Origin of the sequence: Streptomyces sp. NPDC001544 (assembly GCF_042894285.1) — a bacterium.
Lineage (GTDB): Bacteria > Actinomycetota > Actinomycetes > Streptomycetales > Streptomycetaceae > Streptomyces.
The window spans coordinates 229634-285447 of record NZ_JBIAVN010000004.1; the positions used below are offsets into that span (position 1 = coordinate 229634).

The 55814-nt window shown below is 69.7% G+C and carries 52 protein-coding genes, 1 tRNA gene and 1 pseudogene; 24 read left to right on the forward strand and 30 right to left on the reverse strand.

What is annotated here, in order from left to right:
* Position 1 precedes the first annotated feature (1 nt).
* The gene (locus tag ACFY0F_RS13865) at positions 2 to 775 is read right to left on the reverse strand and encodes a polysaccharide deacetylase family protein (protein ID WP_388792795.1); all 774 of its coding nucleotides are present in this window, start codon (positions 773 to 775) and stop codon (positions 2 to 4) included.
* 203 nt (positions 776 to 978) lie between these two features.
* Here ACFY0F_RS13865 and ACFY0F_RS13870 point away from each other — a divergent pair, with 203 nt between their 5' ends.
* The 3 genes from ACFY0F_RS13870 to ACFY0F_RS13880 all read left to right on the forward strand — a co-directional run bounded on the left by ACFY0F_RS13870 (position 979) and on the right by ACFY0F_RS13880 (position 2314).
* Positions 979 to 1200 (forward strand): type II toxin-antitoxin system VapB family antitoxin, encoded by a 222-nt coding sequence (locus ACFY0F_RS13870; RefSeq protein ID WP_174855695.1) that lies wholly within the window; start codon positions 979 to 981, stop codon positions 1198 to 1200.
* Positions 1197 to 1607: a PIN domain-containing protein gene (locus ACFY0F_RS13875; protein WP_388792797.1), complete on the forward strand. Its 411-nt coding sequence runs from the start codon at positions 1197 to 1199 to the stop codon at positions 1605 to 1607. The genes ACFY0F_RS13870 and ACFY0F_RS13875 overlap by 4 nt, the downstream gene beginning before the upstream one ends.
* A gap of 167 nt (positions 1608 to 1774) precedes the next feature.
* Entirely contained in the window at positions 1775 to 2314 is a 540-nt protein-coding gene (locus ACFY0F_RS13880; protein WP_388792799.1) for a hypothetical protein, read from the forward strand.
* Here the strand turns inward: ACFY0F_RS13880 and ACFY0F_RS13885 are convergent.
* The 10 genes from ACFY0F_RS13885 to ACFY0F_RS13930 all read right to left on the reverse strand — a co-directional run bounded on the left by ACFY0F_RS13885 (position 2302) and on the right by ACFY0F_RS13930 (position 17145).
* Positions 2302 to 3234, reverse strand: coding sequence for a TolB family protein (locus tag ACFY0F_RS13885; protein ID WP_388792801.1), 933 nt, complete (start codon positions 3232 to 3234; stop codon positions 2302 to 2304). The two genes, ACFY0F_RS13880 and ACFY0F_RS13885, sit on opposite strands and share 13 nt — an antisense overlap.
* A 139-nt stretch (positions 3235 to 3373) precedes the next feature.
* On the reverse strand, positions 3374 to 5494 hold the full coding sequence (locus ACFY0F_RS13890; RefSeq protein ID WP_388792803.1) for a glycosyltransferase family 39 protein: 2121 nt from the start codon (positions 5492 to 5494) through the stop codon (positions 3374 to 3376).
* 86 nt (positions 5495 to 5580) lie between these two features.
* Positions 5581 to 6666 carry an NlpC/P60 family protein gene (locus ACFY0F_RS13895; protein WP_388792805.1) on the reverse strand — a complete coding sequence of 362 codons (1086 nt, stop codon included), beginning with the start codon at positions 6664 to 6666 and terminating at the stop codon, positions 5581 to 5583.
* A 43-nt stretch (positions 6667 to 6709) separates the two neighbouring features.
* The gene (locus ACFY0F_RS13900; RefSeq protein ID WP_388792807.1) at positions 6710 to 7192 is read right to left on the reverse strand and encodes a poly-gamma-glutamate biosynthesis protein PgsC/CapC; all 483 of its coding nucleotides are present in this window, start codon (positions 7190 to 7192) and stop codon (positions 6710 to 6712) included.
* The gene (gene pgsB, locus ACFY0F_RS13905) at positions 7189 to 8706 is read right to left on the reverse strand and encodes a poly-gamma-glutamate synthase PgsB (RefSeq protein ID WP_388792809.1); all 1518 of its coding nucleotides are present in this window, start codon (positions 8704 to 8706) and stop codon (positions 7189 to 7191) included. Before pgsB ends, ACFY0F_RS13900 begins: the two co-directional genes overlap by 4 nt.
* Before the next feature lie 15 nt (positions 8707 to 8721).
* Positions 8722 to 10983 (reverse strand): HAMP domain-containing protein, encoded by a 2262-nt coding sequence (locus tag ACFY0F_RS13910; protein ID WP_388792811.1) that lies wholly within the window; start codon positions 10981 to 10983, stop codon positions 8722 to 8724.
* Between the two features lie 285 nt (positions 10984 to 11268).
* Positions 11269 to 12579, reverse strand: a complete 1311-nt coding sequence (locus ACFY0F_RS13915; protein ID WP_388792813.1) for an alpha/beta hydrolase family protein — start codon at positions 12577 to 12579, stop codon at positions 11269 to 11271.
* Positions 12580 to 12874: 295 nt separating this feature from the next.
* On the reverse strand, positions 12875 to 16084 hold the full coding sequence (locus ACFY0F_RS13920; protein ID WP_388792814.1) for an alpha-L-rhamnosidase: 3210 nt from the start codon (positions 16082 to 16084) through the stop codon (positions 12875 to 12877).
* A gap of 271 nt (positions 16085 to 16355) precedes the next feature.
* Positions 16356 to 16724, reverse strand: coding sequence for a beta/gamma crystallin domain-containing protein (locus tag ACFY0F_RS13925; protein WP_388792816.1), 369 nt, complete (start codon positions 16722 to 16724; stop codon positions 16356 to 16358).
* A 55-nt stretch (positions 16725 to 16779) separates the two neighbouring features.
* Positions 16780 to 17145 carry a beta/gamma crystallin domain-containing protein gene (locus ACFY0F_RS13930; RefSeq protein WP_388792818.1) on the reverse strand — a complete coding sequence of 122 codons (366 nt, stop codon included), beginning with the start codon at positions 17143 to 17145 and terminating at the stop codon, positions 16780 to 16782.
* 278 nt (positions 17146 to 17423) lie between these two features.
* Between ACFY0F_RS13930 and ACFY0F_RS13935 the strand changes: the two genes are divergently transcribed.
* The 5 genes from ACFY0F_RS13935 to ACFY0F_RS13955 all read left to right on the forward strand — a co-directional run bounded on the left by ACFY0F_RS13935 (position 17424) and on the right by ACFY0F_RS13955 (position 21233).
* Positions 17424 to 17966 (forward strand): DUF4232 domain-containing protein, encoded by a 543-nt coding sequence (locus ACFY0F_RS13935; protein ID WP_388792820.1) that lies wholly within the window; start codon positions 17424 to 17426, stop codon positions 17964 to 17966.
* Between the two features lie 224 nt (positions 17967 to 18190).
* The gene (locus ACFY0F_RS13940) at positions 18191 to 18457 is read left to right on the forward strand and encodes a CopG family transcriptional regulator (RefSeq protein ID WP_388792822.1); all 267 of its coding nucleotides are present in this window, start codon (positions 18191 to 18193) and stop codon (positions 18455 to 18457) included.
* Positions 18454 to 18897: a PIN domain-containing protein gene (locus tag ACFY0F_RS13945; RefSeq protein ID WP_388792824.1), complete on the forward strand. Its 444-nt coding sequence runs from the start codon at positions 18454 to 18456 to the stop codon at positions 18895 to 18897. The genes ACFY0F_RS13940 and ACFY0F_RS13945 overlap by 4 nt, the downstream gene beginning before the upstream one ends.
* 279 nt (positions 18898 to 19176) lie before the next feature.
* Positions 19177 to 20505, forward strand: coding sequence for a D-alanyl-D-alanine carboxypeptidase/D-alanyl-D-alanine-endopeptidase (gene dacB, locus ACFY0F_RS13950; protein WP_388792826.1), 1329 nt, complete (start codon positions 19177 to 19179; stop codon positions 20503 to 20505).
* A 77-nt stretch (positions 20506 to 20582) separates the two neighbouring features.
* Complete coding sequence (locus tag ACFY0F_RS13955) at positions 20583 to 21233, forward strand: GPP34 family phosphoprotein (RefSeq protein ID WP_388792828.1); 651 nt, start codon at positions 20583 to 20585, stop codon at positions 21231 to 21233.
* Positions 21234 to 21366: 133 nt separating this feature from the next.
* Here the strand turns inward: ACFY0F_RS13955 and ACFY0F_RS13960 are convergent, their stop codons facing one another.
* The gene (locus ACFY0F_RS13960) at positions 21367 to 22974 is read right to left on the reverse strand and encodes an RICIN domain-containing protein (protein ID WP_388792830.1); all 1608 of its coding nucleotides are present in this window, start codon (positions 22972 to 22974) and stop codon (positions 21367 to 21369) included.
* Positions 22975 to 23366: 392 nt separating this feature from the next.
* On the opposite strand from ACFY0F_RS13960, the gene ACFY0F_RS13965 reads away from it, so the two are divergent.
* The 3 genes from ACFY0F_RS13965 to ACFY0F_RS13975 all read left to right on the forward strand — a co-directional run bounded on the left by ACFY0F_RS13965 (position 23367) and on the right by ACFY0F_RS13975 (position 25543).
* Entirely contained in the window at positions 23367 to 23936 is a 570-nt protein-coding gene (locus ACFY0F_RS13965; protein ID WP_388792832.1) for a SigE family RNA polymerase sigma factor, read from the forward strand.
* Positions 23933 to 24790: a hypothetical protein gene (locus tag ACFY0F_RS13970; protein ID WP_388792834.1), complete on the forward strand. Its 858-nt coding sequence runs from the start codon at positions 23933 to 23935 to the stop codon at positions 24788 to 24790. The genes ACFY0F_RS13965 and ACFY0F_RS13970 overlap by 4 nt, the downstream gene beginning before the upstream one ends.
* A gap of 627 nt (positions 24791 to 25417) precedes the next feature.
* A complete protein-coding gene (locus ACFY0F_RS13975; protein WP_388792836.1) occupies positions 25418 to 25543 on the forward strand; it encodes a hypothetical protein in 126 nt (41 codons plus the stop codon).
* A gap of 73 nt (positions 25544 to 25616) precedes the next feature.
* Here the strand turns inward: ACFY0F_RS13975 and ACFY0F_RS13980 are convergent, their stop codons facing one another.
* The gene (locus ACFY0F_RS13980) at positions 25617 to 25985 is read right to left on the reverse strand and encodes a VOC family protein (RefSeq protein ID WP_388792837.1); all 369 of its coding nucleotides are present in this window, start codon (positions 25983 to 25985) and stop codon (positions 25617 to 25619) included.
* 63 nt (positions 25986 to 26048) lie between these two features.
* Here ACFY0F_RS13980 and ACFY0F_RS13985 point away from each other — a divergent pair, with 63 nt between their 5' ends.
* Positions 26049 to 26507 carry a MarR family winged helix-turn-helix transcriptional regulator gene (locus ACFY0F_RS13985; RefSeq protein WP_388792839.1) on the forward strand — a complete coding sequence of 153 codons (459 nt, stop codon included), beginning with the start codon at positions 26049 to 26051 and terminating at the stop codon, positions 26505 to 26507.
* A gap of 187 nt (positions 26508 to 26694) precedes the next feature.
* On the opposite strand, the gene ACFY0F_RS13990 is transcribed toward ACFY0F_RS13985, so the two are convergent.
* Positions 26695 to 27690, reverse strand: a complete 996-nt coding sequence (locus ACFY0F_RS13990; protein WP_388792841.1) for a winged helix-turn-helix domain-containing protein — start codon at positions 27688 to 27690, stop codon at positions 26695 to 26697.
* A gap of 91 nt (positions 27691 to 27781) precedes the next feature.
* On the opposite strand from ACFY0F_RS13990, the gene ACFY0F_RS13995 reads away from it, so the two are divergent.
* A complete protein-coding gene (locus ACFY0F_RS13995) occupies positions 27782 to 29122 on the forward strand; it encodes an MFS transporter (RefSeq protein ID WP_388792843.1) in 1341 nt (446 codons plus the stop codon).
* 164 nt (positions 29123 to 29286) lie between these two features.
* Here ACFY0F_RS13995 and ACFY0F_RS14000 read toward each other — a convergent pair whose 3' ends face one another.
* A complete protein-coding gene (locus ACFY0F_RS14000) occupies positions 29287 to 29832 on the reverse strand; it encodes a hypothetical protein (protein ID WP_388792845.1) in 546 nt (181 codons plus the stop codon).
* 358 nt (positions 29833 to 30190) lie between these two features.
* Here ACFY0F_RS14000 and ACFY0F_RS14005 point away from each other — a divergent pair, with 358 nt between their 5' ends.
* Entirely contained in the window at positions 30191 to 30889 is a 699-nt protein-coding gene (locus tag ACFY0F_RS14005; protein ID WP_388792847.1) for a hypothetical protein, read from the forward strand.
* Between the two features lie 304 nt (positions 30890 to 31193).
* Here the strand turns inward: ACFY0F_RS14005 and ACFY0F_RS14010 are convergent, their stop codons facing one another.
* On the reverse strand, positions 31194 to 31826 hold the full coding sequence (locus ACFY0F_RS14010) for a hypothetical protein (protein ID WP_388792849.1): 633 nt from the start codon (positions 31824 to 31826) through the stop codon (positions 31194 to 31196).
* A 673-nt stretch (positions 31827 to 32499) separates the two neighbouring features.
* Between ACFY0F_RS14010 and ACFY0F_RS14015 the strand changes: the two genes are divergently transcribed.
* Complete coding sequence (locus tag ACFY0F_RS14015; protein ID WP_388792851.1) at positions 32500 to 33102, forward strand: hypothetical protein; 603 nt, start codon at positions 32500 to 32502, stop codon at positions 33100 to 33102.
* Between the two features lie 821 nt (positions 33103 to 33923).
* On the opposite strand, the gene ACFY0F_RS14020 is transcribed toward ACFY0F_RS14015, so the two are convergent.
* Positions 33924 to 35006: a pentapeptide repeat-containing protein gene (locus tag ACFY0F_RS14020; RefSeq protein WP_388792853.1), complete on the reverse strand. Its 1083-nt coding sequence runs from the start codon at positions 35004 to 35006 to the stop codon at positions 33924 to 33926.
* 270 nt (positions 35007 to 35276) lie between these two features.
* On the reverse strand, positions 35277 to 35489 hold the full coding sequence (locus ACFY0F_RS14025; RefSeq protein ID WP_388792855.1) for a hypothetical protein: 213 nt from the start codon (positions 35487 to 35489) through the stop codon (positions 35277 to 35279).
* 947 nt (positions 35490 to 36436) lie between these two features.
* Here ACFY0F_RS14025 and ACFY0F_RS14030 point away from each other — a divergent pair.
* Together ACFY0F_RS14030 and ACFY0F_RS14035 are read left to right on the forward strand one after the other, a co-directional pair.
* Positions 36437 to 38248, forward strand: a complete 1812-nt coding sequence (locus ACFY0F_RS14030) for a tetratricopeptide repeat protein (RefSeq protein ID WP_388792857.1) — start codon at positions 36437 to 36439, stop codon at positions 38246 to 38248.
* A 550-nt stretch (positions 38249 to 38798) separates the two neighbouring features.
* Positions 38799 to 39733 (forward strand): annotated as a pseudogene (locus ACFY0F_RS14035) (tyrosine-type recombinase/integrase); the annotation flags it as partial.
* A 49-nt stretch (positions 39734 to 39782) separates the two neighbouring features.
* Here the strand turns inward: ACFY0F_RS14035 and ACFY0F_RS14040 are convergent.
* Positions 39783 to 39856, reverse strand: a tRNA-Gly gene (locus ACFY0F_RS14040).
* Positions 39857 to 40391: 535 nt separating this feature from the next.
* Between ACFY0F_RS14040 and dcd the strand changes: the two genes are divergently transcribed.
* The 3 genes from dcd to ACFY0F_RS14055 are packed head-to-tail and all read left to right on the forward strand — an operon-like array spanning position 40392 to position 41928.
* On the forward strand, positions 40392 to 40967 hold the full coding sequence (gene dcd, locus ACFY0F_RS14045; RefSeq protein WP_388792859.1) for a dCTP deaminase: 576 nt from the start codon (positions 40392 to 40394) through the stop codon (positions 40965 to 40967).
* 10 nt (positions 40968 to 40977) lie between these two features.
* The gene (locus ACFY0F_RS14050) at positions 40978 to 41487 is read left to right on the forward strand and encodes a phosphoribosyltransferase (protein ID WP_388792861.1); all 510 of its coding nucleotides are present in this window, start codon (positions 40978 to 40980) and stop codon (positions 41485 to 41487) included.
* A 33-nt stretch (positions 41488 to 41520) separates the two neighbouring features.
* Entirely contained in the window at positions 41521 to 41928 is a 408-nt protein-coding gene (locus ACFY0F_RS14055) for a squamosa promoter-binding protein 15 (protein ID WP_388792863.1), read from the forward strand.
* Positions 41929 to 41999: 71 nt separating this feature from the next.
* On the opposite strand, the gene ACFY0F_RS14060 is transcribed toward ACFY0F_RS14055, so the two are convergent.
* The 4 genes from ACFY0F_RS14060 to ACFY0F_RS14075 form a co-directional block, all read right to left on the reverse strand.
* Positions 42000 to 42974: a Yip1 family protein gene (locus ACFY0F_RS14060; RefSeq protein ID WP_388792864.1), complete on the reverse strand. Its 975-nt coding sequence runs from the start codon at positions 42972 to 42974 to the stop codon at positions 42000 to 42002.
* A 138-nt stretch (positions 42975 to 43112) separates the two neighbouring features.
* Complete coding sequence (locus ACFY0F_RS14065) at positions 43113 to 44534, reverse strand: FG-GAP-like repeat-containing protein (protein WP_388792866.1); 1422 nt, start codon at positions 44532 to 44534, stop codon at positions 43113 to 43115.
* 35 nt (positions 44535 to 44569) lie between these two features.
* On the reverse strand, positions 44570 to 45982 hold the full coding sequence (locus ACFY0F_RS14070; protein ID WP_388792868.1) for an FG-GAP-like repeat-containing protein: 1413 nt from the start codon (positions 45980 to 45982) through the stop codon (positions 44570 to 44572).
* Positions 45983 to 46073: 91 nt separating this feature from the next.
* Complete coding sequence (locus tag ACFY0F_RS14075) at positions 46074 to 47555, reverse strand: FG-GAP and VCBS repeat-containing protein (RefSeq protein ID WP_388792870.1); 1482 nt, start codon at positions 47553 to 47555, stop codon at positions 46074 to 46076.
* A gap of 299 nt (positions 47556 to 47854) precedes the next feature.
* Here ACFY0F_RS14075 and ACFY0F_RS14080 point away from each other — a divergent pair, with 299 nt between their 5' ends.
* Positions 47855 to 48181 (forward strand): antibiotic biosynthesis monooxygenase family protein, encoded by a 327-nt coding sequence (locus ACFY0F_RS14080; protein ID WP_388792871.1) that lies wholly within the window; start codon positions 47855 to 47857, stop codon positions 48179 to 48181.
* 65 nt (positions 48182 to 48246) lie between these two features.
* On the opposite strand, the gene ACFY0F_RS14085 is transcribed toward ACFY0F_RS14080, so the two are convergent.
* The 3 genes from ACFY0F_RS14085 to ACFY0F_RS14095 form a co-directional block, all read right to left on the reverse strand.
* Positions 48247 to 49737 (reverse strand): alpha/beta hydrolase, encoded by a 1491-nt coding sequence (locus tag ACFY0F_RS14085; RefSeq protein WP_388792873.1) that lies wholly within the window; start codon positions 49735 to 49737, stop codon positions 48247 to 48249.
* 171 nt (positions 49738 to 49908) lie between these two features.
* Positions 49909 to 50190 carry a type II toxin-antitoxin system RelE/ParE family toxin gene (locus tag ACFY0F_RS14090; protein WP_388792874.1) on the reverse strand — a complete coding sequence of 94 codons (282 nt, stop codon included), beginning with the start codon at positions 50188 to 50190 and terminating at the stop codon, positions 49909 to 49911.
* Positions 50191 to 50194: 4 nt separating this feature from the next.
* Entirely contained in the window at positions 50195 to 50476 is a 282-nt protein-coding gene (locus ACFY0F_RS14095) for a type II toxin-antitoxin system Phd/YefM family antitoxin (RefSeq protein ID WP_388792876.1), read from the reverse strand.
* A 116-nt stretch (positions 50477 to 50592) separates the two neighbouring features.
* Between ACFY0F_RS14095 and ACFY0F_RS14100 the strand changes: the two genes are divergently transcribed.
* Positions 50593 to 51261, forward strand: coding sequence for an alpha/beta fold hydrolase (locus tag ACFY0F_RS14100; RefSeq protein ID WP_388792878.1), 669 nt, complete (start codon positions 50593 to 50595; stop codon positions 51259 to 51261).
* Positions 51262 to 51266: 5 nt separating this feature from the next.
* Here the strand turns inward: ACFY0F_RS14100 and ACFY0F_RS14105 are convergent, their stop codons facing one another.
* Positions 51267 to 51680, reverse strand: coding sequence for an ATP-binding protein (locus ACFY0F_RS14105; RefSeq protein WP_388792880.1), 414 nt, complete (start codon positions 51678 to 51680; stop codon positions 51267 to 51269).
* Between the two features lie 182 nt (positions 51681 to 51862).
* On the opposite strand from ACFY0F_RS14105, the gene ACFY0F_RS14110 reads away from it, so the two are divergent.
* The gene (locus ACFY0F_RS14110; RefSeq protein WP_388792882.1) at positions 51863 to 52705 is read left to right on the forward strand and encodes a helix-turn-helix domain-containing protein; all 843 of its coding nucleotides are present in this window, start codon (positions 51863 to 51865) and stop codon (positions 52703 to 52705) included.
* Positions 52706 to 52716: 11 nt separating this feature from the next.
* Positions 52717 to 52905, forward strand: coding sequence for a DUF397 domain-containing protein (locus ACFY0F_RS14115; RefSeq protein WP_388792884.1), 189 nt, complete (start codon positions 52717 to 52719; stop codon positions 52903 to 52905).
* Positions 52906 to 52909: 4 nt separating this feature from the next.
* On the opposite strand, the gene ACFY0F_RS14120 is transcribed toward ACFY0F_RS14115, so the two are convergent.
* Genes ACFY0F_RS14120 through ACFY0F_RS14130 form a run of 3 tightly spaced genes read right to left on the reverse strand, consistent with a single transcriptional unit; the run spans position 52910 to position 55748 of the window.
* On the reverse strand, positions 52910 to 54631 hold the full coding sequence (locus ACFY0F_RS14120; protein ID WP_388792886.1) for a transglycosylase domain-containing protein: 1722 nt from the start codon (positions 54629 to 54631) through the stop codon (positions 52910 to 52912).
* Complete coding sequence (locus ACFY0F_RS14125) at positions 54619 to 55302, reverse strand: hypothetical protein (RefSeq protein ID WP_388792888.1); 684 nt, start codon at positions 55300 to 55302, stop codon at positions 54619 to 54621. The genes ACFY0F_RS14120 and ACFY0F_RS14125 overlap by 13 nt, the downstream gene beginning before the upstream one ends.
* A complete protein-coding gene (locus ACFY0F_RS14130) occupies positions 55299 to 55748 on the reverse strand; it encodes a sigma factor-like helix-turn-helix DNA-binding protein (protein ID WP_388792890.1) in 450 nt (149 codons plus the stop codon). The genes ACFY0F_RS14125 and ACFY0F_RS14130 overlap by 4 nt, the downstream gene beginning before the upstream one ends.
* Positions 55749 to 55814: the final 66 nt, after the last annotated feature.

The following is a 55814-nucleotide window of genomic DNA, read 5'->3' on the forward strand; positions in this document are numbered from 1 at the left end:
CTCACCGCACCGGGAAGCCGAAGGAGTAGCCCTGTTCCTTGAGCCAGGGCAGGACCCGGCGCAGGGCCTCGACGGTCTGGGAGCGGTCGCCTCCCGCGTCGTGGAAGAGGACCGTGGGCCCGTTGGACAGCTCCTGCTCGACGGTGGCGACGATGGCGTCCGTGCCCGGCCGCTCGAAGTCCTTGCTGTCCACGTTCCAGCCCAGCGGGCGCATGCCCCGGGAGGCGGCGAGCTTGCGGCTGTACGGGGTGAAAGCCCCGCCGGGCGCCCGGTAGTACATCGGCCGTACACCCCCGGACGCCTTCGTGATCATGCGTTCGGCGTCGAGGATCTCCTTTGACTGGTAGGCCTCGGACTTCTTGTCCATGGTGGTGTCGTGCGACACCGAGTGGTCGCACAGCCGGTGCCCGGCCGCGACCACCTGCTTCACGAGGTCCGGGTGGGCCTGCGCCTGCGTCCCCACCATGCAGAACGTGGCCTTCACCCCGTACTCCCTCAGCACGTCGAGCACTTGGGGCGTCCACGCGGGGTCGGGCCCGTCGTCGATGGTGATGTTGACCCCGTGCGCGCCCTTGTCCGAGGCGTGCGCGATGGTCGCGTCGACCGGCTTGACGTCACCGGCCCGCTTGGCCGACGCGCCCGCCTTCGACGACGAGCCGCCCACGGAGCCGGCCTGCGCGGTCCACACCGAGGCCCCGGCGGCCAGCAGCGTCACCCCGAGCGCCGCACCGACCACCTTGCCGTACCAGCCCCGCCTACCGCCGTGCCGCGCCATGTCCGCCCCGCTCCCCGCTGTTCCCCGGTGTCCTCTGATCAGGATGACGAGGAAGAACGGCCCCTGGATACGTCCGTTACCGACCGCGGACAATTCCGGGGAGGTTCGCGGACAACGCGACGATCCCCGGCGGGATCGGGCTGCGCTGTGAATGTTGGTGACGTATTCTTCTATGTACATCACCAACATTGGGGAGGTGTCGCGTGTCCGTGACCCAGATCGATATCGACGACGACGCCCTGGAACGTGCCATGGCTCTGGCCAAGGTGAGGACCAAGAAGGAAGCGGTCAATCTCGCTCTGCACTTCTACGCCGAGCAGCAGGAGCGGGCGGCTCGCATCAGCCGTCACTTCGAGCGTGCGCGTGACTGGGGCGCCGTCGAGGATGCCGAGCGCCTGCACCGGGCGGAGAAGCACAGCCGGTGATCTATCTACTCGACACGTCCGCCCTGGTTCGGCTGCTGCGTGATCCGAAACTGCAAGCGGCCTGGTACGACGCGATCGATGCCGGGGTCATCGCATCCTGCTATGTGCAGCGCGCCGAATTTCTCCACAGTGCCCGTAACGGACGCGAGTACGAGGAGATCGCCGAGATGTTCAGCGAGCTCTATCCCGATGTGTCGGTACCGAAGAACGCGGGACGATGGATCAGCGCGGTGCAACACCGGATGGCGCGGGCCGGGGAGCATCGCAGTGCCTCGGCGGTGGATCTCGTCATCGCCGCCACTGCGGCTCACCACGGCCTGGCCGTCCTCCACGACGATGCCGACTATCGCGCTGTGGCCCGGCACGCGTCCGACTTGGCCGAGCACAACGTGCACGACGTCGCCTGAGGAGTCTCAGCCGTTCGCCGGAGAGGCGCGACGCAGAAACCGGCCGGTACTTGCCTGATCGACCGCCGCGGTGCCCGCCATGTGGTTGAACATGAGGTGTGCGATTCGATTCCGTTCCCATGCCGGCGACCGTCGAGGCCCGGCCTCGTGACAGCCGGGGTTATCCCGTGCCCGCCATCACCCCGTGGGAGGGCGACGAGCCGCAGTTCGCGCTCACCGACTACGGGCGCAGCGCCGAGTGTGCGCGGCGGCGTCTGTGTTCGGTGTGCAACACGCTGATCCCCAGAGGGCCGGTGTGGCGGGTGGTCGGTGCCGCGGAGAGTTCCGCGATCCGCGAGGCGCTCGCTGCCGGGCGGCCGTACCGCAACATGGCGGCGACGCTGGAGGGTCCGGGGCACCGTGCGTGCATGCTGTACGCCTCGATGGTCTGCCCGTATCTGGCTCGGCCCAACGCGCGCCGGGGGCTGACGGCGGAGAATCCGGACGACATGACCGCGCATGTCGTCCGGGGCGCTGTCCGGGGGGAGATGGGTGCCGTGGTGGGGTTCGGCGACTACGAGTTCGCCGTCACCAGGAGCCAGGTCCTGTTCCGCTTTCTGGACGTGGTCGAGTACCTGCCGCATGACACGGCCGACCAGCACCTGCCGGAGCTGCGGGCCGAACTCGCCTGCTCCGGCGGCCGGTTGGGCGGCGGTCAGCCGCGGTAGGCGGGCAGGCCGGTGTGGGGGGTGACCTTGACGGGCTTGCCGAAGCCGTGGGCGGTCTTCGTGATGGTGTACGTACCGGTCGGGGCGCGGAAGGCGATGGTCTTGCCGTTCGGCGACCAGGTGGGCTCGGTGCAGTCGGTGGTGGCGTCGGGGGTGACGTCCTTGGTCACCTTGTGGGAGCCGCCGAAGTCCTCGACGAAGAGGTGGTCGTGCCCGTGGACGGAGCGGACGAAGACGACCTCCTCCTCGTCGGGGGCGAGAGCGGGCTCGGAGCCCTTGGTCAGCGCGCCGCCCTGCTGCCGCAGGTAGTCGTCGCGGATGTAGACCTCGCCGGTGTGGGTGTTCTCGTAGACGGCCGTGCCGTAGCTGCCGCCGACGTTCGGCCAGGTGTTGTCGGTCTGGGGGACGTTGCCCTCGCCCGGCTCGCCGTTCAGGCTGATCTGGGCAGGCTTGCCGTGGTCGCTGGTGGCCTTGACGCCCTCCAGGACGGTGTGGCCGTGGACCTTGGCCGAGAAGATGAGGTTGTTCTTCGCGGGGATCCGGTTCGCCCGGTCGGCGGCGGTCACCTGCCAGGTGGGGTGGGACCAGGTCTGCCCGCCCGGGTTGGCGGCGACGGTGACACGGTGACTGCCGTCGGGGTCGGAGACGACGAGGTCGCCGTGCCCGTCGATGAAGGCGGCCTTGCTGCCGCTGGGGTTCCAGGCCAGGTCACGGACGACGGTGCCGAAGTCGATCGACCTGCCGTCGACCACGACGTGGCGGGTGCCGTCGCTGATGGTGAGTCCCCTGGGCACGGTGAGTGTGCCCGAGGACGGAGCGGCCGTCGCGGTGGCGGCCGTGCCGGCCAGGGCGAGCAGTGCGGCGGCACCCGCGGTGACGGCGGCTGCGGTGCCCCGGCGGTGACGGTCAGGAGCGGACATCAGGTCCCCCAGTGATGTGAATGACTGAGGGAAGTCTTCCAGCGGAGAGTGACGGTGCTGTGCGCTCACCGTCACGACTGTGCAATAGGGAGCCGGCTGGGATGAAGGACGTCCGGCCCCCAGGTGCGCGGGCGGCGCCTCACTTGTGCCGGGCGCAGTCGTAGAGGGTGAAGCTGCCGTCGGTGCGCAGGCCGTACGCGGTGGGCCGGATGCGGGCGCAGTGGGACTTCACCCAGGTGGTGGCGGGAGTGGTGGGGCGCTGGGTGGTGAGCAGCGCGTAGCGCAGCTGATGGGAGGTGACGAGGCTGCCGAGCTGCTGGGCGGACGGGAAGGGGGTGCTGCCGGTGAAGCCGCCCATGACGAGGACGGGTTCGGACTTCGCGCGCAGCAGGGGCTCGGCGGTGTAGGCGGCCTGGGTGGCGAGCAGGTACTTCTCGCCGTGGCGGTGCTTGGTGAGGTAGTCGAGCAGGGCGGTGTCGCGGGCGCTGGGCTGGTCGAGCCCCTTGCGCCGCGGAGCGCGATGGGGGTGCTCGTTGTACGACTTGCCGACCGGGCCGGTCATCGGCGAGGTGGTGGCGCCCGCGTAGAGCGGGTCGAGGCTGGAGAAGGCCCAGCCGGCCGGTACGACCAGGGTGGCCGCGATCCCGGCGGCGAGGGCGGCGTGGATCATCCGCGGGGAGGTGCGCGGCCCGCGGCTCCACAGGCCCACCACCCCGCACAGCGCGAGCATCACGGCGACCGGCAGCAGCCAGGAGACGAATCGGGTCGGCCAGTCGAGCATCAGCGCCCACGCCGCCGTCAGCGCGATCGCCGCCGGCAGCACCAGGTGCTGCCGGTCGGTCACCTCGTGCTCCGGCTCCGGTTCCGGCTCGTTCCTCGGCCCCGGTTCCGGCTCGTACCCCTGCTCGTACCGCGGCCCCGGCTCGTACCACGCCTCCAGGGCCGGCTCGTACCCCGGCACGCCATGCGGCTCGTACCCCGGCGCCGGCTCCGGCGCCTGCTCCGGCTCGTACCCCGGCTCCTGCTCCGGCTTCCGCTCAGGCTCGGATCCCGCCGCGTACTTCGCCTCGTACTCCGAGCGGAAGAGCGCGAGGCCGCCGCCGGCCAGGGCGGCGAGCGCCGGGGCGATGACGGCCGTGTAGTAGGCGTGGTTGCCGTTGGAGACGCTGAACACCAGGGCGTGCATGGCCAGCCAGCCGCCCCACAGCAGGAATCCCGCACGCGTCAGGTCGGTTCGCGGCCGGCCCGCGCGCCGCGTGACGCCGAGGACCGCGGCCAGTACGGCGAGCGGCAGGAACCAGGCGATCTGCGGGCCGACCGTGTCGTTGATCAGCATGTCCCAGCCGGTGTTGCCGGTGGTGCGGCTGGCCGCGGTGCCCGCGACGGCGCCGAACGCGGTGGGGTCGCTGGTGAAGCGGCTGAGGCCGTTGTAGCCGAAGACCAGGGCGAACGGATTGTTGTCGGACGTGCCGTCGAGGTACGGGCGGTGGGCGGCCGGTGTCGCCGAGGCGATCAGCATCCACGAGCAGGACACCGCCAGCGCGACCGCCCCGCCCACCAAGAGGCGTATGGCCCGGTGCAACGGCTTGCCGGGCGCGACGAGTTGGTACACGACGGCGAAGACCGGCAGCACCAGCCACGCCTGCAGCATCTTCGCCTGGAAGGCGAGCCCGACCCAGACCCCGCAGGTGATCATCGGCAGCAGCCGCTCGGTACGAACCGCCTTCTGCAGCGCCCCGGCGGCCGCCACCAGGAGCAGGGTGAGCGCGGTGTCCGGGATGGTGGCACGGTTGAGCGCCACGGTGACCGGGGTGAGGGTCAGCACCAGCGCGGCGATCAGTGCGGCGAACGGACCGGCCCAGGCCCGTACGATCCGGTGCAGCAGCCATACGGTGAGCACGCCCTCGACGACCTGCGGGAGCGCGGCCGCCCAGGTGTGCGGGCCGAAGAGCCAGACGGAGATGGCGTCGGGCCAGAAGGCGCCGGGCAGCTTGTCGATGCTGATCGAGCCGGCGGCGTCGAGCCCGCCGAAGAAGAACGCACGCCAACTGTTGGCCATCGAGCGGATCGCCGCACCGTAGAAGGGGTGGAGCGCGGCGTGCCCGATGCCCCAGGAGTACAGCACCGTGGCCAGGACCAGCACCGCGGCGAGCGCCGGGCGCTCCCAGCGCGGGGCGTCCTCCGGCCGGCCGGGGCGGCGGTTCGCCGCCGGGCGGCTCTCCTGCGCTCCGGTGGGCTGGGCGGCGGGGATGGCGGTCATGGCAGTGGTCCTCGGATCAGCAGGTCAGGTGAGGCGGCGGTGCACACGCGGCTTCGGTCTCAGGCACTTCGGTCACACGCGGCGAGTCACAGCCGGCGGGCCGCCCGGAAGCCGCGGGCGTAGAAGTCGGTGCCGTCCAGCAGCGCGTGGCCCGACAGGTCACCCAGGGTCGGGCCGTTGGCGGCGGAGCGGCTGGAGTAGAAGCGGTGCCGGCCCTGGTCATCCAGGCCCATGTACATGCCGACGTGGTCGATGAAGTCCGGCTTGTCCTTGATGATGGCGAAGAAGACCAGGTCACCGGGTTGCAGGGCGTCCAGGTCGGTGGCCTGCTTCGTGCCGGTGTGGGGGATCACCACGCGGCCGGGACCGTAGGCGGCGATGGCGTAGGCGCGGCGCGGCAGGCCGACGCCCTTGGTGTTCGTCTCGTGCATGGGGATGCCCATGCGGTAGCCCCACACCAGACGCTGGAAGCCGGAGCAGTCGACACAGCCGTAGCGGGCCTGCTCCGGCTGCACGCGCGTGCCGCTCGGGAAGGTCCAGTCGATGCCCAGATAGTCGTAGAAGTCGGACTGCTCGTCGTAGTAGGCGAAGTCCAGCGGGTTCTTGACCGCGGAGTTGCGCGGCCCGAAGTGCGCGGTGCCCGCGTAGCGCACGCCGTCCTTGTTGCGCTTGGCGGGCGCTCCGGCGCTGCTGTACTGGAACGCCACGGCGAAGACGTCCGGGCTGCTGTCGACGAGCGTCTTGCGGAACCAGCCCTTGAACCAGGCGGACTTCTCCATGCCCCGCTGCCACGCGTGCGGCAGCACCCGCACCCAGGCGTCCGTGGTCACCTTGGCCTCGGTGGTCCGCGGCTCGCTGAAGGTGCGGCTGGGTCCGGTGAGTACGGCCGTACGGGCGCCGTCGGTGAACGTGGCGAGCGTGCCGCCGTCGCCGGCCCGGACCACGGTGCGGTCGGGGGAGGACAGCCGCTCGAAGGTGTGCGGTCCGGCGGCCCGGACGCTCGGGTCGGAGTCCGGGCCGGCGGCGGACGTGCCGTCAGGGTCGTCGCCGCCGTGCCCGAAGCGGTCCCAGGCGTACCCGCCCGCCACCCCGGCGACCGCCACGCCCGCGATCGTCCGGAACACGGCGCGGCGAGTCGGCTGGCTTCGCCTGCCGGCATGTTCGGAGTGCATGACCGATCCTCCTGGGACTGTGAGGTGAGAGGGGATGGGTGGGTCAGCCGGTGGGCAGGACGCCGATCAGCAGACCGGAGACCAGCACCACGTACGTGGCCAGGGTCACCGCCGTGGTCGAGATGACCGTGGCCGCCATCGGCTGGCGGGCCATCTGGTAGGAGACCAGGCCGGGGACGATGAAGCCAAGGGTCTGTGACGTGTACAGCAACGGGAACTCGTGGCTGAGGGCGAGCATCACGGTGGTCTGCATCAGCACCGCGCACAGCACGACGGCGGCGAACAGCCGCTTTCCGTAGAGAATCACCGTGCGCTGCACCAGCTTCATTAGGAAGTACGTGCCCGCCGCCACGGCGACCATCAGCCCGGCCATCCGCACGTCGGTGACGAGCGTGAGGGCGATCCAGCCGGGGGTGATCATGCCCCCGGGGGAGAGGTTGGTGGTCAGGTAGCAGACGAGCGAGAAGACCAGCCCGAGGGCGATCCCGAGCGCGGCGGTCTGTGCGTTGAGATTGGCGGGGATCACGGGTTCCTCGTGAACTGGGACGGGTCGTAGGAGTGGCGCGGGTCGTCCGCGTGGCGCTGGTCGTCCGCGTGGCGCGGGTCGTCCGCGTGGCGCTGGTTGTCCGCCGGGCGATGGTCGACGGACCAGCCCTGGCGTTCGGCGGCCCGGCGGGCGAGATCGCGCTGCTCCGGGATGCGGATGGCTTGCGTCGGTGAATCCAGCGGTGCCACCCAGCTGTAGGGCTCCGGCTCGGGCGGACGGGCCACCGAGACCCGCTGGCGGGGCAGGGCGATCTGCATGGTCTCCTGGTCCAGTCCGTCGCCGTCGGGAACGAGGTCGAACGGGTCCTCGGAGTCGTCCACCGGCAGCTCGGCCAGGCATTCCAGGAACAGCTCGCCCTGGCCGTGGATGTTGCCGATGGCCACCAGCGAGGAGTCCGGCCCGAGTTCCGACAGGATCGCCGCGGTCAGCTCCTCGGGGTCCCGGCGGTCGCCGCCGAGATCCACCACCCGCCCGGTGAAGCCGTCCGGGATCGCGTCGCGGGCGCTCTTGGTCGGGTGGCCGATCAGGAACACCGTCTCGGCGGCGAGGTCGGGGACGATCGTGCCCATCTGGCCGTTGCGTTCCACCCGGTCCGGACGGCAGTTGATGACGACGCCGATCGGCCGTCGGATCGCGCCGAGGTCCTCGAGCTGCTTGACGTTCATCAGCGTCGACTCGGGGTCGTTGGCCGCGAAGACGTTGGCGAACCGCAGGCGCTTGCCCTCGGGGGTGACATAGCGCTCCACGGACAGCACGCCCGGGTCGGGCGGCGCGTCCCACATGCCCTGCATCGCGGTCTGCCGGTCGATGCCGAGCAGTTCGGCGACGGCGAGCGCGATCGCCACGTTCTCCTTGAAGGTGAACCAGCTGAAGCCGCGCAGTTCGGCGTCGGTCACCGTCTCCGGGTCGACCGCGATCAGCCGGCAGTTCCGCTTGTCGGCCTCCTCCTGGAGGATGTGCAGCCGGTCCTTCTCCGCCGTCACGCAGATCCCGCCCACGGGCATCGAGCGGGAGAGCGAGCGGGCGACGTCGTCCAGCGTCGGGCCCATCTCCTCCAGATGGTCCTCGCGGACGTTGCACAGCACGCCGATCGTGGAACGGATCAGCTTCTCCTGGTTGATCTCCTGCAGCGCGGGCATCACCGCCATGCACTCGATCACCAGCGCGTCCGGCCGGTAGGTCGCCGCCCGCCGCACGATGCCGATCTGCTCGACGATGTTGGAGATGCCGAACTTGCGGTACACCGGCTCCTCGGTGGCGTCCGGATGGATGAACCGGGCCGCGGTGCCGGTGGTCTTGGACACCGTGACCAGGCCGCCACCGCGCAGCGCGCCCGCGCACAACCGGGTGATCGAACTCTTGCCGCGGATGCCGTTGACCAGCACCCGCGTGGGTATCTGCTCCAGCGAGGCGAAGTGCCGCCGCTGCTCCAGGATTCCGGCGATCCACAGCCCGGAGCAGCACAACAGGACGATGACATAAAGGAAAAGCACGCCGATTCCGTCCTTCTACCGCTGGAGGGTGTTCTCGCGGGACCGGGCGGACCCGGCGACCTGGCCGGCCCTGGCCGCCCGGTCGCGTTCCGCCAGGGCCTGGCGCACCAGCTCCAGGCTGCGGGTGACCGAGCCGATCTCGTCGTGGTTGACCGGATGCAGCACGGTGCGGCGGTCCCCGCCGGCGAGCCGCTCGACGAGCACGGCGACCGCGCGCAGCGGCCGGATCACCACGACATGCAGCCAGCCCAGGCCGGCCGCGCCCACGGCGAGGCCCAGGATGCCGGCGAGCATGGTGCGCTGCTCGGCCTGCACCGCGGGGATCTGGAGGGCCGCCGCGGGCTCCGCGGTCACCACGTGCCAGCCGAGACGGGCGGTAGGACCGCTCTGCGCCAGCGGCGCGGCAGCGTCGACCGATGGCCCGGAGGACGTGTCGTGCACCGCCGAGGTCGCGGTGCCCGCGGTCCCCGGGGCGCCCTTGGTGGCGCGGGCGAGACGGGTCAGACCGGATTCGGGCAGCGACTGGAAGGCGCGGTAGCCCACGCTCGACGCCAGCACCTTGTCGTGGTCGTCCGTCACCCAGACGCTGCCCAGCTTCGGCCTGGGCAGAATGGAGTTGAGCGCCTTCACGTCGATCTCGCCGAACAGGACCACGCCGGCCGCCGGAGCCTTGCCCTTGACGGCCCCGACCTGGGCGTAGGCGGCGATCGCCGGGATCCGGCCCGAGGCGTTGACGGTGGTGATGCCGCCGCCGTGGGGCACGTGGACGAGGGTGCGCAGCGGGGTGCCGCCCACCCGCAGCGTGATGCCGCCCTTGCGGTCCAGGAGATACAGCGAGCGGTACTGCTTGTGGTCGGCGAGGGACTGCCGCAGGACCTCGGTCTGGGCGGCCCGGCTCCTGCCCGGCAGGCTCGCGGCCGCGTCGCTCAGATCGGTGTACGACTGGTCGAGGGACTGCCGGATCCGGTGCGTCGCGATCTCGGTGCGGGCCTGCTGGTCGGCGAGGACGGAGGCCGGAACCGCGGTCGCGGTGTCCGCCCGGTTCAGCATGAAGATCATCGGAACGGCCCAGCAGGCCACGACCACCACGCAGGCCACGGCCAGGGCCCGGTAGCCCGGCCCGCGCCGGGCCGGGAACTCCTGGGGGCCGCTCTCGCCGAGCAGTTGCCCGCGCAGTGCGTCCAGTGCCCGCCCGATCCGGGCCAGCTCCCCGAAGCCGTACACCGGGACCGGCCGGGAGAGCTCCTCCGCCGCGGTCGGCCCGTCCCCGCTCGCGCCCCGGGCCAGGCGGCCGGCGGACAGATACAGCCGCAGCAGCGGCTGCTGCACGCAGAAGTGCAGCACCAGCCACAGCAGCAGCACGACCACGGCCAGCGCTCCGGCGGCCTCGAGCGCGAAGCCCGAGTAGTCGGCGGCGGTGGTCGTGGCGGGCACCGCGCGGGAGGTGAGCACCACCAGACCGAGGTCGTCGGTTTCTCCGGCGCCGGTCGCCGAGGCGACCTGGGCCCAGCCGGCCACGGTGCGCCGGCTGCCACCGGCGGCGCCCAGCAGGCTTCCCGAGGCGTCGGTCTCGGCCCCCGCCCCCTTCGCCGCGCGGACGGCCGCCGCGGACAGACCGCTGTGGGCGGCCGCTCGGGCGCCGGCCGTGGACGCCGTGCCGTGGGCCGCGGTGGCGAGCACCGTGCCGCTCGCGTCCAGCACCTGTGCGGTGCGTCCGTCGCCGTACGCCGCGAGGGCGGGGAGCGCCTCGGAGACCACCAGCAGCCACTGCCGCTCGCCCCCGTTCTGGGCCTGGTACTGGTCCTGGTCGGGGTCGTCCGCTTGCGCGGGCAGTGTGACCCTGGCGAAGTACAGCAGTTCCCGTGTGCCGCCCGACGTCACCAGTCGGGGCGGGATCTGGCCGTGCCCGGCTGCCGTCCTGGCGACGTTCACGCCGGCCAGCGGCACGGTCTTGCCGCCGGTCGCGAGCAGTTTGCCGGTGCGGGCGTCGAGCAGCACGCGGCCGAGGAACGCCTTCCGGTCGGAGGTCAGCGCTTTGAGCACGGTCGTGGGGGTCGACGCGCTCGTCGCCGGGTAGGCGTGGGCCTTGCGGCGCACCGCGCCCGCCTCGGCTTCGACCGCGGTGCGCATGGACGCCGCGGTGTCTGCGGCGATCTGCTGCTCGCCGTTCAGTACGGCCTGCGGGATGCCCGAGGTGTGGACGCCGTCGAGGCCGATCACGGTGAGGGCGGCGACCACCAGCAGGAGTACGACGAGCGAGGCTATCGGCGGGCGCACACCGCCAAGCATCGGCATGTCGGCGCGGCGGCGGGTGCGGTGTCGGCGCGGCGACCGGGGTGCGGAGGACAGGGGAGCGGATCCTTCCTCAACTGGCGCCGAGCGCCCAAATGTTCGACAATGCGAACATTCTAGCTCCCGGCGGCCATATAACCATCACACTTTCGCCTCATGTGTTGTACGTGACAACGAGACTTTGCGCGGCGGCCACCCACACAGGCTCCCACGCGCCGAAGGGCGGGCCCGTGACCAGGCCCGCCCTTCGGGTGTCCGGTCGGCTTTCCGTCACGGGACGAAAGAGATCTCCGGGTACTTGCTGCTGGGCCCGTCGAGCAGGGTGCTGTGCTTCTTGCGCAGCGTCTGGTCGAAGAACGCGGCGAGGTAGTCGCGCTGGACCTTCACCGCGCGGTTCGGGTCGATCGTGCCGTACTGCTGCTGCACCTGGGACTGGGACATCCCGACCAGGCGCGCCCACTGCGGCACCAGGTACTCGTTGTCGCTGAACGACAGGTGCGCCGCGCCCTTGAGCTTGATGTCGACCTTGTAACCCTTCAGGTGCGGCCACAGCGTCCGCCACGACGAGTCGTTGTTGCGGTTGTGGTTGCCCGAGCTGAAGAGCATGAAGGGGCGGTCCAGGTCCTTGGTCGGCGCCGTCCCGAAGAACTGGCCGTCCAGGTTGGCGCCGGACTTGATCCGCGTGTCGAGCTGCATGGCGGTGTCGACCGCCGCGCCGCCCAGCGACCAGCCGAACATCCCGATACGGGAGGTGTCCACCGACTTCGTCAGCCCGGAGGGGAGCGTCGCCTTGCCCGCGTCCGGGTTGCCGCCACCGGCGATCTTGACGAGACCGTTGATGACGAACTTGATGTCGGCCGCGCGCACCTTGAGCGTGTCGGATGAGTGGGCGCCCGCCGGCATCTTGTTGAGCTCGAGCCGGTTGGCGGGGAACTGCACCTCGTTGGCGTCGTGGGTGTGGTCCACGATGACGACGAGGTAGCCGCGGCTGGCGAGGTCCTGGGCGAGCGCGGTGCCCATCGCACGGTCCGAGTGCAGCCCGGTCGAGTACAGCAGGACGGGCAGCTTGCCGAGCGAGGTCTTCACCGGCGCGAGGACGTGGCCCGACGTCTTCGGCAGGGTCACCTGCTGGGGCGACAGCCCGCGCGTGGAGAGGAAGTGGTTGCCGGAGATCGACGGCATCCACGGCGCCTGGTAGTGCCCGGACGTGGCGGTGGCCGGGTAGAACAGCGACACCATCAGCTCGCGCTTGCCGCCCACGTACGGATCCGTCCGGGACGAGTCGACGAGGTGCAGGCCGACCATGCCCACCTCGTTCGGCCCGGTCGGCGCGGGCATGGTGAGCTGCTGGGCGCCCCCGGCCGTGCGGGGGGACGCGATGCCCTCCCGCTGTACGGCCTTGCGGTGCAGCGGCAGCTCGTCGTTCTCGGGCGCCCAGGGCGTCTTCGGGTCGGCCTGGCCGACCGTGGCCCCGGTGGCCGCGGGCTTGTCGGGCGACTTCCCGGTGGCCATCGCCGGTGTCATCCCCACGCCCAGCGCGAGGGCCAGCACACCCGCCGATCCGACCGCTCTGGCGACCACTTTGCGACGGTGGCGCGGGCGGCGTTGTCTCATGAAACCCCCTTGTTGGCTGGCGATCGTAGAACTCGCGATCGACTGCCGCATACCGTACCGTCGCCGCGGCGACCGGACTCGCGCACCCCGGATTCCGCCAACACGACTTGACATACCGGAAGTCGGGCGTCTGTCACGGCCCGACGACCCGCCGACGCTTCCGCAGGCGCTCGACGGCAGGTCGATCCGGTTCCCGGCGTCGGCGACCGCCCGCGAACGGCAGGCGGGGGCCCACCCCCCCCGAGCGGCCCCGCCGCCCCGATCAGGTGGTGAAGCGATGTGTGCCGGAGCCGACCCGGAAGACCGCGCAGCCGTCCTCCTGCCGCAGGAACGTCCCCCGCGGGCCGGTCACCGCGTCCGGAGCGGGCGCGGGGACCCACACCTCGGCGGTCGTGTTGGGCGGCACCGCGCAGGTCAGCGTGAACCGGCCCGACCGCAGCCGCCACCGGGTGGAGACGGGACCGTAGAGCGAAGTGAACGTGGCCCGGGCGGTGGTGACGCCACCGCCCGGACGGGGGCGGACGACGATCTCCCGGTAGCCGGGCCGGCCCGCCGAGATGCCGGCGATGTTCGCGTACATCCATTCCCCCACCGAGCCGTAGGCGTAGTGGTTGAAGGAGTTCATGGCCGGGTCCTGGAAGCTGCCGTCGGGCCGGATGGAGTCCCAGCGTTCCCACATCGTGGTGGAGCCCCGGTCGATCTGGTAGCCCCAGCTCGGGAACGAGCGCTGCCGCAGCAGACGGTGGGCGACGTCGGTGTGGCCCGTGTCGGTCAGGACGGGCAGCAGCCGGGGAGTACCGAGGAAGCCCGTCGACAGGTGCCAGTCCCTGCCCTTGATGAGGGCGACGAGCCGGTCGGCCGCGGTCTTCCGCGACGCGTCCGGCAGCAGGTCCATCGACAGCGCCAGCACATAGGCCGTCTGCGTATCGCCCTTGACCCTGCCGTCGGAGGTGACGTAGGCCTGCTGGAAGGCCGCCCGTATCCGTTCGAAGAGACCGCGGTAGGGGGCGGCGTCCTCGCCGAGCTCCCCGGCCATCCGGGCCGCGAGGTCGGCGCTGTGCGCGAAGTACGCGGTGGCGATGACGTCCTTGGGGGTGTCGTCGTCGACGTTCAGCCAGTCGCCGTAGCCCTCCGCCGGGCGCAGCAGCAGGTCGCTGTGCCGCTCCAGGTACGTCAGCCAGGCCTGGACGGACGGCCAGGCGTCCCGCAGTACCTGGCGGTCCCCGTACGCCTGGTAGAGGGCCCAGGGCACGGTGACACCCGCGTCGCCCCAGCCGGCGGTGCCGTTGCCGAGGGTGCCGACCACCGGCGCCACGTCCGTGAACGCGCCCTCGGCGGTACGGGAGTCCCGCAGGTCGACCAGCCACTTGGACAGGAACCGGGCCGACTCCATCGTGTACGCGGCCGTGGGCGCGAAGACGTTGATGTCCCCTGTCCATCCCAGGCGCTCGTCACGCGCGGGCGTGTCCGTCGGGACGGAGAGGAAGTTGCCGCGCTGCCCCCAGGTGATGTTGTGGTGCAGCTGGTTGAGCATCGGCACGTCGGTCTCGAAGTCGAGGGTGAACGGCGCGGAGGTGTGCATCACGCGGCCGGTGACGGCCCCCGCCGAGGGAGTGCCGGGGAACCCGGTCACCTCGACGTAGCGGAAACCGTGGAAGGTGAAGCGCGGCTCGTAGGTCTCCTCCCCGTGGCCCCCCAGCGTGTACGTGTCGGTCGCCGCCGCGCTGCGCAGGTTCCCGGTGTACACGGTGCCGTCGGGGTTGAGCACCTCGGCGTGCCGGAGCCGGACGGTGTCCCCGGCGGCGCCGGACACGCGCAGGCGTACCGAGCCGACCATGTTCTGCCCCAGGTCGAACACGAAGACGCCGGGCTTGGGCTGCGTCACCTTCTTCGGCGTCAGCTCCCGCTCCACCCGTACGGGACCGTCCACCTGGGCGACGATCAGGCGGGGGCCGACGTCGCCGGCCTCGCGTACGGGGAGCCAGCCGGTGTCGTCGAAGCCGGGTGAGGTCCAGCCGGGGGTCTCCTTGCGCGCGTCGTACGTCTCGCCGTTCAGCAGGTCGGCGGCGACGAGCGGCCCGGCGGCGGCCCGCCAGTCGGCGCCCGACGTGATGCGCTCGCTCGACCCGTCCGCGTACTCCACCTCCAACTGCGCCAGCAGGGCCGGGTGCCGGCCGTACTGGCCCGGCCCGAACATGCCGACGTTGCCCGCGTACCAGCCGGGTGCCAGGTACGCCCCGATGGCGTTGGCGCCGGGCCGCAGCGACGTGGTGACGTCGTACGTCTGGTACTGGACACGGGTGCGGTAGTCCGTCCAGCCGGGAGCGAGCTGGTCGGTGCCCACGCGGCGGCCGTTGAGGTGGGCCTCGTACAGGCCGAGCGCCGTGGCGTACAGGCGCGCGCGTGCCACCTTCCGGTGCGGGAGCCGGAACTCGTGCCGGACCTGGGTGACGGCGTACGACACGGGGACGACGCTTCCCCAGGGGCCGCCGCCCCACGCGGCGGCCACCCGGGCCGCCGGCCAGCCGCCGTCGTCGAAGCCGGACTCGCGCCAGTGCGCGGGAGGTTCCTGGTCCGTGCTCTTCCAGGAGCCGTCGGTGACCACCCTCTTCTCACCGGAGGCGGTACGGACCACCAGGACGGCGACGAGCCCCGCCGGGCCCTCGGTCGCGTTGGTGGCGGACACGGCGATGACGTTGTCACCGGCGCGCACCCGGTCCAGTACGTCGATCACGGCCGGGCGGCGCCAGTCCTCGTTGTCCGTGTCGAGGTCGGTGTGAGCCACCTCGACCCCGTTCACGGAGACCGTGTACACGTTGTCCGCGGTGATGGCGAGCGCCGCCGCCGTGATGTGGTCGGGCAGTTCGGCGGTGCCGCGGAACCAACGGGTGGCCGCCGGAACGCTGCTCGTCGGATCGCCCTCGGGGAACCAGATCCAGGAGGCGCCTTCGAAGGACGGCGCGTCCGCGAGGCCCGCCGGTGCGGAGATCCAGTCGGCGGTCCACTGCCCGGCGTCCATGAGGCCGGTCTCCCACCACGACGGCGCACTCCAGTCGGAGACCCGCCCATGGGTGTCCCACACGCGTACGGACCAGTGGTAGCGCGTCCGTGGCTTGAGCCCGGGGCCGCGGTAGGGCACGAGGACGGACTCGCCGGACGTGACCTTCCCGCTGTCCCAGACGTCCGGATGCGGCAGGCGGGACGGGGTGGTGGCGACGCGGACCTGATAGGCGCTCTGGCGCATGCCCGCCCTGTCGGAGGCCAACGGCCAGCTCAGCCGGGGGCGTTGCGCGTCGATCCCGAGGGGGCGCTGGACGTACTCCACTGTCGGCGCTGTGACGCGTACCCCGCCTTGCCGCGTCCCGGCCGGGACCGGTCCGGATGCCGGGGCGGCCGTCGCCGGTACGCCGTCGACGGTAACGGCCGCGACCGTGGCACCTGTGCCCGCGAGAAAGTTCCTCCTGCTGATCACTACGACTCCTCACCCGCACGGAAATGGTTGAATCGATTCAATCGTGAGAGGCGTTAGTAACGTAGAGCCGAGTGGGAGCGGGGTCAATCGTCGTGCCATGACTTCGTGGCGGGCGTGACAGGTGATCGCTTCGGGCGGGCGGGGTCGGCGCGCATGGGCGGGTGCGAGACTATTGAACGTTTCAATAGGGGGCGGGTCATCGGGGGAGTGAAAGGGGCGGCGGTCAGGGGGCCGCCGCCCCGATGTCACCGGTGGGAATGGCACCAGTGGTTCAGAGGATCCTGATCTGGTCGATACGGACCCCACCCGGGTTGTTGGGGAAGGTGTAGACGGTGTTCCTGTCGATCGGCGTGGCGGGCTGCCACCTTCCGTCCCCGTACCACTGGACGCGGTTGTTGCCGGTCGAGATCCGGTGCAGCCACGTATGGGAACCCGTCAGGTCCCACGTTCCGGCGTTGGCGAGACACCAGTCGTAGGGACCGGTGTCAGTCGTGTGCACCGTGATCTGCAGGAAGTCGCTACTGCCGCACGGCACCGTGTTGATCGCGAATGCCTGCGTCGTCGAGACGGCGGTCAGTGAGGCCGTCAGCGCCAAGGTCGTCGTCGCGGCCAGAGCCGCCCGCTTGGCGATTTGTTTCATGGAGTTTCTCCGCCTTCCGGAAAGTCCTTCTTCCCTTTGGGGCAACCGTCGAGGTTCAGAGAATCTTGATCCAGGACGCGCTCACCCCGCCGGAGTGGTTCGGCCAGGTCATGACGGTCCACTTGTTGAGCCCTTCGGCGGGCTGCCACCTTCCGTCCCCGAACCACTGGACGCGATTGTTGCCGGTCGAGATCCGGGTGATCCACGAGTTGCCGGGGAGGGGGACGCCTCCGGCGTTGGCCAAGCACACGTCGGTGTCGCCGCGCCCGCCGTAGTGGAACGTGACCTGCACGTAGTCGGCCGGGCCGCAGTCGACCTGATCGGTCGCGGACGCGCTCGTCGCGGTGAGGGCGGTCAGTGACGCCGTCAGCGCCAGAGTCGTGGTCGCGGCCAGAGCCGCCCGCTTGACGGTTTGTTTCATGGAAACCTCCACCTTTCGGGAGTCGACAAAAAGTGAATCGGTCGACTGTTGATACGAGCGGGCGGTGGACCAGGTTGCTTCGCCGCGGCAGAGTTTTTCGAGCCTGCCCTTTCGGGCAATTCAGAAGGCGGAAGGGGCAATGACCCGATCGTCCTGGCCGTCGGGAGAAAATTCCTCCGGCAGGCTGAAACCGCTTCCCGGGATTTCACATCTTCAGGTGCGTAAGCGCGTCGTGACCTCGCGCGCCGATGCGCAAGAACGAGGGGACCCGAAACTCCATGAAGAGCAAGCTGACCGCCGTGGCCCTTGCGGCCGTCGTCGTCGCCGGAACCGCCGCTGCCGCCGTCCCGGCCTCCGCCGCCACCGTCAAGGCCGCGCCGGCCCGTTGCCACACCGCCGACCTGAAGGCCGGCTTCGCCACGGGCGACGACGCGAAGCCGGAGATGGGGCAGACCACGAAGCAGACGCAGGCGTTCGTCTGGTTCACCAACAAGAGCACCCACACCTGCACCCTGAACGGCTTCGCCGGCGTCGACATGGTCGGCGCTCAGCCCACCGACGGCACCTGGTCGCTGGCGCGCTCCGCCGCGAAGCCCGAGACGCTGACCCTGGAGCCGGGTGCCACGACGGACTTCAGCATCACCCTGCTCCCGGTGGCCGCGTCCACGCCGCAGAGGGAGAAGTTCGTTCCGTCGAAGTTCCTGGTCACCCCGCCGAACGAGACGGACCACTTCACCCTGAAGTGGCCCTTCGGCGGCCAGATCCTCAAGCAGGACGGCGCCACCCACCCGGCCACCTACCTCAACCCGGTCGGGCAGTAACCCCCTGGGCAGCCTCCGAGCAGCGCTGCCGACCTGGGGAAGGTCCTCCGGCCGGCAGCGTGGTGTCCGGGCCGACGACCAGGGGCCGACAGCCGGTCCGGCGGCGTCGAGGGCTCCGGTTGTCGGCCTCGGCGGGATGCACCCCGGTGTGGACTGGCCGACGAGGAGCAGGTGCCGTTCCGCACACCCATACATCAATCAGGTACATGGACTACCCTTGGTACATGTCCATGAAGCGCACCAACGTCTACGCCGACCCCGCAGACCTGGTCATCATCAAGGAAGCCGCCAAGCGTCGGGGAATAAGCGAGGCCGAGATCATCCGCCAGGGCATCCACCTCGCGGCCATGGCGAACCGGGTCTGGGACGAGCCGCTGTTCTCACGCACCTTCGAGGGGCCGGGGCGCACGCTGTCCGAGTCGGAGGTCCGGGACACGGTCGCGGAGGCCGTTCGTCGTGAGACCGCTCCGGGTTCCGGATCCGCCGCGTGATCATTGTCATCGCCGACACGTCCGGCCTTCTGGCGGCCCTGGACTCGGCGCATCCCGAACACCGGGCGGCGAACGAGGCGATCATGGCGGCAGGCCTGCTGGTCATGTCCCCGCTCCTGCTGGCCGAACTGGACCACGTGGCGACGCGTGAGCTCGGCAGGGACGCTGCCCTCAGCGCGGTCGACGACCTGCGGCGCTGGATGAGCCGGGGGCGTGTCGTCATGCCGGAGATCACAGAGGACCATCTGGGCGCTGCCCAGTCCGTCCGCGTCCGCTATGGCGCACCAGACCTCGACCTCGCCGACGCGGTGAACGTGGCGCTCGCCGCCGACTACGACACGGACGCGATCCTCACCCTCGACCGGCGCGACTTCCGGGCGGTACGCCCGTTGAGCCGTCACAAGGCGTTCCGGGTACTTCCCGACGACCTCCCCCTCTGACGCGGGACCTCGGCGGTCGAGTTCCGCCTCCCCACGCCGCCTACGTCGGCTGCGCCGCCCATCCGGAGCCGCTGGACGCCGTGCGCACACCCTCCTGGACGCGGTCACCCCGGGCTTCCCGGCCGCGCGTCCCCTGGTGCTGGAAGTCGTCGACGCCGAGGCCACCCGGTGATTTCTTTACCGAACGGCCATCACAACCTGAAACCTCGTCGTTAGCTTCTTCGCTCCCAAGATCCACGGCAGACATCCCGTCCCCGTACAGCGCAGCGAGGTTCTCGTATGGTCAGACCCCTCTCCGCCTCCTCCGCGCGTGGACGGCACCGCAAGTCCAGAACTCCCAGCCCGGCGCTCCGCCGAGCGACCCTGGTCGCACTGACCGCTCCCGTCGCCGGGTCGATCCTGGCCGGTCCGTCGGCGTTCGCCGCGGAGAAGCCCGTCGCCAAGAACGCCGCACTCGACTCCGCCGAGCAGAAGATCGCGAAGAACCTCGACGGACGCGCTCAGGACACTTCGCTGGGCAGCACGCTCGGCGGTGTCGTCATCGACGCCACCTCCCGCACCACCGTTTGGGGTCACAAGGCGACCACCGCTCTGATGCCCGCCTCCAACACCAAACTCGCCACAGCCACGGCTGCGTTGACGGTACTCGGACCCGACCACCGGTTCACCACGAAGGTCGTCTACGGTGGCGGCACCCTGACCCTGATCGGCGGTGGGGACCGCACGCTGACCACCGGCGACCTCGAGGCGCTCGCCAGGACGGCGGCCGCGGGGCTGCGCAACGCGGGTCTCACCTCGGTGAAGGTCCGGGTCGACGACAGCCTCTTCCCCAAGCCCACGCTCGCCACCGGCTGGAACACCGGCTACTACCCGGACACCGTCGCCCCGGTACGGGCGTTGGTGGTGGACGGCCGCATGGTCACGGACACCGCCCTGGACGCCGGACGATCCTTCGCGCAACTCCTCACCCAGCAGGGCGTCACCGTCACCGGGCAGGTCACCCGGGGCGCCGCCGGCACCCGCGACGTTCCCGTGGCCCGGCATCAGTCCGACCGGCTGTCCGGCATCGTGAAGCACATGCTCAAGGTGAGTGACAACGACGCGGCCGAGACGCTGCTGAGGATGACCGCGCTCGCCTCCGGCCGCCCGGCCACCTTCGAGGGCGGCACGGCGGCCGTACGTACGGTGCTCACCCACTACGGCGTGTCCCTGGACCACTTCGTCGTCCACGACGGCAGCGGCCTCTCACGCGCCAACCGCATCCCGGCACGGACCCTCGCCGACATCCTCGCCGTCGCGGCCGACCCGCGCCACAGCAGCACCCTGAAGTACGTCGTCGACGGCCTGCCGGTGGCGGGTGAGGCGGGCAGCACCCTCGGGCCCGAATGGGGCCGCTTCGACACCGCGCACTCCCGGTGTGCCGTCGGCAAGGTCAAGGCCAAGACGGGCACCCTGACCGGCGCCCTCGCGCTCAGCGGACTGACGAAGGCCAAGGACGGCCGCTGGAAGGTCTTCTCCTTCATCGAGAACGGCTCCACAGCCGCCCCGGACGCCATCAAGGACTCCCTGGACGGCCTGGCCGCCACGGTCAACGGCTGCTGGGCCTGAGCGAAGCCCTGGGGCACCACCGCCCACCGGGAACCAAGAGCTCACCGGGCCGGTCTTCCTGTCGGGAAGGTGAGCAAGTGACTGAGGATCTGACGGTCGGGCAGCAGATCGTGCTGCTGGCCCTGGACGAGCGTGGCACCCTGAGGGAGGCGCCCCTGCGGGTGTCTCTCGCCGTTTCGGTGGCTGCTCTGCTGGAGCTGACCTTCGCCGGGCACGTGGTGGTACGTGACGGCGCGTTCGTCCTCGCAAGGACACCGGCGCCGGCGCCGATGGATCCGGCGGCGGCGGCCATGGCCGAGCGCATGCGAAGCCATCCCGAGGAGACGCCCCGACAGTGGCTGTCGGCCGTACGTGAGCAGGCACTCGCCGCCGCCTACGACGGGCTGTCGGCGAAGCGGCTGGTACGCGAGGAAGGCCGACGCGTCCTCGGCGCGTTCGGGACGATCAGGCACCCGGTCGCGGAGATCACCGTGCTCGCGGCGCTCCGCGAGCGGTTGGCCGCCGTACTCACTCAAGGCCAGGACCCCGACGAGCGGACGGCCGCCCTGATCACGGTGCTGCACCATGCGGGGCTGAAGTCCGTCCTGCCCGTAGGCGCCGATGAGGCAGCGGTCGAACGCCGGTTCGCGGCGATCGCCGAGGGACAGGAGCCGGCCGCAGCACTCGGAGAGACGGCCCGCACCGCAGTGGCCGCCCTCGCCGCGGTCATCGCCGCGTCCGCCCTGTAGGGGAATGCGGCCGCAAGTCGACTGCCGGGCGGGAACAGACTGCCACGGCCGGGACGCCACCGTCCGCAAGGCACGGGCGGCGGCAGCCAAGAAGGCCCCCGAGGGGCCTTCCGGCACGAACCTGGCACGCGGCCTACTTGAGCGGCGTACCACCCGAGTTGTGGTAGGTGATGGTCTTGCTGATCAGGTTTCCGCCGTCGGTCTCGACCGATGTCTGTTCCTGCTGCCCCGCACCGAACAGCAGACCGGCGACATGCGCGTTCGCCACCTGGCCCATGTGTCCGAAGAGCCAGTCCACCTTGTCGTCCTTGTAATGGTTGAGGGTGTTGTTCTGCGCCATGTTGCCCACGGGGATCTGCCACAGGACCACCGGCTTGCCCACGGACTCCGCCATCGTCTTGTAGAACTTCAGCGAGTCAGCAGCCTTCTGGTCGGTCCAGAAGGTGTCACGGCCGCCGTGGGCCGGCTGTGCGTACCAGCCCGCGTCGCGGTCCGACACGTCGCTGACCAGGAAGTCGGCGTTCTTCGCCCCGAGGCTCGCGTAGTCCTTGACGCACCCCTGTGTGTTGTTCTGCCAGTCCCAGCACGTCAGGTGGAAGCCCACGGTGGTGTTCGGCGCGTACTTGTGCGCCATCGAGATGAGGCAGCGGGAGAGTCCGGCGGCGCTGTTCTCCTGCGATCCGCAGTCCTTCGGATTCGCGGCCGTGACCTGCGCGGCAACCTTGTGTGGATCGCCGAGCGACCGGACGTAGCCCCAGAAGTCGGGTTCGATGTCGATCGCGTCGTGCGAGTTGCCGATCTTCTGGAGGAAGAACCGGTAGTCGTTCATGTACCGGGTGAGCAGGTCGGCCCGGTTGATGGCCTTGACCTCGCCCGGACCGTCGCCCTCGCCTGCCAGGTCCCCCAGGTCACGCAGTGAGTACCAGGTCCAGAAGAACTTCTGCGGACGCGGGCTGCCCTTGTACGTCGCCTTGGCCGCCTGGGTGTCCGACCAGGTCACGTAACTGCCGGGCGCCGTGGTGCTGCCGCCCCAGCAGCCCCACCAGTTCGACCACCCGTCCTGGCAACGCGATGCCGAGTAGTAGGCCGACGAGGGTGCGGGCTGGCTGTGCACGTAGGCGTACCGCATGTCGAACGGCGCGGCCTTCGCCGAGGCGTCGGACATCGAGCCGCCGATGAGCACCGTGCTGCTGCCCATGAAGCGCTTCGCCGAGCTGCCGTCCGTCGCGGGGGGCGTGCCGGCGCTTGACGTGCTCCCGGCCGGGACGAGTTTCCACTGCTGCTCGGCACCGCCCCGGTCCCGGTCCTGGACGACGTGTTCACCGGCGGCCTTCGAGGCGTTGTGGACCTCGACGGCCTTGCCGCTGAAGCGGTTGATCAGACGTACGTAGCCGTCCGGCGACTTCGCCAGCTTGAACTCCTGGTTGGAGCCTTTCCGGTCGCTCCACTGGACGAGGTCGGAGCCGTTGCTCTTCGACCAGTGGTAGTCGTCCAGCACCTTGCCGGAGTTCCGGTTCTGCAGCCGGTAGTAGCCGTCACCGGCGTCGATGAACCGCCACTGCTGGTTGGCTCCGCCGTGACGGTTCCACTGCACGACTGCCGCACCGTCGTTCGTGGCGGAGGCACGGCCGTCCAGCACCTTGCCACTGTTGTGGTTGACCAGCACGTACCACGCCTTCGGATCCACGGGTTGGGCCGATGCGCTGTTGACCACGACGACGGCGCCGCCCACGACAGCCATGACGACGGCCGCCCAGACACTGCGCCGCGCGATCAGCCGTCGGCCACGATGTGCCGCTTTTCGTCTCACCGGGACGGTTGAGTCGGTCGACTTGGGAGGGCGAGGGGACATGTCTGTGCTCACTTTCAGGCGTTGCATCTGACCGGACCACCTGGCCGGGCAACACTGAGTGGTCCGGGCGGCCGAAAAGGTTGCCGCGCACGCGAAGATCCGCAGAAACCTTTTTCCGTGTACCGGCACCGGGCCCGACTGGTCACTCACCGTCCGAACCCACGTACGCCTTCACCGAACGATCACTGCTACTCTTCCGGATCTCCGTCCGGGCGCATCCTCCGGATGTCCGCATGTCATTCGCATGGCACTCGCAGAGTTGCACCGAGGAGAGGTCACCCGTGGGCACTGTCGTCGGCGACGCAGCCTCCGAGGAGTTCCACGCCTTCTTCGAACGGCACTACGCGGAACTCTCCCGGCTGGCCCATCTTCTGACGGGTGAGCCGGACGCCGCGGACGACCTGGCCGCGGACGCGCTGCTGGCACTGTGGCACCGCTGGGACCGGGTGCGCGCGGCCGACCACCCGGTGGCCTACGCCCGGGGTGTCGTCGCCAACCTGGCCCGTACCCGCATCCGCAACGCGGTGCGTGAGCGCCGCCGGATCGCGCTCTTCTGGTCGCACCGCGAGGAGAAGGTCGAGACCCCGGACGTCGCGGGCGTGGTGGACGTCCAGGAGGCGCTGCGCAGGCTGCCGTTCCGCAAACGGGCATGTGTGGTGCTCCGACACGCGTTCGACCTCTCGGAGAAGGACACCGCGCTCACCCTCGGGGTGTCGGTGGGCACGGTCAAAAGCCAGACGTCCCGGGGCATGGCCGAGCTGCAACGGCTGCTCGGCACCCAGGGCGGTGAGCGGAAGATCCACGCGGCGATGGCGCGGGGCGGCGCCGTGAGCGGAGGAAGGAACCGATGAGGCAGCAGGACGTGCACGACGAGCTGCGCGCCCGGCTGCACGAGGCGGCCGGGGCCCACGAACCCGACCGCGCGCGCATCCTGGCCCGCGTGGAGCGCGGCATGGCCGCGCCGCCCCGCCCCGCGGGGCACCGGGCCACGCGGCCCCCGGTGTTGGGCTGGGTACGGGTGGTCAGCGCGACCGCGGCGGTCGCCGGGGTGCTCGCCGTCGGCGGGTACGCGGTGGCGTCCGCGGTGAAGGACGGCCCCCCGGCGCAGGAGCGTACGGTCGCCGTCTCCCCCACGCCCCGCACGCCGGACGCGACCGCGAGCCGTCCGCCCGTCCGCACCGCTGCCCCGACGTCCGGCGTGGGCACCACGCGGCCGTCCGGTGCGCCGAGTGCCCGTACCGGTCGGTCGCCGAGCGCCGGAGCCTCCGCCCGGCCGCCCGTGACCCACACGGAACGGAGCGGCCCGCTGTGGCTGGACGGCTCCCTGGGCCCGCACAGCAACGACTTCTGGGCCGAGAGCGATGTCTCCCTGAAGACGACCAGGAAACTCACCGCACTCACCGTCCAGTTGAAGATCGCCCAGACCGGCGGTGTGGCCACCACCGGCACCTGGCGCTCCCTGCCCGAGGCCGACTTCACCCAGACCGTCCAGGAGCAGAACGGCTTCCTCGTCTACACCTGGACGCTCAAGGACGGCCGTACGGTCCCGGCGGGCCAGTGGGTCTTCGCCGGGCAGTACAACCACCAGCAGGGCGGCCGGGACGCCAAGCACGACAACTACACCGTCACGGGAACGGCCGACGGCCACGCGTACACCGTGGGCGGGGGATTCGCCGCGCATGCGAGCGCGGGCGGAACCTCCTGAGGGGCTGGCCCGAGGCCTTCGGCCGCCTCGTCGGTCGCGTTGGCGTCGGTCGCCGGCCCGCCGTCGCGGTCCCGACCGCACTGGTCGACCATGTCCGTCGCCCAGCTCTGAACCCGGGCCCTGTCGGGAGGCTTTACCGCTTCCGCAACACCCGCCGCGTTCCGGCAACGGCCGCAACGATCAGTACCTCGAGGCAGCACATGGTGGCCACGGTGGCCCAGGAATCGCCCAACCACCACCTTCCCCCCACACACGCGAGCCCGAATACCGACGCGGCCGAACCGAAGGCGGCCGGCCGCCGCACCCCCTGTGACATCCGCTCATCTACGCACGTCCGCGCGCCCCGGGCAAGCGAACGAAGGAAAGGAGTCCGGGTGCCGGCTCAATGACGTCAGCCGAGACACGTTCCCCCCATGGATTGCCCTCCACACCGAGGCGTGCCGCGACGACATCATCGAGGAAGTGGGCTCGAGCGACGATGACCGTCTCGTGGGGCCACCACAGTGAGTCGCACTCGGTGCAGAGCAGGAAGCACGCCCCATCGGCCTTGAAGCGGTACGGCTGGACGCAGTCCTGCTCACAGCGTGGACAGACTCGTTCGGCTGACATGATCGGCACCGTACCCTCGTGGTCTTCCACGGCCGCAGCGAGATCGCCCGCCACCCCCGCCTGACGACCAAGGGCGCCGGCGCAGAGTCCTACCGGCTCGCCCGCACGAAGGCCAAGCAGCAGGAACCGCGCAGGCAGTCATAGCGAGCGAGCACCGGTCGAGCCCGGGGCGCAACCGCTGGTGATCGTCTGGTGGCGCCTGGTGGCGTTCGGCCGATCAGACGCGGTCGTGGAGTGTGACCTGGTAGCCGTCGGGGTCGGCGAAGGTGAAGGTCCGGCCGAAGGGGCCGTCGATCGGTGCGGAGACGATGGTGTGACCGTCGTCGACGAGCGCGTCGTGGATGGCCTGGACGTCGGTGGCGTGGAGCCAGATCGCGGCGCCGATGCCGGGCTGAGCGACGGATGCGAGGTCCGTGCCGGGAATGACGTCGCGGAGCGCGAACGCGATCGGCTTCGTCTCGAAGACGACGGCATGCGCAGGCCCGGCCGGCGAGCGGACGAGGCCCAGGTACCGCTCGTAGAACGCCTGCGAAGCGTCGAGGTCGCGCACTTGGAGCGAGATGAAGTCGGGGCCGGTGGCGGGCATGATGACGCTCCTTCTTTTCATGTCAGTTTTCTGACACGCGGCAAGCTATGTCAGAATGCTGACATGGGTCAAGAAGGTGTCGGCGTCGACCTGGAGACGTCACTGGGCTACCTGCTCAAGGAAGCGTCGAGCGCCCTCCGCGTGGCCATGGAGGAAGTGCTGCGGCCGCTCGGGATGAGCGTGACGCACTACTCCTGCCTCGAGCTGCTGGCGCAACGACCGGGCTTGTCGAACTCCGAGCTCGCGCGGGGCGCGTTCGTGACACGACAGACGATGAACGTGCTGCTCCAGGCCCTGGAGCGAGACGGCTACGTGACCAGGCCCGCGCAGCCACCCGTCGGGAAGGCGCTTCCCACGCGACTCACGCCTCGCGGCCGACGCAGCCTGGAGAAGGCCAGCGCAGCCGTCCGGTCCGTCGAGGCCAGAATGCTGACCGGCCTGACCGAGACCGAGCAGTCAGAAGCGTTCCGGATCCTGCAGAGCATGATCCATTCCCTGCGGGATGCCAACGAGGGCGCATAGCTCGTTCCGCGGCCCGGCTGTCGCTTCACGTCTCGTCGCGCTCGGACAGGAGCGCGGCCGAGCCTGAATCCCGTGCCGGCGATCTCGAAAACCGCCAGACCCCGACTACACCCTCACGACCGATGCCGGCCGACGTGGGCGGCACGCCAGTGGCCCACTGAGTGGGCCGCCGTTGCGGGCGTGGTCGCTACTGGTCGTGCCGCAGTGCTCCCGCCGCCAGCGTGTCGCCGAGCGGGGTGCGTCGGTAGAGGACCGAGCGTCCGGTGCGGGCACGGTCCAGCAGCCCGGCTCGGCGCAGCACGGTGAGGTGGTCGCCAACCGCGCCCGGGGCGAGGCCGAGGCTGCGGGCGAGCTGGGTGGTGCTCGATGGGGCGGCGAGTTCCAGCAGGAGCAGGGCGCGGGTTCGTCCCAGCAGCGCCGCCAGTGCCTCCGGCGGGGCCTCGCTGCCGGTGTCGAGGAGGGCGGCGGTGCCGCGGGCCGGGTAGATGAGGGTCTTGGGCCAGGGCTCCTCGTGGTGGCAGGCGCCCCGTGGTCCGATGAAGACGGAGGGGATCAGCAGCAGGCCCTCGCCGTGCAGCCGTACAGGCTCGTGTTCCCCTGCGATGTCCATGAGTTCGAGGCCGCTGCGGCGCCAGGCGCTGCCTGGTTGCAGGCCGCTGACGGTGGCTGCCCAGCCGTGGGCGCCTATGACAGCGAGCCGGTGCTGCACGTCGCGTTCGCAGACTGCGCGTACTCGCGGCCAGTCGGGGGCGAGCAGGTCGTGCCAGGCGCGGTCGAGTGCGTCCGCGAGCCGGGCCACCGCGTCCTCGGCGTCCAGCGTGGCGCGCACGCGCGGGTCGCGCACCGGGTGGGCGGCGGTCAGCGCGGTGATCTCGCGGCGGGCGACGGCGGCGGGGGTGTCACGGACGGCCGCGAGGTCCTCGGCCCAGGTCTGCGCCGGGCTGGAAGGCGGTGGTGCGGTGAAGTCCGCACCCCCGCGGGGGACGTTCAGGGCGAGTACGGCGTCGAGCGCGGTGGTGCGGCGCAACTGCTCGAAGGCGGGCCGCAGCCGTGCCGACCAGGGAGGCGGCAGCGGGCGCTCACCGTAGGCGAGGGCGCGCAGCAGGCAGCACAGTTCGAATGCCGGGGAGAGGGCGAAGCGGCTGCGGGCCAGGTCGTCGGCGGCCACCTCGAAGCGGAGCATGCCGGGAGGATACGCCCGCCGTGTCCGAGGACCTTACGCCCTGGGACGTAGAAGTGGGCTTCGGTGCCGGCGCGGAGCCAGGCTGCGGGCCATGACCGAGACCGCACGGACCGACGGCCCTGCGAGCGAGACCGACAACCCGACCTCGACCGATGCCGTGACCCGAGCCCCCGCTCCGCCTTCGACCGACGGCGGCCCGGCGACAGGTCGGCGCACCCGCTATGGCGAAGTCCTCGGCGAGCCCCGGTTTCGACTGATATTCATCAGCCACACCTTCGCCGTCATCGCCGAGACGTTGCGCATCACGACCTTCTCCGTCCTGGTCTACGCCGCCACCACGTCACCACTGCTGTCCGCGCTCGCGTTCGCGGCAGGCTTCCTGCCGCACCTGCCTGGCTCGATGCTGCTGGGGTCACTGGCGGACCGGCTGCCCCCGCGTGGCCTGATCGCGGGCGGCTACCTGCTGGGCGCTGCGGGGACGCTGCTGGTCGCGCTGCTGCACCTACCGGTGGGTGTCAGCCTGCTAGTGGTCGCGCTGACAGCGCTGCCCGGCCCGATCTTCCACGGCGCCTCAGGCCGACTGGTGGCGGAGTTCTTGGAGGGCGACGCCTACGTGCTGGGTCGCTCACTCAACAACATCGCCGGTTCCGCCGCCCAGCTGGCAGGCCTGGCCCTGGGCGGCGCGGCAGTGGCGGTCCTGGGCGCGCGTCAGACGCTGGTGCCGGCGGCCGGGCTGCACCTGGTGGCGGCGGCCGTAGTCCGGCTGGGCCTGCCACGGTTGCCGGCGTCGCCCGCCGACGGCACGGTGGTCAGGGCCAGCCTGGCGGGCAACCTCCAGCTGCTGCGGACCCGCCCGGTACGACGGCTGCTGCTGGCGCAGTGGTTGCCGTCCTCGTTCACGGGCGGGGCCGAGGGGCTGATCGTGGCCTATGCCGGTCAGCGCCACTTCCCCGCCGGGGCCTACGGGTTGCTGATGGCCGCGCTGCCGGTGGGCATGCTGTCGGGCGACCTGGTGGTGGGCAGGCTGCTGGCCCCGCGCACCCGGGAGCGGCTGGTGGTGCCACTGACCGCGCTGATGGGGCTGGCCGTGCTGGGTTTCGCGCTGGAACCCGGCGAGGACGTGGCGACCGTGCTGCTGCTGGTTGCCGGCGGCGCCTTCGCGTATCAACTCGGCCTGCAACGGCCGTTCCTGGAGTCGCTGCCGCAGGAGCTTCACGGTCAGGCCTTTGGCCTGCTCGGCTCAGGCATCATGACGCTCCAGGGAGTGGCTCCCGTCGTGCTGGGTGCAGCAGCTGGAGCCGCGAGCTTGGCCACCGGCACCGTGATGGGCTTGGCGGGGGCGCTCACCCTGGCCACCGCCATCTGGGTGGCTTCCTTCCACGGCCGCTCCAGGCCGCCGGCGGCGCAGGGTAGCGATCAAGGGACCGGATGACGGATCCAAGACCGGACGGAAGCGCCGCCCGTGGCGCCTCCGGTAGGCCGTCGTAGGGCGGATGCACAACGGCCGTTCACCACGTCAGCTATCCAGGAAAGCGAACGCTCCCAGGTTTCCTCGGCCTTTGTGCCCGGACCGAACGACCTCCGGCAGCGCACCATTCAGAACGGCGCCCGTAGCCTTCGGACGGCTTTGAAAGAAAGAAAGGCAAAGGCGGTTGCCAAGGGCCAGGCGGAGAGCACTACCCAGAACGAAACTCCGAGTTCACGGGAATTTACTCGACCGACCCATGCAAAAGGACCGACGGCAGCCAAAGAGATGATGGAAATACCGGGAAACAACAGGTAGTACGGATGCGTCAGTCTGCGCGCTTCACTATCAGGTCTTTGGTGGACCAGCCAGGACTCCCATCCCAGCCCACCAGGCACCTTTGGGCTTAGCTCCTCATCTATGTACTTCGCTATGCCCTCGACTGCGCGGAAGAGTGACGCCAGGATCTCGCTGGATGTGTATGAGATGAAGGGTATTGTCAAGAGAACCGGCCACCGGTCTCTTCCCGACAGCGCTACGGAGAATACGACGCTGACGGCGGTCATGTGAAGTGCTAGCATCTGATGTTGCAAGTTGATCCGAGTGGTGATCTCACTTCTGAGTGCGGAATACTCGGCAAGAGCACCTTCGCACACGTCTTGATCGGTCTCAGCCATCGCCGCCCTCACAGGGTGTGCTGTTGCCGTATTCCTGTCAGGCGCTGAAAGATAGCGAATGAAGATGGGGCGCATCAGGGGCGCACGTGTGCACGCCACAAAAGTGTGTCCCATCCGCCTCAGAGCACGAATGGCTTGTCAGCCGAGCGGTGCACGCTTTCCAACTGTGGCGGCGCCCTCGGGGGCTTCGGACGGGGCCGTTCACCTGCGTTCATGTGCGGTCGATCGTCTGAGCGGCTACCGCCTACGGTCTCGTCTGGACGGCTGTGGACGACGCTGAATGAGACGGAAACTGAGACGGATGAGGGCCGAATCTCGCTCCTGACGCCGTGACTGTCCCGCGTGCCATCATCTGCACATGTTCAAGATCCCCGGATACGAAGGCGGCCTCTTGGTCCGGGGCGACGCCTACCTGGACGACCCGTTGTTCTGGCCTGTGCACCTCGGCTCCTGTCTGCGTGGGGAGGACGCACAACGAGCCGCGTTCGGCGCCGACTGGGATGCGGCCATGGAGCTGTATCGCACACTGTCCGCCGAGCATGAGTGGCCGGTGTTCAGCGTGCCGCTGCGCTCCGGTCACACCATCTACGTTGTCTACCGCAACTTCGTGGACGAATGGGGCGTGGACTATCTGATCCATCAGCCGGCTTGGTCCGAAGCGGAAACCCTCGCCGTGGTCGACGGTCACTTCATGGGGCCCGGCATGGCCTGGCCGGAACTGCTGTCCGCTGCTCGGCAGTCGGCAACAGAAGGCATTGGTGATGCTGACGCCCGTCTCTTGCTGCTCTTCCCCACACTCGGCGACGCACTGCTTCCCGACGATGCAGCCGCGGCTCTCACCACTGCGCTTGCTGCTCTCACCCTGATCGAAGAGCCCGCCGAGGTCTCAAGGATGCTCCTTGAGAACCAGGGCCAGTGGGCTCCCGCTCGATGGAGGTCGGCAGGCGGCATCTGGATCAACGACGGTGGGCACTCCTACCGAAACCCAAGCAACGCATTCGCTCTGCCCGAGGGGCGCCTCCTGGAGATCAGCGGCGCACTGCAGGACGGAAGCTGAGCACCACCTTAGGAGAGAGAGGCTGGGGCATCGTGCCGGTGATCTGGGGCTTCGATGACTGGTGAGATGCCCAGCAACTTGTCCGCCAGACCTCCCCGTTGACCGTGGCTGACCGCTGTATCTGGCACGGCAATGGCACGAGCCTCAGCCGACGACAGTCAGCCACGACGGCGGGTGCGGCAACTGACCGCGCACGGGTATGCCTCGCTGCACCCGTACTGGCTTCAGCCAAGCTGTCGGTGCTGTCGACCAGAGGAGGCCGGGCCGGCCGTGCCGGGGGAAGCGACTGAGGCCGTGCCGGGCTTCAACTGCCGTCGGCTGGGTCTTGCCAGTGCCAGGGCAGCTCTGGAGGTAGCCAGGGGGCGTCTCCGCTCCGGGCAAGCACCGGCTCCTCGCAGTCATCCGGCAAGGCGCTGTTGTCGATCACGGCCTCAAGGGTGAACTGGACGTATCGCAGGTATCCGCGTACGTCACGAATGTGGCGCTCGCGGTTGTGTTGGCCGACGCCGCGCCATCCGACGTCGAAGCACAGCCGCACGAGAGTCCTATACCGGTCGCGAACGCGATCGTCTCCTATGGAGAGAAGGTCGGTCTGCATGCCTTGACGGATCAAGTCCAAGGCTGTCGCACAACGCTCACGAGCCTGCAGGCTCAATCGAGGTTCTTCCAGGGACAGGTCTGGCAGTGATGGTAGCCATGCGTAAAGCTCTGCGAGCCGTTCTAGCAGTCGTTGCGCGGCTTCGGCAGTGCGCTGCTGCGTCCATTGTCGGCGGGCTAACGCGCTGTTGGCGGCTTCTTGAGAGGCAGCGAGTTCAGCTTGGGCCTCGATGGCCCTTGCGGTTTGCCAGCGTGCGACGTGCACCGTGATGGCGCCGCCGGCCAACGTCCCTATGAGTGCACTGGCTGTCTGGCCCGCCAGATCTCCCCAGCTGCTCATGCTTGCAATCTTGGGCTTCCTGCGTGTGGCTCAAACCCGTGCCGCCGAAGTTCCAGGGGGCCTGAGCAGGACGAGGGATAGCCGTGGCGACGGACATTCTCAGCTCGGGAAGCTGCGAGCATTTGCGGCCGGTTCAGGCGCTGACCTGTGCGAACATTCACGGTGAGGCCTTGCCGGGCCAGACCGCTTTCACCGTGGTTCCCCGCTGTTCCCCGCTCGATCTGGTGCGCTTGTGGTGCGGACGCGTGGCGTCAAGGGCTCTGCTCGCGAGGCGCATTGTCAGTGCTCACGGCTAGGGTCTCAGACGCGCGGTCGGCTTCCGAGGTGTCCAACTCTGTAGAGCAGCTGCATCCCCGGCTCTGTTGGGGGTGGCCCGGGCACGACCCGGGGCCTAACCAACGGTCGGGCTTCGTCGATGGCCAAGGAGAGACCCGCCAGCGCCGGCCGCGCACCGAGCAGACGCACGCTTTCCAACTGTGTTGGTGGGGTGGTGGGGTGGTGGGGTGCGTGCAGGGGCGTTCACCTGCGTTCATGGGCGGCTGACGGTCGGGCCGTATGCGCGGGCGAGTCTCCCTTGAACGAGCATGAACGCTGCTGACTGAGAGGGAAACTGAGACGGAGCCCGCGCATTACTCGGGTGACGGTCGGCTGCGGTCGGCGCTAGCGTGCGGCGTTGATCAGCAATGAGGGAGTACGCCTGGGTGGGGAGGCCGCAAGTCGCCTGGCACAGACAGGCATCTATACGTTCGAGCCTGGGCTGACGGACGCCGAGTTCACGCGCATCGAGCGTGAGTACGGCTTCGAGTTCGCGGACGACCACCGAGCATTCCTTGCGGCCGGGCTTCCGGTCAACGTCCCTCCCGAGGACGGGCAGACCTGGTCCAGGCCGTGGCCGGAGTGGCGCGGCGGCGATCTGGACAGTCTTCGTCGACAGCTCGATTGGCCGGTCGAGGGTGTTCTACTCGACGTTGGGCACAACGGGGTCTGGTACGAGGGCTGGGGTGAACGTCCAGCCGACGAGACGGCGGCGCTGGACACGGCGCGGCATCCTCTGGCGGAGGCTCCGGTGCTGGTGCCCGTGGATGCCTACCGATACCTGCCTGCCGGCCGGGGAAGCTTCGGGCATCCGGTGCTCTCGATGTGGCAGACCGACATCAGCTATTACGGCCTGAACCTGGCCGACTACATGCACCAGGAGTTCGACGAAACGCGGGGCGAGGTCGACGAGAGCTGGAACCCGCGAGCGACGCTGGCCTTCTGGCAGGACCTTCTCTGACTCCTCGGAGCCCGTGGCCAGGCGGCGGGCGCGCTCAGCTTGGGAAGCTGAGGTGATCTACGGAACGTTGCCTGGCTGACCTGGACAGGAGCACTGCCGACGCTTGGCCGCTCCTCGGGTTGCTACCCGGTGTTCCCCCTGGTTCCCCGCACGATCTGGCACGGGTCTGGCACGCCTGCCTCCTACGGACGGCAGAGCCGGAGTCGCTAGCATCGTCCGTACCACAGGGGGAGTCATGGCACTGGGGCGTAAGGGCGCACGGCGCATGGTTGCCGATGCCACGGCCTACCGTTGGCGGCTGCGACGCAGGCCTCCCTACTTCCATGGCCTGGCCTGGTCGCCGTGCACGTTCGCGGTCGAGTATGCGCACACCCCGGGGACAACGCTCTTGGTCACTACCGACCAGCCACACCTGAACAACTGAAGCAGGCGAGAGGCCGAACCGGTACTGCCATCCGACGTTGTCCAGGCCATCGAACGCGCCCTGCGCGAGGCTGGACCCCGACGGCTCCATGTTCCACCTTCCATCTCGACCTGTCCGACGGCTTCAGGACCTCGCCCGGCCGGCGGGCGGCACCACGCGCGGCCCGTCACCACAAGGAGTGACTGTCTCAGCGGCGCTTTCTGTACCCCAGCCACTCCCACTCGGACAGCCCGCGCACGTCCGGGATGGTTGTAAAGCGTGCCCGGCGAGTCGCCGATCAGCTTAGTGATCGAGGTGATCGAGCGGCTGGGGTCGGACAGCAGGTCGCAGGCGGCACGGATGATCTCCTCGTCGGCGATGCCGGGGCATCCGCCGATCCGACCGTCATCCGCCACCGCTACGCCTCAGGGGCCCACCCCTCTGGCATCTTCGTGCGCTTGTCAGTCACGATGTCTGTCGTAACTGCCCTGGACAGGTCGGCCCTCGTAAGGATTGCTGCGGAGAGGTCAGCCCCGGACAGGTCGGCCCCCGTCAACGTTGCCCCGGGCAGGGCGGCCTTCGTCAGAGTCGCCTCCTTCAGGACAGCCTCCGTCAAAGTCGCCTTGCCGAACTTGGCCCCCGTCAGCGTTGCCTGTACCAGGTAGGCCTCCGTCAAATCCGCCCTGCGCAGATTGGCGTCCGTCAACGTGGCGTGGGCCAGGTCAGCCCTTGTTAACGTCGCCTCGAAAAGGGTCGCCTTCGCCAGAGTCGTCCTGATCAGAGTGGCCTCCGTCAACGTCGCCCCGGTCAGGTGGGCCCCCGTTAGATCCGCCATGCGCAGGTCGGCGTAGGTGAGATCTGCGGCCTTCAGACGTGCACCAGCGAGGTGAAGCCCACGCAAATCGAGCTGCTGGCGTGGGTCGACGTGGGTGCGTGACTCTGCTCGGGTGAGTGCTGTGAGCGCTGCCTGTACGTCTGCCTCCAGTTCATTGGGAAGGCCGCCGCGGTCGGGGTCGTTCTGACGTCGGGCTTTAGGAGCCCGGTGGCGGATGAAGTGGCCGAGGACCTCGGCCGCGTCGGTGGCTGCCTGTTCGGGGGCGTCCTGCACGATCTGCTCGAGGGCGAGGATGCCACCGATACGGACGTAGATTTCGGGCGAGCCCAGCCGTTCAAGAGCTTTGGTGAAGCGGTCGGTGATCTGCCCGCGCCGGGTGAGACGGTAGGTGCGGGCGGTGTAGAGCAGGGCGATACCCGCACCGAGAGCAGCAACAACCGCGACCAGAGCGGTACGCAGGCCGGTGACGAGGGCTGCTGATCCTTCACCGAGAGCTTTGCGATCGATGTACTTGGCATCCAGGACATAGGGGCCGCGCCAGATAAGCCATGGGAGGCCGACCACAATTGCAAGGCCTCCCATCGCCATCAGGGCCACCAGCCCCCGTCGTCGAAGACGGTCGGCTCTCCTGACGCGCTCCCGGCGTCGGTCCAGCGCGGCACCCATCCGTAAAGCGCTCTTTCGTCGGCGAGCGCTCCTACGCACTTGAGCCAGGGCATACGGCCTTTGGGCCAAGTAAGACAACAGGTCCATGCCTGCTAGACAACCTTCAGGCTTGGTGCGGTTGCAGAGTTCCAGCCTGACCCAGCCAGACCATGATCAATCTCGGCGACGTTCGGCCCGAACCTCGGTATCTCCTGGTAGAACCACCTCAACCTGGTAGCGGCGTGGTCGCTACGGCCTGCACGCGACCATCGCCGTCCGAGGCTGTTGATGTCACCGGGTGATGTCAGTGAGAGTTTCAGCGAAGGCAGTAGTAAGCGCAGCAGCGAGGGCAAGGACAGCAGCGAAGGTGATGGCGGCGCGGGTCACGACGGTGGCCCAGGTGGCGCCATCGAAGTGAGCGAGTGTGGCTGCGCCGGCCGCCGCCAACAAGGCGATGACGACGACGATTGCGGTAGCGAGGAGGACAATGGCGATGACAGACACGGCAACTCCTGTGAGAAGTCCGGGGCGTTGACGTGTCCCAAGGTCGTCCGGCGGATGGGCGCCGAGGTGCGGCCGAACACGGGTGCACACAGGCGAACACGGGGACGGAGGGGGATGTGCAGGGCAAGCAAGTGAGTCGTGGGGCAGCGCTGATGGAGCTGCGGGCACGGTTGGCAGACGGACTAGCAAAAGCCAGGCTGAATAAGACGCAGCTCGCAACCCGGGCCGGATTGGGCCGGACGACGGTGCAGTCCGCATTTCAGGACGGCGGACCTGTTCCATCGGCGGAGAGCGTGGTGGCGCTAGCCCGGGCGCTGAAATTGTCGGAGAATGAACTGCTCGATCTGCGACGGACCGCCGCGGGTGAGGACGCGGTCGCCCCCCAGAACGATTTGGGGCCCGGCAAGCCGATCGCAGAGTGGAACCCCTACGCCCTGGAGGTCCACCCATCTGGCCCGGCTGTTCAAGGGACCGCTCTGGCGGACGGACTGGTGCTGCCAGGTTACGTGAGGAGGAACCACGACCAGCTTCTGACCAGCGCCGTGAATGACGCAATGCAGGGCCGGAGTCGGATGATGGTCCTCGTGGGTTCTTCGTCAGCAGGGAAGACGCGGGCGTGTTGGGAGGCAGTCCAGCTTCTCGCTGACCAGGGCTGGTTGCTGTGGCACCCATTCGATCCGACCCGGGTGGAGGCCGCCCTACAAGACCTCGCCCGTGTGACCCCGCGGACGGTTATTTGGCTGAACGAGGCGCAGCACTACCTTGGGGATCCGAGCGCCGGTGAACGAGTCGCAGCCGGCCTTCATGCCCTCCTGACCGACCACGGGCGAGGGCCGGTCCTCGTCCTAGGCACTCTCTGGCCCGAGTACGCCCAGACCTACACCACCGTTCCCCAGCCGGGTAGGTCGGATCTGCACAGTCGAGTCCGGGAGCTTCTCTCCGGATGCATGGTCACCGTCCCTGACACTTTCGATGAAGAGGCGTTGCGCACGGCCACAACCCTGGCGGAGGCGGGCGACGCGCTGTTGGCAGATGCCCTCACCCGTGCCCGCACCACAGGTCGGGTCGCCCAGGATCTAGCGGGTGCCCCGGAATTGCTTCGCCGCTACGAACAGGCCGTACCGCCGACTAGAGCGTTGTTGGAGGCGGCGATGGACGCTCGCCGACTGGGTGTCGGCTTGCACCTGCCACAAGCCTTCCTGACCGACGCGGCTACGGACTACCTCAGCGACGACGAATTCGATGAGTTGAGCGAGGACTGGGCTGAGGCCGCCTACGCCGACCTCGCACAGCCCGTCCACGGCAAGCAGGCTCCCCTTCGTCGTACTGGGGCACGTCCGGCCCGCCGCCCGCCCGGCAGGTCGACACAGCCCGCCACCGAGACTTCACCGGCCGGAATGGGACCAGTCTTTCGGCTTGCCGACTATCTCGAACAACATGGCCGCACCGCTCGACGGCGACTATGTCCCCCGGCCTCGTTCTGGCACGCGGCATATACCCACCTAACAAGCCCCAACGACCTCAGGAATGTCGCCCAAGAAGCCGAACACATGCAGCGTCTGCAGTGGTCCCACGATCTCTATGACGCTGCCGCCAAGGCGGGGAGTGCTGAGGCTCTAGTCCATCTTGCGCGGCTTCGGATGAGGGCTGGGGATGGGGAGGGTGCAGAGGAGTTGTTGCGGCGTGCAGTTGACGCGGGCCACAGTTCAGCCCTGTTGGCTCTGGCGCGGCTTCGGATGACGGCTGGGGATGCCGAGGGTGCTGAGGGACTGTTGCGGCGTGCAGTTGATGTCGGTTATCCCCCGGCGCTAGTCGATTTGGCTCGGTTGCGACAGGAAGCTGGAGACCCGGAGGAAGCGACGGATCTGCTTCAGCGCGCGGTTGATGCTGACCTTCCCTATGCACTGCTTGGTCTGACGCGATTGCTTGAGCAAGCTGGAGATCGGGAGGGTGCCGAAGAGGCAGCGTGGCGCGCCGTCGAAGCGGGCCACACCGTAACCCTCGGAGATATGCCCTGGCTCATGGACGGGGTTTGTGAGGCTGGCTTTCAGAATCGGCTGGGGCATGCGGTGGACGCTCAAAACACCTTCGTCCTGGATGATCTTGCGCGGCTTCGGATGAGGGCTGGGGATGGGGAGGGTGCAGAGGAGTTGTTGCGGCGTGCAGTTGACGCGGGCCACAGTTCAGCCCTGTTAGCTCTGGCGCGGCTTCGGATGACGGCTGGAGATGCTGAGGGTGCAGAGGGACTGTTGCGGCGCGCAGCTGATGCTGGTCACACCTCAGCTTTAGACCGTCTGGTAACAGAGCGGATGAGGGCTGGGGACAGGGACGGTGCAGAGGAACTGCTGCAGCGCGCAGCTGATGCTGGCCGGACCGCTGTGTTACTCGATCTGGCCCAACTGCGGATGGAGGCTGGTGACAGGGAGGGCGCTGAAGGACTGCTGCGGCGTGCAGTTGATGCTGGCCACGTCATCGCCTTGGACACCTTGGCGCGTCTGCGTGAAGAAGCTGGGGATACTGAGGAGGCCGAAGCCATCGCGTGGGCGGCCGCTGATGCAGGAAATCGCTTCGTGCTAGTTAAGCTGGCGCGCATGCGGCAGCAGGCCGGAAATCAACAGGGGGCCGAGCATCTCCTTCGTCAAGCTGCCGATGCTGGCTACACAGATCCCTCCCCTATGACAGAGGAATGGGTTTCGACTGCACCGGAGTGGCGTCACGGGCTCGATCCGGACGGTACTCCTACGCCTCCCTGGCGGTGACGGCGTCTGCTCCGGCACCTTCCGCCAAGCGGCAATTTCTTGGCTCGCTGCTGCCAGCTCGACAACCTCCCTCTAGTCGACGGGTGTGAGCACGTTCACTGTTTCGTCCGTGCCCAGCTCAAAATCCTTTTTTGAACTGGTATGCGGCTAGGGAGTTTGAGAGCGCGCAGAGTGTCCCTGAATGGAATCGTATGTGAATGCTGAACCTTAAAGGCCGCCTTGTTGATCGAGATTAATCCGATGGATAGGTAACAGTTGCGATCCCCGCCGCCGAATGCGCGCTCAAGGCAATCATGGTGCGATAGCCTATTAATGGTCTTATCCGAAGCGCAGACGAAGCGGCGTGACTGTCCTGCGCCTATCACCAAGGGTGAGTCAAAAATGGGGCCATGATCAAGCTTCCTAGACGTAACGCTGGACGACCTGCCGTCCGTGTCATCTCCATCAATCTGCACATGCAGGTATGTGTGCTTTTCATCGACTGGATAGTGACCTAGCTTGAGATCGACGTCGATTTCGTCGCCAATTACGAATGCATGGCCGTCCTGCTTGGGTGGAGGAACGCGAGTTGGCCCCACTCACTCAGGACCTCTATCGCTACCTCCTCGACAAGCACCTGACCGCCTTCGCTGACTCGGACTTGGACGAGATCACCGCTCCGCGCGTCCGTGAGTGGCGCGCCGAACGGCTCCGCGTCACGGGTGCCAAGACGATGACTGCCAAGGCGTACCGACTTCTCAAGGCCATCATGGAGACGCCCACGACGACGAGTTGATCCAGCGCAACCCGTGCCGGGTCAAGGGGGCCGGTAAGGAGAAGGCTGCCGAGCGCCGTATCGCCACCGTCGCCCAGGTCGACGCTCTCGCCGAAGCCGTGGGGATGCGCTGGCGGCTCATGGTCTACCTCGGCGCCTACGGTCCGATGCGGCCGGAAGAGCTGGCAGGCCTTCGTCGCCGGGACGTCGACCTGGACACCCTCCGCATCCGCGTTCGCCTCGCCGAGCCGGAGCGGATGGACGGGCGACGCGTCCAGGGTGAGACCAAGAGTGAGGCCGGAACCCGGACTGTGATTCTTCCCGCGTTCCTCCGCCGGGAGCTCCGTTGGCACCTGGAGTCGTACGCCGAGCCGGGGCCCGATGGGCTGCTCTTCGTGGGGGAGAAGGGGGCGCCCTTCCGTCGCAGCACCTTCGGTCGGAGGTGGCGCAGGGCGCGTGAGGTCGTCGGCATGCCAGAGGGCTTCCGGTTCTACGACCTCCGGCACACCGGTCACACGCTCTCCACCCGCTCCGGCGCCACTCTCAAGGACACGATGGTCCGTGCGGGGCAGTCGTCGGAGAAGGCCGCGTTGATCTACCAGCACTCCGACGACGAGCGCCAGGAAGAGGTTGCCGCCGGCCTCGACGCCACCGTCCGGAAGGCTCGGGCCGCTGTAGCCAGGAAGGCCCCCGACGAGCCTTCTGGCACGAATCTGGCACGCGGCGGGTGATCGCAGCGCACAACAACAAGGCCCAGGTCTCTGACCTGGGCCTTCAGCATGGAGCGGGTGACGAGAATCGAACTCGCGCTCTCAGCTTGGGAAGCTGATGTTCTACCATTAAACTACACCCGCGTAAGACGGACGGACCCGGATCGGGGCCGTGTCCGAACGCTCGCTCACTGTACCTCATCGCAGACCTGTGTGCTGGAGCCGCAGGTGTTTCGGGGATGTCCGCCGGCATGGGATCCGGGTGCGGGGGAACTGAGTTGGGGCGTAGCGTGGTGGCGTGACCCAGGGGCCCGGTGGGGGCGGAGTGCCGCCTGGAGGGTCGTCTCTTTGATGCCCTAATGTGGCTTTTGTCGTCAGGGCAGTCAGCCGGACGCGGCTCTTGGGGAAGGGACTCTTGGACTTGATGGAACGCACCGTCGTCCGCTGTGCCGATGGGCACGTGTTCAGCACCGCTTCGTTCCCGATGCAGCAGGCCGAGCGACTCGGCCCCGGTCGGCTCGTCCGGTGTCCACGGTGTGCCCGGTTGCGCAATGCCGTACCGGTGGCTCTCGAGAAGCGGTAGCCGCGGCAGCGGACAGCAGGCAGCGGACAGCAGTACCTCGGCGCGTGGAACCGTCACGATTGTCACGGCTCCGCGCGCCTTGCGTATCCTCGGGACGTGCTTCTCTCAGACAAGGACATCCGGGCCGAGATCGACGCCGGACGGGTGCGGATCGATCCCTACGACGAATCCATGGTGCAGCCGTCGAGCATCGACGTGCGGCTGGACCGGTACTTCCGGGTGTTCGAGAATCACCGGTACCCGCACATCGACCCCTCCATCGAGCAGGTGGATCTCACCCGGCTCGTGGAGCCCGAGGGCGACGAGCCGTTCATCCTGCACCCCGGGGAGTTCGTCCTCGCCTCGACGTACGAGGTCATCACGCTGCCCGACGATCTCGCCTCGCGGCTGGAGGGGAAGAGTTCCCTCGGGCGGCTCGGGCTCGTCACGCACTCCACCGCCGGGTTCATCGACCCCGGGTTCAGCGGGCACGTGACCCTGGAGCTGTCCAACCTCGCCACGCTCCCCATCAAGCTCTGGCCGGGCATGAAGATCGGGCAGCTGTGCATGTTCCGGCTCAGCTCGCCGGCCGAGTTCCCCTACGGCAGCGAGCGGTACGGATCCCGCTACCAGGGGCAGCGCGGGCCCACCGCCTCGCGGTCGTTCAAGAACTTCCACCGGACGCAGGTGTGAGGGCCGCAGCATGAGTGACGTGCGGGAGAACCTGAGCTACGAGCGGTTCGGCACGGCCGTGCGTGAGCTGGCGCAGACCATCGCCGACGACGGGTTCGCACCCGACATAGTGCTGAGCATCGCGCGCGGCGGGGTCTTCGTGGCCGGCGGGCTGGCCTATGCCCTCGACTGCAAGAACATCCACCTCGTCAACGTGGAGTTCTACACCGGTGTGGGGACCACGCTTCCCATGCCGGTCATGCTCGCTCCCGTTCCGAACGTCATCGACTTCTCCGACAAGAAGGTGCTCATCACCGACGACGTCGCCGACACGGGGAAGACGCTGAAGCTGGTGCGCGATTTCTGCCGCGACACCGTCGCCGAGGTGCGGTCCGCCGTGATCTATGAGAAGTCCCACTCCCTCGTGAAGTGCGAGTACGTGTGGAAGCGGACCGATGACTGGATCAACTTCCCGTGGAGTGTCCTGCCTCCGGTGAGCAGGTCGGGCGAGGCGCCCAAGGAGAACCGGGAAGCGCTTTGAGCTGCCCGTGACGGCGGGATGGGGGGCTGGTCCGTGAGCTGGGTGGCCAATGTGATGGTCTGCGCCGACGCCTCGGACTGGAGGAACGTCGAGGCGCTGAGCGACTGGCTTCGGGACGAGGCGCCGCGGCGGCGGCAACCGGGCGCTGTCGGCGTCGGTTCCCTGCGGCTGATCACGGGGCCGGATGCCGGATGGGGTGGCGCGAAGAACCCCGAATGCGAGGTTTGGGCCGGCGCTCTCAACCATGCCGACCTCGACGCGCTCCGGCAACGGTTCGCCGGGACGCCCTGGCGGGTTCCCGGTGCCGTACAGCTCTTGATCATGGATCAGGAGGAGTGGTTCTTCCGCCTGTGGATGATCCGGGACGGGGAGCTGCGGCAGTACGCCCCGCCGGCGCCGGCCGAGGAGGACGACGGATTCCACGGCTTCCACGGCACCTGACCCGCACCACGCGCGAAGGGCCCCGGCTGTCCTCCAGCCGGGGCCCTTCGCGTGTCGTGCCGCCCGGTCGGCTAGAACGTGCCGAGCTTCACGATCGACAGCAGGGCGATCAGCTGGATCGCCGACGCGCCGAGGGCCTTCGGCCAGGGCAGGTCGTGGGAGCGGCTGACCATCAGGGTGAGCAGGGCGCCCGCGGCGATCCAGGTGGCCCAGCCCAGCAGCTGGACGAAGCCCGCGTCGCCGCCGAAGAACATGGCGAGGGCCAGACGGGGCGCGTCCGTGATGGACATGATCAGCATGGAGAGGCCGACCGTGGGCTGCCAGGCGCCGTCGCCGCCGAGCTGGCGGGCCAGGGTGTGGGTGACCACGCCGAGGATGAAGGCCGACAGCACCATCGCCACGGCCGTCGTCAGGACGATCGGCACCGCGTTGGAGAGGGTGGCGTTGATCGCGTCCGCACGGGCGCCGTCGAAGCCGAAGACGGCGAGGAGACCGTAGAGGAAGGTCACGATGAGGGCCGGGCCCCACATCGTGTAGTCGCGCATCCGGAGGAAGGTCTGGTCGGGGGAGAGGACGATCCCCCGCAGCAGTTCCTTCCAGTGCAGGGGCGGGCCGATCGGGCCGGACGGGGCCGCGGCGCCCGCGTGGTAGGTCTCACCCTGCGTGTAGGAGGCGGCCTCGTCGATCGAGAAGGCCTGGGTGTGGCCCGGGCTGTCGGCCGCGTACGGGTCGGGGGCGCCGCCCCGACCGGGGTAGCCGCCGCCGTCGCCGAAGTACTCCGGCCCGTCGCCGCCCTGGCCCCCGTAACCGCCGCCCGCCTGCGGCCACTGACCGTGTCCGCCCGCGCCACCGCCGTACTGCGGCCGCTGCTGCGGGTACGGCTGCGGCGCCGGCGGGTAACCGTACGACGGTCCCTGCGGCGCCTGCCGGCCGTACGACGACGGTCCCTGCGGGGCCTGCCGGCCGTGCGACGATCCCTGCGGGGCCTGCTGTCCTTGCGGGGCGCGGTTGTCCCGGCCCCCGCGTCCGATCCTGAATCCAGCCACGTCTTCGAACGTACCCGGTCCCGCAGAGTGACGTGCCGGGCCCGGCGTCCGGAACCGGCTTTGCTGCCGAGCTGTGACATCCCCTAGGGGGCAGCAAGTTGCTCCCCCCAGGGGGTGCGGTCGCCGGCCGTGCCCTGGTCAGCCGCCCAGGACCGATCCGTAGGCCGGCGCGCCCGCCGTGGAGACGCCGGTGGCCGCCGGGCCGAAGCTCAGCGCGCCGGTCGTGGTCGGGCCCGTGGAGGTGCCGGGCAGGGACCAGACCGAGCCGTCGCCGGAGTTCTCGCCCGGACCGCCCACGGTGAGTTCCGGGCGGTGGTCGCCGGAGTGGTCGGCGAGCAGGACGCGGGCGCCGAAGCGGTCGCCCTGCTCGGCGGTGCCGGGGACGCCCGCCGTGTTCTGGGTGAAGGTCTTGGCGCCGGTCGTCCTCAGCCCGGAGGCCGAGCCGTACAGGACGGTCACCGCGCCGGCGCCGGAGTCCTCCCCGGACGCACCGACGGCGAGGTCCGCGTAGCCGTCGGCGTTGAGGTCACCCAGGAAGACGCTGCTGCCGAACGCGTCGCCCGTCTCGGCGGCGCCGGGGACGCCGCTGGTGTCCTGGGTGACGACGAACGGGGCGCGGGAGGTGTCGCGGCCGTCGGGGCCGCCGTAGACGATCGTGACCTTGCCGCCCTTGGCGCCGGCCGGGTCGGCGGAGGTCTCGTGCTCGTTGCCGACGGCGATGTCCGCGTACCCGTCGTGGTCGATGTCGGCGATCGAGGAGACGTAGCCGGCGGGGAGGTTCCGCATCCAGTCGGCGTAGTTGGCGATGGACGGGTCGGCCAGGTGGGTGATCGCGTCGTCGGTGCCGGGCCGGCGCCCGTGCAGCACCAGGCTGGTGTGCGAGGAGGACGTCACGGGCCCCAGGGACAGGGAGGTGACGCCGTAGGAGTCCGAGTAGGCGTCCAGGAACCCGCCGGAACCGCCGTTGAATGCGCCGGACTTGGTGATCGGCCCCTTGATGAAGGACAGGTTGACCGGGCCGGTGGAGCCGACCGCCACATCCGTGTCGCCGTCGTTGTCGAGGTCGCCCGCGGCCAGTGCCTGGCCGTAGCGGTCCGCGTCCTCGGGCCAGTAGTCGATGAGCGTACGGGCGCCGGAGAGGCCGGACGAGGAGCCCCAGACGATGACCACCGTGCCGTCGTTGGTGTCGCCGTCGGTGTCCTCGCCGGGGGCGCCGACCAGGAGGTCCGCGTAGCCGTCCTTGTTCAGGTCGGCGGAGGCGACGGCGGCCCCGAAGGCGTCGCCGGCCTCGGCGGAACCGGGTATGCCGGCGGTGTTCTGGGTGAGCAGGGTGCGGGTGGAGGTCTTCAGGCCGGTCGGGCTGCCGTACACGACGGACACGGCGCCCGCCTTCGCCTGGCCGCCGACCGTGGCGCCGGGCGCGCCGACGGCGAGGTCGACGCGGCCGTCGCCGTTGAAGTCGTACGGGGCGGCGGTCCCGGCGGCGTGGGCGGCCGGGGCGGTCAGGACGAGGGGGGCCAGGGCCGCGGCGAGAACGGCGGCGGTGGCACGGAGGCGCATGGGGTTTCCTTGACGTGAGCGGAGCGGGCGGTGGGTCACTGGGCGATGGCCCAGCCGAAGTCGCCGTTGCCCTTGAGGGCGACGTCGGCGGCGGTGACGGACGTGGCCCCCGTGGTGGTCAGGCCCGTGGCGGAGCCGCGCAGCACGGTGACGGCGCCGTGGCCGTTCTCGCCGCCGGCGCCCGCGACGAGGTCGGCCTTGCCGTTCCTGTCGAGGTCGACGAGGCGGACGGCCTGGCCGAAGTCGTCCCCGGACTCGGCCGTGCCGGGGACGCCCGAGGTGTTCTGCGTGTAGGACACGGAGCCGGACGTCCTCAGGCCGGACGCGGAGCCGAACAGGACGGTCACGGAGCCGGCGTCCCGTGCGGAGCCGACGTCCTCGCCCAGGGCGCCGACCGCGACGTCGGCGTAGCCGTCGCCGTTGATGTCGCCGGTGGCGATCGCGCCGCCGAAGAAGTCGTCGGTCTCGCCGGTGCCGGGCACGCCCGCGGTGTCCTGGTCGACCACCGTCGGCTGCTGCGCGGGGTCGGGACCGTTCGGTCCGCCGTACCAGACGCTGATCTGGCCGCCCTTGTGACCGGACTTCTTGTACGGGGACGGGTCCTGGTGGTCGCCGAGGACGAGGTCGCCGTAGCCGTCGCCGTTGATGTCGGCGACCGAGCCCGCGAAGCCGTCGGCGTTCGGCAGGTCCTTCAGGGCGTACTTGGTGCCGGTCCAGGTGAAGTAGCCGATGACCCCGCCCTCGTCGCTGTCCAGGGTGTAGGGGTACACGCGCTCGGCCGTGCCGTCGCCGTTGAGGTCGCCGGCGGTGACCTCGTAGGTGGAGCCGACCTCGCTGATCGAGGTGTGGCTCGCCGGGGCGCCGGTGCGGGCGAAGGGGCCCCGGTACAGGCGGGTGCGGCTCTGGCCGGTGACGGTGACGTCGGTTCTGCCGTCACCGTCGAAGTCGCCGACCGCGAGACCGGAGCCGTAGCCGCCCCACTCGGCGAGTGTGGACGGCTGGGGCAGCGAGGCCCCGCCGGACAGGCCGGACGGGCCGCCCCACAGGACGGTGACGGAGCCGACGCCGTCCCGGTCGCCGATGCCCTCGCGGGGGGCGCCGACGACGAGGTCACAGTAGCCGTCGCCGTCCAGGTCGCCGGCGGCCAGGCTGCTGCCGAAGCCGTCCAGTTCCTCGGCCGTGCCGGGGACGCCGGCGGAGTTCTGGGTGATCACGGTCCGGCGGGCGGCGGAGACGCCGGAGGAGGATCCGTAGAGCACGACGACGGCGCCGGCCAGCTGTGCGGTGCCGACCTGGGTGCCGGAGGCGCCGATGGCGACGTCCCGGTAGCCGTCGCCGTTGAAGTCACCGGACAGGCGGGACGGCGCGGCGGTGGCCGGGGTGGCGGGGAGAGCGGTGAGCAGGCCGGTGGTGAGGGTGGCGGCCAGCAGGAGGGTGCACTTGCGCAAGGCGGGGACTTTCCTGTGCGGAGCGGAGGACGGGCCCGGCGGGTGGCTGCGGGCCCGTCCCCCGCGGGTGAGAGCGGGGTGGTACGGCGGCTCAGTCGGCGAAGAGGGCGCCGAACTGCGGGCTGCCCGTCGTCGAGACGCCCACGGCGCTCGCCGGGACGGCGCGGGAGCCGGTCGCGGTGATCTTCGTGCCGTTGGACGGCAGGTAGGTCAGCGCGCCGTCGCCGCCGTTCTCGTACGAGCCCACGACCAGGTCGGCCTTGCCGTCGCCGGTGACGTCGTCGAGCTTGACGTCGGCGCCGAAGAGGTCGTCCTTCTCGTCGCCGTCGGGGACGCCCGCGGTGTTCTGGGAGAAGGCCTGGGCGCCGGTGGTGGTGTTGATGCCGGTGGCGGAGCCGTACAGGACGGTGACCTGGCCGGTGTTGCTGACGCCGTCGATGTCCTCGTTCGGGGAGCTGACGACGAGGTCCTGGTAGTGGTCGCCGTTGACGTCACCGAGGTCGAGGTCCCAGCCGAAGCCGTCGCCGGTCTCCGCGGTGCCGGGCACGTTGCCGGTGTCCTGGTTGACGGACTTGACGGGGCCCGGGCCGGACGCGGTGCCGTAGGTGATGGCGACCCGGCCGCCCTTGGCGCTGTCCGGGATGGTGGTGCCGTCGCTGTCCTTCGCGTCCCAGGAGGCGCCGCTGACGATGTCGCCGAAGCCGTCGCCGTTGATGTCGCCGACGGCCGTGATGATGCCGGACTTGAGGGCCTTGGCGCCGGACACGCTCAGGCCGTTCGCGGTGCCGGGCAGCCAGTAGTTGGTGTTCCAGTGGGACGAGGTCCTGGTCTCGTACCCGTCGACGATCAGGTCGGTGCGGCCGTCGCCGTTGACGTCACCGGCGGTCAGGCTCATCGGACCGAACGGCGAGTCGTTGCTGCCGGTCTCGATGGGCGGCTTGACGGTCGTACGGCCGCCCGGTGTGCCGGAGGTGCTGAAGCCGCCCTTGTAGACGTAGAGCGTGTTGGAGGAGCTGCCGACGGCCAGGTCGGCCTTGCCGTCGCCGTCGAAGTCGCCGGCGGCGAGGTCCTTGCCCCAGTAGTCGTGGGAGCCGGTGGCCGGGTCGGGTACGTCGATGCTCTTGCCGGTGAGGCCGCTCGCGGAGCCCCACAGGATGGCGAGGGCGCCACCGTTGGTGTCGGTGCCGACCTTCTCGTACGGGGAGCCGACGGCGAGGTCGTCGTAGCCGTCGCCGTTGAAGTCGGCGTAGGCCAGCTCCGCGCCGAAGCCGTCGCCGGCCTCGGCGGTGCCGGGGACGCCGGCGGTGTTCTGGCTGAGGGTGGTGCGCTTGGCGGAGGTCACGCCGGAGGCGGAGCCGTACAGCGCGACGACCTGGCCGGCGCCCTTGTGGCCGCTGACGTAGGCGGTGGGGGCGGAGGTCACCACGTCGCCGATGCCGTCGCCGTTGAAGTCGGCCTTCGCGACCGTGGTGGAGTCCGCGGCCGAGGCGGTCGTGGCCGCGAAGGTGAGCAGACCGCCCGTCAGCGCGGCCGCGGTGGCCGTCGCGAGGGCGAGTCGCAGGGGTCTGTGCATGCGGGGTCTCCTGCTGCATGCGGGGGACGCCTGGCGGGGCATCCGCAGTCGATGGGGTGCGACCGTTCGGCGGTGCGGCGATGCGTGCTGAGCACGGGAGCGGTCGGCGATCAGGAGACCTGCGGCGGGAAGTAAGGGTTGTACGTGAGTTCGGTAATTTTCTGAGGTTGCTGTGGGGTGGTGCAGGGGCAGCCCCGTGCCGCCCCCCAGGCCCCGGCCCGTCGACACCTGCGGGGCGCATTCGTCGGGCCCCACCGCCGCCTGAGCGCTGTCGCGCATGAGGAGGCAGGATGGGGTCCATGAGCGTAGTCAAGATCAACGTACTGACCGTTCCCGCCGAGCAGCGCGAGACCCTCGAGAAGCGGTTCGCCTCGCGGGCGCACGCCGTGGAGGGCTCCGACGGCTTCGAGTGGTTCGAACTGCTGCGCCCCGTCGAGGGCACCGACCAGTACCTCGTGTACACGCGCTGGCGGGACGAGGAGTCCTTCCAGGCGTGGATGGAGGGGCCGATGAAGTCCGCGCACCAGGGCGGCGGTGAGGGCGCCGAGCGGCCCAAGCCGGCGGCTTCCGGCTCGACCCTCTGGTCCTTCGAGGTGGTGCAGCACGCGGGGCCGAAGGGAGAGTAGGCCGCGGCGACGGGAATCGCCCCCATGCCCGGGAGCCATGGGGGCGTCGGGATGAGCGGTGGCGCCTAGTCGCAGACGATGTCCCGCCCCGGCCGCTCCCCCGTCGCCAGGAAGCGGGAGACCGTCCGGTCGCCGCAGGCGTTGCCGTTGGCGAGGTAGGCCTCGTGGCCGGTGGAGTTCACCGTCACCATGACGGCGCGCCGGCCGAGGGCCCGGCGGAGTTCGAGGGCGCCGCTGAGGGGGGTGGCCACGTCGTGCCGGTTCTGGACCATGAGGACGGTGGAAGGGCCACGGTCGGTGATCCGCACCGCGGGCTCCTGTGACGGGTACGGCCAGGCGGCGCACATCGCCGCGTTCCTCGGCATCCCCGCGGTCAGCGGGAACTTGACGCGGCTCTCGGCGACCTCCTTCTCGTACGCGGCCGCGGACCTGGGCCAGGCGACGTCGTTGCAGACGGTGGCGGCAATGACCGCGGTGACGTTCTGCATGACCGGCTCAGGCGGTGCCTGGGGCGCGGGCGGCACGGTGCCCTTCCGGGCGGCCAGGATCAGCTTGGCCAGGGCGGGATAGTCGTCGGGGTCGTAGAGGCTGTCCAGCATCGTCTGGCGAAGCACGTTGCCATTGAGCTCTTCCGGGTTGGCGCCGGGCCATGGGAGGGGGGCTCGGTCGAGGCGTGCGGCGAGGCGGAGGAAGAGACGACGTACCTGGGCCGGGGTCCCGGCCAACCGCTCGGGGCTGCCCGGCCGGGACGCCCACTCGGCGAACTGGGCGAAGTTGTCCTCGGCGCCGACCTCGTATGCGGCGAACCAGGCCCGCTCCACCTGCGTGTCGGGGCTGTCGTTGCTGTCCAGCACGAAACGATCGGTGCGGTCCGGGAACAGCTGGTTGTAGACGGCGCCGATGTACGTCCCGTACGACACGCCCCAGGCGGAGATCTTCCGCTCGCCGAGCGCCGCCCGGATGCGGTCGAGGTCGCGTGCCTCGTTGGCGCTGCTGATGTGCCGAATCAGCCGGCCGCCGTTGCGTGCGCAGGCTTCCGACATCCGGCGCGCGGTGGCCATGTTCGCCTTGATGGAGCCGTCGGGGGCGGGCCAGGGAAGGAGCTTGGTCCGGGCGAGATCACTTCGTTCGAAGCCGCAGCCGACCGGCGTCGAGCGGCCGTACCCGCGGGGATCGAACCCGATCAGGTCGTAGGCGTTCCGTACTTCCTGCGGCAGCTTCTGCCCCTTGCTGGTGGGCTGGTCGAGGCTGCCGCCACCGGGTCCGCCGGGGATCAGGAAGAGGGCACCGCGGCGGGTCCTCGGGTTCTCGGCGGGGATGCGGGAGAACGCGAGGGTGATCTTCTCGCCGTGCGGATCGGCGTAGTCCATCGGCACCTCGATGGTCGCGCACCGCTGTCGCGGGTCGAGACCTGTTCCCTCGCACTTCGTCCAGTGGAGGTGTGGTGGCCTGGTGTCGTCGGCCGTTGAAGCGGACGCTGTGACGGCGGGTGCGGCGAGGCTCAGGACGGCGGCTGAGGCGGCGAACAGGGCTGCGTTTCGCTTGATCTTCGTCATACGGACGAGCTTCGCCTGCCCTGTCCATCACCGACATCCAGCCAACAGGCCTCTGCATACTGGGGGTTGCCCCCCCAAGGTTCCCCTGCTCCGCCGGCTTCGCGGCCAGTTCGCAACCGGCCTTCCGTCGTGACGCTGAGGGCCCCCGCCGCCGACTGGTAGCCCACAGGTTCAGGGAGTCTGGCGGTAGATGTCACGCCGGTTGCCTACGGCCAACACCCATACGACCAGCTGACCGTCCTCTACGGTGTAGACCACGCGGTAGTCGCCGACTTCGAGCCGCCAACGGGCGCTGTCCCCTTGAAGGGCTTTGATGTCGAAGGCCGACGTGCCGCCTGCGTCCATCGCCTTCTGGAGCTCGGTGAGGCGGTGGAGAATGCGCAGGGCGTCCGGACGGGGAACCTTGAGCATGTCCCGTTGGGCATGCGGAGTGAAGCGGGTGACGTGCCCCATTCGGTCATCCCTGCTGGGCGCGGAGCAGGGCGGCCATCTCTTCGAGCGTGACCGATCCGTCCATGCCTTCCGACTCCGCCTCGTCGGCCAACCGGTTGAGCCATGCCTCTTCGGTGTCCTCGGCGATTCGGCGCAGGCGCTGGTACTCCTGGATGTCGATCACGACGGCTTCCTGCTTGCCGCGCCGAGTGATGATCGTGGGCGTCTCGTTGCGGCGAGCACGGTCGATGACGTCGGCTAGGTGACTGCGCACTTCGGCCATTGATTCAACCACCGGATCATTCATGTCATCAATGTAACAGATGTACATGAAGCCCGTTCGCCTGGTGGCTCTGACCGGATGGGTTCGCCGAGCCAGGGCCGGGGCTGGTCCGGCGCATGTGAGGCTGCCACCTTGTGGTCATGGGGACACACCTTCTGGAGGCCGGTTCGGCTGATCGTCCGGCGCTGGTCTTGGTGCACGGTGCCGGGCAGGGCGGGCGGATGTGGCGACGTCAGCTGGAAGCGTTGTCCGACGGGTTTCACGTCGTTGCACCTGACCTGCCGGGGTTCGGCGGAACGCCGGGGCCGTTCAGCTTGACGGCGGCGGTTGACTCCGTCACGGAGATCGCCCGAGGGCTACGGTCGGTTTACCTGTGCGGCCATTCCCTCGGGGCGATCGTGGCCGCGCGGGTTGCGGTGGAGAGCCCGGATCTCATTGCCCGGTTGATTCTGGCCGGAGGGCCTGAGATCGCACCGGGCAAGACGTCGCGGCGGCGGCTTCGATTCGAGCGGCATCGCCCCGGCTGGCTGGTCCGCGCGCTCTCCGACCTGCCCGACCGCACTGGATGGATCGACATGCTGGACGCCTTGCAGACGAGCGACCTCTCCCACGTGCTCCCGCGGATCGCCGTTCCCACGCTTTTGCTGTGCGGGAAGCGGGATCGCGCCGGCCTGCCGGATGCGCGACGGGCCGCGGCGGTCATTCCGGGAGCCCGATTGTCTGTGGTTCCGCACGCCGGGCATGCCCTGCCCGTGACGGTGCCACATGCGTTCAATGCCATCGCTCGGGGATTCCTCGACCCGGAATGATTAATTCACGCGGTTCTGTCAGGCTTCGCGGCCAGTTCGCACCACACGTACTTGCCGCTGCCGCCCTTGCCCTGGCGGTCGTTGATGTGGAACCAGCCCCAGTCGTCGGCGTAGGCCTGGACGAGGCGCAGCCCGCGGCCGGTTTCGGCGTCGTCCGGTGCGGCGGTGGTCGTCGGCGGGGCGGGGTCGGTGTCCCAGGTGCCGAGACGGAACGAGGGGCCCGAGTGTCTGAGCTTCAGGGCGGCGGGGCCCCGGGTGTGACGGATCGCGTTGCCGAGGAGCTCGGAGGCGAGGAGCTCCGCTGGTTCGACGAGGGTGGGGAGGTGGTGGGTGGTGAGGATGTCGCGTAGGGCGCGGCGGCAGATGCCGACGGCTCGGGGGTCGTGGGGGATGTAGAGGGTGTACTCCCAGGGGGACATGGGTGTCTCCGGGTCGTGGGGGAGGGGGCGGTGGCTCTGTCGACGCCGCCGTGGCAGGGCAGGGCGATGCGCTTCCGCTCCGTGGAGTGGTCGTTGCGTCACTTACCGTAGGGGTACATATGTATCCGAGGCAAGTGAGACTGGGATACTCGGGGTCTCAACTTGCGTGGGAGAAGGGGAACATGCCTGCCAGGAGTGTCATCACTGCACGCCAGGAGCGGCTGGGTGTCGAGCTGCGTAAACTCCGGGAACGGGCCGGATTGTCGGGTCGCGAGGCGGCGCGGGCGCTGGGCATCGCAGAGACCAAGCTCTCCAGTACGGAGGTGGGGCGGGTCGGGGTCAGTGCCGAGCGCGTACGGCATTTGGCGGGCGAGTACGCCTGCGACGATGCCGAACTTGTCGAGGCGCTGGTGAGTATGGCGACCGAACGGGAGCGAGGGTGGTGGGAGGAGTTTCGGGAGCTGGTGCCGACGGGCTACCTGGATCTCGCCGAACTTGAGCATCATGCAGCTGCGTTGCGCACGTACCAGAGCATGCACATTCCGGCGCTGCTGCAGACAGAGGAGCAGATCAAGGCAATCTTCACGGCCACGGTGCCGAAGCTGTCTGCTGAGGAGATCGACGTGCGGACACGCTTCCGGCTGCGCCGTCAGGATGTTCTTGGCGGGGTCGGCTACCGGGCGGTGATCCATGAAGCCGCCCTGCGGGTCCGGGCTGCCGACGCGAAGGTCGCCCGACATCAGCTCCTGCACGTCCTGGAGCAGACCGAGCGGCCCCAGGTCACGGTGCGCGTTGTCCCGTTCGACGTGGACAACTATGCCGGTGTCGACACGCCGTTTGTGTACGCGAACGGACCCGTTCCCCAACTGGACACCGTCCTGGCCGATACGCCGCATGGCGGTGCCTTCTTGGATGCGGAGGCCCAGCTCAGTCGTTATCGGGAGGTTCTCCGCAAGGTGGAGGGGGTTGCGTTGGGCGTCGTAGAGTCGAGGAACTTCATCCATCGCCTCGTCCAGCAGATGTGAAAGGTCCCGACATGGCACAGGGTATCATCTGGCAGAAGTCCTCGTTCTCCGGCGGCGGAGACTCTTCCGACTGCCTTGAGGTAGCCGCGACTGCGGAGGCGGGCCTCCTCGTACGCGAGAGTGACGAGCCCGGAACTGTCATCGAAACCGACCGGCCCCAACTCGCTGCCCTCATAAGCCACCTCTGCCCGTCCTCCTGACCCCTCAGCCGGTCGCCCGGCCCGTCCGTGCCGTCCCCGCGACCGCCTGTGCGAACTGCTCCGGGCTGCCGGAGAGCCGTGCGGGGGTCGCCGGGTGTTTGCCCTTGGCCGGGTGTTCGGCGAACAGGGCGACCGTGACGGAGAGGTGGTCGTCGGACTCCGTGTGCCAGACCGTGCGGGTGCCGGGGCCGGTGCCCGCGCCGCCGGTGAAGGAGCGCAGGAAGGCCCCGGACGGGGGTTTCGCCACGGGTACGGCCGCCCCCGCGGGCAGGAGCCGGCGGGTGTCGGGGCGGGCCGTGTACAGGGTGCGGCCGGCGCGGGTGATCTTCGCGACCGTGTACGGCTTCGCGTACGTGGCCCCCGCCGCGACCGCGGCGTACGCCGACGCCAGCCGCAGCGGGGACGGCGTGGCCGTACGGATGAGGGAAGCCGCCGGGACGTCGAGGTCCGACTTCTTGAGTGCCGTCAGTGCCGTTCCCGCCTCCACCGCACCGGACACCGCGTCGTTGAACGGCTGCTTGGCGTACTCCGCACCCCCGTACAGCACCCGGACCGCGCCGTCCCCGGGGACCATCGCCACCACCGCGGTGTGCAGGCGTGCCCCCTTGGCGGCCGGCGGCGCGTCGCCCACCCGCTCCGCCGTCGCGTCCTGCGCCGCCACGTCGAACGTCGTACGCACCGTGTACCCGCCCCGGGCCAACTCGTCCTGGGAGATGCCCAGTCGCTTCGCCGCCTCGGCCGCCGCCATGTCGATGAGGTACTGCCGCTGGCCGTCCGTGGCGCCCGGCGGGTAGAAGCGGAAGGCCGGGAAGGACGCCTGCGCACGGTCCTTCGCGGTGATCGTGCCCGCGCCGAGCATCCCGCCGAGGACCCACTCCCACCGCTTGTGCAGGGTCGCCGTCACCTTGGCGTCCGCGCCCGCCCGCTCGTAGTACGACGGCAGGTTGATGATGGCCGCCAGGGCCGCGCCCTGCGACAGCGTCAGGTCCTTGGCGTCCACGCCGAAGTAGTTCCGCGCCGCCGACTGGACACCGGCCGCGCCCCGGCCGAAGTACACGGTGTTGAGGTAACCCTCGAGGATCGACTCCTTGGAGCGTGTACGGTCCAGCTTGACGGCGATCAGCGCCTCGCGGGCCTTGCGGGTGAGCGACTGCTCGGGGCTGAGCAGCGCGTTCTTCACGTACTGCTGCGTGATCGTCGAACCGCCCTGCCGCTCACCGCCGCTCAGCGTGGACACCGCCGCCCGTACGACGGCGGTCGGCGAGACACCCGAGTCCGTGCGGAACGAGCGGTTCTCGGCGGCGATCACCGCGTCCTGCACCTGCCGGGGGACCTGGGAGAGCTTCACGTCCTGCCGGTCCACGGGGCCTCGCCGGCCCAGGTACTCGCCGCTCGCGTCGACGAACACGGTGCTCTGGACCACCGTCTCCGGATGCGGGTCGGGGATGACGGTCAGCCGGTACGCGACGACGACCGCGCCGCACAGCGCCAGGACGAGGGTGAGCAGGGCGATCAGGCCCCGCCGGATCCAGCGGCCCCGGCGCCGTCGGCTGCGGACCCGCCGGGGCAGCCGTCGCCGGCGGCGTACACGCTTCGGCGGGTCCGGATGCGGATCCGGGCCGGGTTCCTGGGCGGTTGTCGGATCCGGGTCCTCGGAGGCCGTGGTCCCGGGCCCCGTGCTCCCGGCCACTTCCGGTACGTCCGTCATGTCGGTCACGAGTTCCATCCGCTTCTCGCCAGCGCCACGCCCCGCGCGTCGTACACCGTCACCCGCAACTTCTCGAACTCCCGCTTCACCCGTTCGGTCGGGAGGGTCGTGTACCACGCGTTCCAGCCACGGGCACCCGCCAGCATGAGCAGCGTGCCGTGTGTCGCGCCGGACGGCATGGTCACCTCCACCCGCGCGGCCGGCACGTCGCCCCGGTAGATGCCGGACAGGACGGCGCGGTTGCCGCTCCCCTCCAGGTGGAGGGTGAGGGCGGGACCGTGCGCCGCACGGCCGCCGACCGGCTGGAACCAGCCCGGTCCCGATGCCGTCGACCAGTGCTCCCCGTCCTTCGACAGCCACAACTCCACGCCGGACATGGCACGCACGCGTTCGCCCGAGGCGACCACGCGCACGGTGCCGGCCGGTGTGGGGTCCGAGGGCGACGTCGAGCCGGACGACGAGGTCGTGACCAGGGTGTGGGAGGCGATGTAGCCGAGTGGGGCGAGCATCACCAGGCAGACGGTGAGCAGCGCCGTGGCGAGGCGTCTGCGGCGGCGGGCGCGGCCCTCGTGTTCGATCTCGGCCAGCGGCAGGGGCGGCGGGTCGGCTTCGCGCGCCGCCTCGGCGAACGCCTCGCGGACCTCGCGTTCGCGTGCCTCGCGCGCCTCGCGCGCCTGGGTACGGCTCATCGGCCGACTCCCGACACCGGCAGCGGGCCGAGAGCCGAAAGGCCCCGCCGCGCGTACGACCTGACGGCGCCGACCGAGCAGCCCAGCACCTCGGCGATCTCCGCCTCGGCCAGGTGCTCGCCGTGGCGCAGCACCAGCACCACCCGCTGCCGGCGGCCCAGGCGTCCGAGCGCGTGGAAGAGGAGCGGCCGTTCGCCGGCACCGCGTGCGAGGCGACGGGCGTGGCGCAGATACCGGCGGACCAGTGTCCGCCGGACGTAGAAGTCGGCGTCGTCGCGCGGCATCCGCCGACGGCGGGCGTAGGTGTCGGCCAGCGTCGCGCGCGCCAGCTCCCGGGCCGCCCGCGGATCACCGGTCAGCAGGTGGGCGGTGCGGTACAGGCGGGGCCAGGCACGCTCGGCGTAGGCGGCGAAGTCCTCGCGCGGGGAGGGGGGTCGGGGAGTCACGTCAGTGGCACGACCGGTGGGCGGACGGCCCAAAAGACGGCGGCGCGAGGGGAGTTGTCTCTACGG

Bases quoted from the DNA above. Each gene is read 5' to 3' on its own strand.
- ACFY0F_RS14030 (WP_388792857.1), top strand. From the start codon at position 36,437: ATGGTCACCGTCCCTGACACTTTCGATGAAGAGGCGTTGCGCACGGCC.
- ACFY0F_RS13930 (WP_388792818.1), bottom strand. From the start codon at position 17,145: ATGAAACAAACCGTCAAGCGGGCGGCTCTGGCCGCGACCACGACTCTG.
- ACFY0F_RS14010 (WP_388792849.1), bottom strand. From the start codon at position 31,826: ATGAGCAGCTGGGGAGATCTGGCGGGCCAGACAGCCAGTGCACTCATA.
- ACFY0F_RS14075 (WP_388792870.1), bottom strand. From the start codon at position 47,555: ATGCACAGACCCCTGCGACTCGCCCTCGCGACGGCCACCGCGGCCGCG.
- ACFY0F_RS14120 (WP_388792886.1), bottom strand. From the start codon at position 54,631: ATGGAACTCGTGACCGACATGACGGACGTACCGGAAGTGGCCGGGAGC.
- ACFY0F_RS13985 (WP_388792839.1), top strand. From the start codon at position 26,049: ATGGGTCAAGAAGGTGTCGGCGTCGACCTGGAGACGTCACTGGGCTAC.
- ACFY0F_RS14020 (WP_388792853.1), bottom strand. From the start codon at position 35,006: ATGGGTGCCGCGCTGGACCGACGCCGGGAGCGCGTCAGGAGAGCCGAC.
- ACFY0F_RS14050 (WP_388792861.1), top strand. From the start codon at position 40,978: ATGAGTGACGTGCGGGAGAACCTGAGCTACGAGCGGTTCGGCACGGCC.
- ACFY0F_RS13980 (WP_388792837.1), bottom strand. From the start codon at position 25,985: ATGCCCGCCACCGGCCCCGACTTCATCTCGCTCCAAGTGCGCGACCTC.
- dacB (WP_388792826.1), top strand. From the start codon at position 19,177: ATGGTCAGACCCCTCTCCGCCTCCTCCGCGCGTGGACGGCACCGCAAG.
- ACFY0F_RS14065 (WP_388792866.1), bottom strand. From the start codon at position 44,534: ATGCGCCTCCGTGCCACCGCCGCCGTTCTCGCCGCGGCCCTGGCCCCC.
- ACFY0F_RS14080 (WP_388792871.1), top strand. From the start codon at position 47,855: ATGAGCGTAGTCAAGATCAACGTACTGACCGTTCCCGCCGAGCAGCGC.
- ACFY0F_RS13935 (WP_388792820.1), top strand. From the start codon at position 17,424: ATGAAGAGCAAGCTGACCGCCGTGGCCCTTGCGGCCGTCGTCGTCGCC.
- ACFY0F_RS13940 (WP_388792822.1), top strand. From the start codon at position 18,191: ATGTCCATGAAGCGCACCAACGTCTACGCCGACCCCGCAGACCTGGTC.
- ACFY0F_RS13990 (WP_388792841.1), bottom strand. From the start codon at position 27,690: ATGCTCCGCTTCGAGGTGGCCGCCGACGACCTGGCCCGCAGCCGCTTC.
- ACFY0F_RS14105 (WP_388792880.1), bottom strand. From the start codon at position 51,680: ATGTCCCCCTGGGAGTACACCCTCTACATCCCCCACGACCCCCGAGCC.
- ACFY0F_RS14125 (WP_388792888.1), bottom strand. From the start codon at position 55,302: ATGAGCCGTACCCAGGCGCGCGAGGCGCGCGAGGCACGCGAACGCGAG.
- ACFY0F_RS14000 (WP_388792845.1), bottom strand. From the start codon at position 29,832: ATGGCTGAGACCGATCAAGACGTGTGCGAAGGTGCTCTTGCCGAGTAT.
- ACFY0F_RS14085 (WP_388792873.1), bottom strand. From the start codon at position 49,737: ATGACGAAGATCAAGCGAAACGCAGCCCTGTTCGCCGCCTCAGCCGCC.
- ACFY0F_RS13995 (WP_388792843.1), top strand. From the start codon at position 27,782: ATGACCGAGACCGCACGGACCGACGGCCCTGCGAGCGAGACCGACAAC.
- ACFY0F_RS14095 (WP_388792876.1), bottom strand. From the start codon at position 50,476: ATGAATGATCCGGTGGTTGAATCAATGGCCGAAGTGCGCAGTCACCTA.
- ACFY0F_RS13960 (WP_388792830.1), bottom strand. From the start codon at position 22,974: ATGGCTGTCGTGGGCGGCGCCGTCGTCGTGGTCAACAGCGCATCGGCC.
- ACFY0F_RS13865 (WP_388792795.1), bottom strand. From the start codon at position 775: ATGGCGCGGCACGGCGGTAGGCGGGGCTGGTACGGCAAGGTGGTCGGT.
- ACFY0F_RS13890 (WP_388792803.1), bottom strand. From the start codon at position 5,494: ATGACCGCCATCCCCGCCGCCCAGCCCACCGGAGCGCAGGAGAGCCGC.
- ACFY0F_RS13970 (WP_388792834.1), top strand. From the start codon at position 23,933: ATGAGGCAGCAGGACGTGCACGACGAGCTGCGCGCCCGGCTGCACGAG.
- ACFY0F_RS14005 (WP_388792847.1), top strand. From the start codon at position 30,191: ATGTTCAAGATCCCCGGATACGAAGGCGGCCTCTTGGTCCGGGGCGAC.
- ACFY0F_RS14115 (WP_388792884.1), top strand. From the start codon at position 52,717: ATGGCACAGGGTATCATCTGGCAGAAGTCCTCGTTCTCCGGCGGCGGA.
- ACFY0F_RS14090 (WP_388792874.1), bottom strand. From the start codon at position 50,190: ATGGGGCACGTCACCCGCTTCACTCCGCATGCCCAACGGGACATGCTC.
- ACFY0F_RS13885 (WP_388792801.1), bottom strand. From the start codon at position 3,234: ATGTCCGCTCCTGACCGTCACCGCCGGGGCACCGCAGCCGCCGTCACC.
- ACFY0F_RS14110 (WP_388792882.1), top strand. From the start codon at position 51,863: ATGCCTGCCAGGAGTGTCATCACTGCACGCCAGGAGCGGCTGGGTGTC.
- ACFY0F_RS13925 (WP_388792816.1), bottom strand. From the start codon at position 16,724: ATGAAACAAATCGCCAAGCGGGCGGCTCTGGCCGCGACGACGACCTTG.
- ACFY0F_RS13895 (WP_388792805.1), bottom strand. From the start codon at position 6,666: ATGCACTCCGAACATGCCGGCAGGCGAAGCCAGCCGACTCGCCGCGCC.
- ACFY0F_RS14100 (WP_388792878.1), top strand. From the start codon at position 50,593: ATGGGGACACACCTTCTGGAGGCCGGTTCGGCTGATCGTCCGGCGCTG.